At 61.5% G+C, this 56,235-nt stretch carries 55 protein-coding genes and 2 pseudogenes (2 of these 57 running past the window's edge); 45 read left to right on the forward strand and 12 right to left on the reverse strand.

The features are described from left to right. The 4 genes from OEG82_RS06405 to OEG82_RS06420 form a co-directional block, all read left to right on the forward strand. Positions 1-1,363, forward strand: the 3' portion of a protein-coding gene (locus OEG82_RS06405) for a TolC family outer membrane protein (RefSeq protein WP_267611604.1). Its footprint begins 26 nt before the window's first position; 1,363 of the gene's 1,389 nt are visible here — the last part of the coding sequence; its start codon lies beyond the left edge, outside the window; it ends in the stop codon at positions 1,361-1,363. 41 nt (positions 1,364-1,404) lie between these two features. Continuing rightward, complete coding sequence (locus OEG82_RS06410) at positions 1,405-3,537, forward strand: type I secretion system permease/ATPase (RefSeq protein ID WP_267611605.1); 2,133 nt, start codon at positions 1,405-1,407, stop codon at positions 3,535-3,537. Beyond that, positions 3,524-4,816 carry an HlyD family type I secretion periplasmic adaptor subunit gene (locus OEG82_RS06415; protein WP_267611606.1) on the forward strand — a complete coding sequence of 431 codons (1,293 nt, stop codon included), beginning with the start codon at positions 3,524-3,526 and terminating at the stop codon, positions 4,814-4,816. Before OEG82_RS06410 ends, OEG82_RS06415 begins: the two co-directional genes overlap by 14 nt. Before the next feature lie 65 nt (positions 4,817-4,881). Then, positions 4,882-5,478: a ribbon-helix-helix domain-containing protein gene (locus OEG82_RS06420; protein ID WP_267611607.1), complete on the forward strand. Its 597-nt coding sequence runs from the start codon at positions 4,882-4,884 to the stop codon at positions 5,476-5,478. Between the two features lie 172 nt (positions 5,479-5,650). Here the strand turns inward: OEG82_RS06420 and OEG82_RS06425 are convergent, their stop codons facing one another. After that, complete coding sequence (locus OEG82_RS06425; protein WP_267611608.1) at positions 5,651-6,538, reverse strand: transglutaminase-like cysteine peptidase; 888 nt, start codon at positions 6,536-6,538, stop codon at positions 5,651-5,653. 371 nt (positions 6,539-6,909) lie between these two features. Between OEG82_RS06425 and OEG82_RS06430 the strand changes: the two genes are divergently transcribed. From OEG82_RS06430 to OEG82_RS06470, 9 genes and pseudogenes are all read left to right on the forward strand, one after another. Beyond that, positions 6,910-7,515, forward strand: a complete 606-nt coding sequence (locus OEG82_RS06430; RefSeq protein WP_267611609.1) for a TorD/DmsD family molecular chaperone — start codon at positions 6,910-6,912, stop codon at positions 7,513-7,515. A 105-nt stretch (positions 7,516-7,620) separates the two neighbouring features. After that, the gene (locus OEG82_RS06435) at positions 7,621-7,818 is read left to right on the forward strand and encodes a twin-arginine translocation signal domain-containing protein (protein WP_267611610.1); all 198 of its coding nucleotides are present in this window, start codon (positions 7,621-7,623) and stop codon (positions 7,816-7,818) included. An 81-nt stretch (positions 7,819-7,899) separates the two neighbouring features. Beyond that, positions 7,900-10,881 carry a molybdopterin-dependent oxidoreductase gene (locus OEG82_RS06440; protein ID WP_267611611.1) on the forward strand — a complete coding sequence of 994 codons (2,982 nt, stop codon included), beginning with the start codon at positions 7,900-7,902 and terminating at the stop codon, positions 10,879-10,881. Between the two features lie 12 nt (positions 10,882-10,893). Further along, the gene (gene fdh3B / locus OEG82_RS06445; RefSeq protein ID WP_267611612.1) at positions 10,894-11,490 is read left to right on the forward strand and encodes a formate dehydrogenase FDH3 subunit beta; all 597 of its coding nucleotides are present in this window, start codon (positions 10,894-10,896) and stop codon (positions 11,488-11,490) included. A gap of 92 nt (positions 11,491-11,582) precedes the next feature. Further along, complete coding sequence (locus OEG82_RS06450) at positions 11,583-12,749, forward strand: formate dehydrogenase subunit gamma (protein ID WP_267611613.1); 1,167 nt, start codon at positions 11,583-11,585, stop codon at positions 12,747-12,749. A gap of 19 nt (positions 12,750-12,768) precedes the next feature. Further along, complete coding sequence (locus tag OEG82_RS06455; protein WP_267611614.1) at positions 12,769-12,897, forward strand: hypothetical protein; 129 nt, start codon at positions 12,769-12,771, stop codon at positions 12,895-12,897. A gap of 28 nt (positions 12,898-12,925) precedes the next feature. Further along, a complete protein-coding gene (locus OEG82_RS06460) occupies positions 12,926-13,117 on the forward strand; it encodes a DUF6494 family protein (protein ID WP_267611615.1) in 192 nt (63 codons plus the stop codon). A 74-nt stretch (positions 13,118-13,191) separates the two neighbouring features. Continuing rightward, positions 13,192-13,859: pseudogene (locus OEG82_RS06465) on the forward strand (biotin/lipoate--protein ligase family protein). Next, entirely contained in the window at positions 13,856-14,878 is a 1,023-nt protein-coding gene (locus tag OEG82_RS06470) for a DUF6352 family protein (RefSeq protein ID WP_267611616.1), read from the forward strand. Before OEG82_RS06465 ends, OEG82_RS06470 begins: the two are co-directional and overlap by 4 nt. 70 nt (positions 14,879-14,948) lie before the next feature. Here OEG82_RS06470 and OEG82_RS06475 read toward each other — a convergent pair whose 3' ends face one another. Both OEG82_RS06475 and OEG82_RS06480 read right to left on the reverse strand, forming a co-directional pair. Then, the gene (locus OEG82_RS06475; protein WP_267611617.1) at positions 14,949-15,212 is read right to left on the reverse strand and encodes a hypothetical protein; all 264 of its coding nucleotides are present in this window, start codon (positions 15,210-15,212) and stop codon (positions 14,949-14,951) included. Positions 15,213-15,328: 116 nt separating this feature from the next. Continuing rightward, positions 15,329-17,311, reverse strand: coding sequence for a 4Fe-4S dicluster domain-containing protein (locus OEG82_RS06480; protein WP_267611618.1), 1,983 nt, complete (start codon positions 17,309-17,311; stop codon positions 15,329-15,331). 140 nt (positions 17,312-17,451) lie between these two features. Here OEG82_RS06480 and OEG82_RS06485 point away from each other — a divergent pair, with 140 nt between their 5' ends. Further along, entirely contained in the window at positions 17,452-17,997 is a 546-nt protein-coding gene (locus OEG82_RS06485) for a DUF3305 domain-containing protein (RefSeq protein WP_267611619.1), read from the forward strand. Then, positions 17,990-18,706: a DUF3306 domain-containing protein gene (locus OEG82_RS06490; RefSeq protein ID WP_267611620.1), complete on the forward strand. Its 717-nt coding sequence runs from the start codon at positions 17,990-17,992 to the stop codon at positions 18,704-18,706. The genes OEG82_RS06485 and OEG82_RS06490 overlap by 8 nt, the downstream gene beginning before the upstream one ends. Before the next feature lie 8 nt (positions 18,707-18,714). On the opposite strand, the gene OEG82_RS06495 is transcribed toward OEG82_RS06490, so the two are convergent. Beyond that, on the reverse strand, positions 18,715-18,990 hold the full coding sequence (locus tag OEG82_RS06495) for a DUF3144 domain-containing protein (RefSeq protein ID WP_267611621.1): 276 nt from the start codon (positions 18,988-18,990) through the stop codon (positions 18,715-18,717). Between the two features lie 89 nt (positions 18,991-19,079). Between OEG82_RS06495 and OEG82_RS06500 the strand changes: the two genes are divergently transcribed. From OEG82_RS06500 to OEG82_RS06515, 4 genes are read left to right on the forward strand one after another with little or no spacing between them, the layout of a single operon-like run. Beyond that, the gene (locus tag OEG82_RS06500) at positions 19,080-20,255 is read left to right on the forward strand and encodes an Mrp/NBP35 family ATP-binding protein (protein WP_267611622.1); all 1,176 of its coding nucleotides are present in this window, start codon (positions 19,080-19,082) and stop codon (positions 20,253-20,255) included. A gap of 3 nt (positions 20,256-20,258) precedes the next feature. Then, positions 20,259-20,966, forward strand: coding sequence for an ABC transporter permease (locus tag OEG82_RS06505; RefSeq protein WP_267611623.1), 708 nt, complete (start codon positions 20,259-20,261; stop codon positions 20,964-20,966). Then, positions 20,959-21,744 (forward strand): ATP-binding cassette domain-containing protein, encoded by a 786-nt coding sequence (locus OEG82_RS06510; RefSeq protein WP_267611624.1) that lies wholly within the window; start codon positions 20,959-20,961, stop codon positions 21,742-21,744. The genes OEG82_RS06505 and OEG82_RS06510 overlap by 8 nt, the downstream gene beginning before the upstream one ends. 32 nt (positions 21,745-21,776) lie before the next feature. Continuing rightward, entirely contained in the window at positions 21,777-22,595 is an 819-nt protein-coding gene (locus tag OEG82_RS06515; RefSeq protein WP_267611625.1) for an ABC transporter substrate-binding protein, read from the forward strand. On the opposite strand, the gene OEG82_RS06520 is transcribed toward OEG82_RS06515, so the two are convergent. Genes OEG82_RS06520 through fdhD form a run of 4 tightly spaced genes read right to left on the reverse strand, consistent with a single transcriptional unit; the run spans position 22,596 to position 25,907 of the window. Further along, positions 22,596-23,852, reverse strand: a complete 1,257-nt coding sequence (locus OEG82_RS06520; protein ID WP_267611626.1) for a molybdopterin molybdotransferase MoeA — start codon at positions 23,850-23,852, stop codon at positions 22,596-22,598. Further along, positions 23,849-24,367 carry a molybdopterin-guanine dinucleotide biosynthesis protein B gene (gene mobB, locus OEG82_RS06525; RefSeq protein ID WP_267611627.1) on the reverse strand — a complete coding sequence of 173 codons (519 nt, stop codon included), beginning with the start codon at positions 24,365-24,367 and terminating at the stop codon, positions 23,849-23,851. Before mobB ends, OEG82_RS06520 begins: the two co-directional genes overlap by 4 nt. Continuing rightward, positions 24,364-24,984 carry a molybdenum cofactor guanylyltransferase MobA gene (mobA, locus tag OEG82_RS06530; protein WP_267611628.1) on the reverse strand — a complete coding sequence of 207 codons (621 nt, stop codon included), beginning with the start codon at positions 24,982-24,984 and terminating at the stop codon, positions 24,364-24,366. Before mobA ends, mobB begins: the two co-directional genes overlap by 4 nt. After that, complete coding sequence (fdhD, locus tag OEG82_RS06535) at positions 24,981-25,907, reverse strand: formate dehydrogenase accessory sulfurtransferase FdhD (protein WP_425497555.1); 927 nt, start codon at positions 25,905-25,907, stop codon at positions 24,981-24,983. The genes mobA and fdhD overlap by 4 nt, the downstream gene beginning before the upstream one ends. 343 nt (positions 25,908-26,250) lie before the next feature. Between fdhD and purU the strand changes: the two genes are divergently transcribed. The 4 genes from purU (at position 26,251) to OEG82_RS06555 (ending at position 29,840) form a co-directional block, all read left to right on the forward strand. Continuing rightward, positions 26,251-27,135 (forward strand): formyltetrahydrofolate deformylase, encoded by an 885-nt coding sequence (gene purU, locus OEG82_RS06540; RefSeq protein WP_267611629.1) that lies wholly within the window; start codon positions 26,251-26,253, stop codon positions 27,133-27,135. Positions 27,136-27,378: 243 nt separating this feature from the next. Then, positions 27,379-28,197, forward strand: a complete 819-nt coding sequence (iolB, locus tag OEG82_RS06545; RefSeq protein WP_267611630.1) for a 5-deoxy-glucuronate isomerase — start codon at positions 27,379-27,381, stop codon at positions 28,195-28,197. 51 nt (positions 28,198-28,248) lie between these two features. Then, the gene (locus tag OEG82_RS06550) at positions 28,249-28,560 is read left to right on the forward strand and encodes a Dabb family protein (RefSeq protein WP_267611631.1); all 312 of its coding nucleotides are present in this window, start codon (positions 28,249-28,251) and stop codon (positions 28,558-28,560) included. After that, positions 28,557-29,840, forward strand: coding sequence for a glycerate kinase type-2 family protein (locus OEG82_RS06555; protein WP_267611632.1), 1,284 nt, complete (start codon positions 28,557-28,559; stop codon positions 29,838-29,840). Before OEG82_RS06550 ends, OEG82_RS06555 begins: the two co-directional genes overlap by 4 nt. Positions 29,841-29,900: 60 nt before the next feature. On the opposite strand, the gene OEG82_RS06560 is transcribed toward OEG82_RS06555, so the two are convergent. The 3 genes and pseudogenes from OEG82_RS06560 to OEG82_RS06570 all read right to left on the reverse strand — a co-directional run bounded on the left by OEG82_RS06560 (position 29,901) and on the right by OEG82_RS06570 (position 33,412). After that, the gene (locus OEG82_RS06560; RefSeq protein WP_267611633.1) at positions 29,901-31,280 is read right to left on the reverse strand and encodes an aspartate aminotransferase family protein; all 1,380 of its coding nucleotides are present in this window, start codon (positions 31,278-31,280) and stop codon (positions 29,901-29,903) included. A 33-nt stretch (positions 31,281-31,313) separates the two neighbouring features. Further along, positions 31,314-32,809: pseudogene (locus tag OEG82_RS06565) on the reverse strand (NAD-dependent succinate-semialdehyde dehydrogenase). Positions 32,810-32,929: 120 nt separating this feature from the next. Then, positions 32,930-33,412, reverse strand: a complete 483-nt coding sequence (locus tag OEG82_RS06570; protein WP_267611634.1) for an Lrp/AsnC family transcriptional regulator — start codon at positions 33,410-33,412, stop codon at positions 32,930-32,932. A gap of 105 nt (positions 33,413-33,517) precedes the next feature. Between OEG82_RS06570 and ehuR the strand changes: the two genes are divergently transcribed. The 15 genes from ehuR to OEG82_RS06645 all read left to right on the forward strand — a co-directional run bounded on the left by ehuR (position 33,518) and on the right by OEG82_RS06645 (position 47,991). After that, positions 33,518-34,903 carry a MocR-like ectoine utilization transcription factor EhuR gene (gene ehuR / locus OEG82_RS06575; RefSeq protein WP_267611635.1) on the forward strand — a complete coding sequence of 462 codons (1,386 nt, stop codon included), beginning with the start codon at positions 33,518-33,520 and terminating at the stop codon, positions 34,901-34,903. Positions 34,904-35,113: 210 nt separating this feature from the next. After that, positions 35,114-36,127 (forward strand): hydroxyectoine utilization dehydratase EutB, encoded by a 1,014-nt coding sequence (gene eutB, locus OEG82_RS06580; RefSeq protein WP_267611636.1) that lies wholly within the window; start codon positions 35,114-35,116, stop codon positions 36,125-36,127. Next, on the forward strand, positions 36,115-37,107 hold the full coding sequence (gene eutC / locus OEG82_RS06585; protein WP_267611637.1) for an ectoine utilization protein EutC: 993 nt from the start codon (positions 36,115-36,117) through the stop codon (positions 37,105-37,107). Before eutB ends, eutC begins: the two co-directional genes overlap by 13 nt. Positions 37,108-37,139: 32 nt before the next feature. Continuing rightward, entirely contained in the window at positions 37,140-38,333 is a 1,194-nt protein-coding gene (gene doeA / locus OEG82_RS06590) for an ectoine hydrolase DoeA (RefSeq protein WP_267611638.1), read from the forward strand. Between the two features lie 4 nt (positions 38,334-38,337). Continuing rightward, positions 38,338-39,351, forward strand: a complete 1,014-nt coding sequence (doeB, locus tag OEG82_RS06595; protein ID WP_267611639.1) for a N(2)-acetyl-L-2,4-diaminobutanoate deacetylase DoeB — start codon at positions 38,338-38,340, stop codon at positions 39,349-39,351. A gap of 338 nt (positions 39,352-39,689) precedes the next feature. Then, positions 39,690-39,833 (forward strand): hypothetical protein, encoded by a 144-nt coding sequence (locus tag OEG82_RS06600; RefSeq protein WP_267611640.1) that lies wholly within the window; start codon positions 39,690-39,692, stop codon positions 39,831-39,833. A gap of 70 nt (positions 39,834-39,903) precedes the next feature. Then, positions 39,904-40,761 (forward strand): AraC family transcriptional regulator, encoded by an 858-nt coding sequence (locus tag OEG82_RS06605; RefSeq protein WP_267611641.1) that lies wholly within the window; start codon positions 39,904-39,906, stop codon positions 40,759-40,761. An 81-nt stretch (positions 40,762-40,842) separates the two neighbouring features. Then, positions 40,843-41,286, forward strand: a complete 444-nt coding sequence (locus OEG82_RS06610) for an SRPBCC family protein (protein ID WP_267611642.1) — start codon at positions 40,843-40,845, stop codon at positions 41,284-41,286. A 23-nt stretch (positions 41,287-41,309) separates the two neighbouring features. Continuing rightward, the gene (locus OEG82_RS06615) at positions 41,310-42,110 is read left to right on the forward strand and encodes an FAD binding domain-containing protein (protein WP_267611643.1); all 801 of its coding nucleotides are present in this window, start codon (positions 41,310-41,312) and stop codon (positions 42,108-42,110) included. A gap of 61 nt (positions 42,111-42,171) precedes the next feature. Continuing rightward, entirely contained in the window at positions 42,172-42,654 is a 483-nt protein-coding gene (locus OEG82_RS06620) for a (2Fe-2S)-binding protein (RefSeq protein WP_267611644.1), read from the forward strand. Between the two features lie 11 nt (positions 42,655-42,665). Beyond that, positions 42,666-44,033 (forward strand): xanthine dehydrogenase family protein molybdopterin-binding subunit, encoded by a 1,368-nt coding sequence (locus OEG82_RS06625; RefSeq protein ID WP_267611645.1) that lies wholly within the window; start codon positions 42,666-42,668, stop codon positions 44,031-44,033. Position 44,034: 1 nt separating this feature from the next. After that, positions 44,035-45,057: a xanthine dehydrogenase family protein molybdopterin-binding subunit gene (locus OEG82_RS06630; protein WP_267611646.1), complete on the forward strand. Its 1,023-nt coding sequence runs from the start codon at positions 44,035-44,037 to the stop codon at positions 45,055-45,057. Positions 45,058-45,059: 2 nt separating this feature from the next. Beyond that, positions 45,060-45,938, forward strand: a complete 879-nt coding sequence (locus tag OEG82_RS06635) for an AAA family ATPase (protein ID WP_267611647.1) — start codon at positions 45,060-45,062, stop codon at positions 45,936-45,938. Further along, complete coding sequence (locus tag OEG82_RS06640) at positions 45,935-47,104, forward strand: vWA domain-containing protein (protein WP_267611648.1); 1,170 nt, start codon at positions 45,935-45,937, stop codon at positions 47,102-47,104. Before OEG82_RS06635 ends, OEG82_RS06640 begins: the two co-directional genes overlap by 4 nt. After that, entirely contained in the window at positions 47,101-47,991 is an 891-nt protein-coding gene (locus tag OEG82_RS06645) for an amidohydrolase family protein (RefSeq protein WP_267611649.1), read from the forward strand. The genes OEG82_RS06640 and OEG82_RS06645 overlap by 4 nt, the downstream gene beginning before the upstream one ends. Before the next feature lie 38 nt (positions 47,992-48,029). Here the strand turns inward: OEG82_RS06645 and OEG82_RS06650 are convergent, their stop codons facing one another. Continuing rightward, positions 48,030-49,049, reverse strand: a complete 1,020-nt coding sequence (locus tag OEG82_RS06650; RefSeq protein WP_267611650.1) for a LacI family DNA-binding transcriptional regulator — start codon at positions 49,047-49,049, stop codon at positions 48,030-48,032. Positions 49,050-49,242: 193 nt separating this feature from the next. Between OEG82_RS06650 and OEG82_RS06655 the strand changes: the two genes are divergently transcribed. The 7 genes from OEG82_RS06655 to OEG82_RS06685 form a co-directional block, all read left to right on the forward strand. After that, positions 49,243-50,571, forward strand: coding sequence for an ABC transporter substrate-binding protein (locus OEG82_RS06655; RefSeq protein ID WP_267611651.1), 1,329 nt, complete (start codon positions 49,243-49,245; stop codon positions 50,569-50,571). Between the two features lie 85 nt (positions 50,572-50,656). Then, entirely contained in the window at positions 50,657-51,604 is a 948-nt protein-coding gene (locus OEG82_RS06660; protein WP_267611652.1) for a carbohydrate ABC transporter permease, read from the forward strand. Further along, positions 51,601-52,539, forward strand: a complete 939-nt coding sequence (locus tag OEG82_RS06665; protein ID WP_267611653.1) for a carbohydrate ABC transporter permease — start codon at positions 51,601-51,603, stop codon at positions 52,537-52,539. The genes OEG82_RS06660 and OEG82_RS06665 overlap by 4 nt, the downstream gene beginning before the upstream one ends. Next, complete coding sequence (locus OEG82_RS06670) at positions 52,536-52,724, forward strand: hypothetical protein (protein ID WP_047029134.1); 189 nt, start codon at positions 52,536-52,538, stop codon at positions 52,722-52,724. Before OEG82_RS06665 ends, OEG82_RS06670 begins: the two co-directional genes overlap by 4 nt. Positions 52,725-52,727: 3 nt before the next feature. Further along, positions 52,728-53,825, forward strand: a complete 1,098-nt coding sequence (locus OEG82_RS06675; protein WP_267611654.1) for an ABC transporter ATP-binding protein — start codon at positions 52,728-52,730, stop codon at positions 53,823-53,825. Next, on the forward strand, positions 53,818-54,828 hold the full coding sequence (locus OEG82_RS06680) for an ABC transporter ATP-binding protein (RefSeq protein WP_267611655.1): 1,011 nt from the start codon (positions 53,818-53,820) through the stop codon (positions 54,826-54,828). The genes OEG82_RS06675 and OEG82_RS06680 overlap by 8 nt, the downstream gene beginning before the upstream one ends. After that, positions 54,825-56,235, forward strand: partial view of a dihydroxyacetone kinase subunit DhaK gene (locus OEG82_RS06685; protein ID WP_267611656.1) — the 5' portion only. It continues 209 nt past the right edge of the window; only the first 1,411 of its 1,620 coding nucleotides appear in the window; it begins with the start codon at positions 54,825-54,827; its stop codon lies beyond the right edge, outside the window. Before OEG82_RS06680 ends, OEG82_RS06685 begins: the two co-directional genes overlap by 4 nt.

Here is a 56,235-nt window from a genome sequence, read left to right on the forward strand (position 1 = left end):
CCTGACGTTGAAGGAAGCGGTGAGCGAGGCGCTCAGGTCGAACCCGGACATTCTTTCGTCCGCGGAAAACCGCGAGGCGGTGGAATTCGAATTGCGCCAGGCCCGCGGTCTCTATCTGCCGACGCTGGATCTCGAAGCCTCCGCCGGCGGCCGCAAGCTCGACAGTCCCGGCCGTCGCCGGCTCGGCACCGAGGACGACACGCTCAATTCGGCCGATGTCGGCCTGAGCTTCACCCAGACCCTGTTTGACGGCGGCGCCCGCCGCGCCGAGGTTGAGCGCCAGGCCGCCCGCGTCGACGGCGCCTCCTTCCGCGTCGCCGAGCGCTCCGAGGCGATCGCGCTCGCCGTGTCGCAGGAATATTTCGAAATCCTGCTGCAGGCCGAGATCGTCGCCGTGGCGCGCAGGAACGCCAATGTGCTCTCGCAGATCGTCAACGACATTTCCTCGGGCGTTTCGGGCGGAACACTGACATCGGCCGACCGCACCCAGGGCCGCGAGCGGCTGCTGTCGGCCAAGGCCCGGCTCAAGGAAGCCGAAGAGGACCTGGCCCAGGCCGAGATCCGCTTCCTGCGGCTGGTCGGCGTCCGGCTCGGCAAGATGACCGCGCCGCCCTCGATCGCAAAGGCGCTGCCGCGCTCGGTCAATGAGGCCGTTGACATCGCCCGGCGCCAGAGCCCGCGTCTGGCGGCTGCGGCTGCCGATGTCGATGCGGCCGATGCTCTGACGCGCGGCGCCAAGGCGGCCTATCTGCCGGTGATCTCGTTCGAGGCCAATGCCCGCGTCGGCGAGGACATTGACGGCGCCGAAGGCCGCACCTCCGATCTGGAGGCCAAGGTGGTGGCGCGCTGGAATCTCTATCGCGGCGGCCGCGACCAGGCTGTCGAGCAGGAGCGGATCCGCCGCGCCGGCCAGAGCCGCCAGGAAAATGTGCTGGCCCATCGCGAGGTGCAGGAATCGGTGCAGTCGGCCTGGGACAAGCGCAGCAAGCGGGCCCAGCAGGCCTCGATCCTGCGCGAGCAGGTCTCGGCCTCGGGATCGCTGGTCTCGTCCTATCGCGACCAGTTCCGCATCGGCGAGCGCTCTTTGCTTGACGTGCTGAGCGCCCAGAACACCCGCTTCAACACCGAGGTTCTGGCCAAGACCGCGCAATATGCCGCCATCTATGCCGATTACCAGGTTCTGGCGGCGATGGGATCGCTGGTCCGGGCCTTCACGCTTGACACCGTCGCCCAGGCCGAACCCTATGCCCGCGACGAATTCGAGGTCGTGTCCCAGGAAGCCGAGCCGGTCTATGCCCGCATGCCTTCCCGCCAGGTCAAGGGCGCACCGCTCGACCTGCTGGCCCCGGTCCGGAAGAACTGATCGTTCGTCAAGATACGGGCAATGGCAGCGAGTACCGCGTAATGAACTTCAATGAGGCCTTCCGGCAAATCAGCATCCACTTCGAACGCAGTGGATCGAGCACCGTGCTGTTCTCCGGAATCCCGGACGACCAGATCGACGATCCGGATTTCGAAACCGTTCGCGAAGTCGCAAACCGCATCGGGCTTGAGGTCGAGGAGCTGCAGCTTTCCGAACTTTTCGGTGGCAATGCCAATCTCCCGGTTCTGGTCAGGACCCTGAGCGGCGGTTACATTTCGGTCTTTTCCGACAATGAGGACGGCACCTATCAGTGCCGGCAATCGACAGGTGACACCGGGCTGGCCAGACTTGATCTGCGCGCCAGGGCCGCGGATCTCGATCCCAAGGCGCTGGATTTCAGGCGGCACTATTTCAACAACAGCGAAGAAATCGGCGCGCTCCACGCTGGCAAGATCGAGCGGCAGCACTGGCTCAAGGCTGCGATCAGTCCCTATTGGCGCTCCTTTGTCCGGGTCGCCTTTGCCGCGCTGTTCATCAATGTTCTCGCGCTGGCCTCGCCGCTGTTCACCATGAATGTGTATGACCGGGTCCTGCCCAACGAGGCGATCGCAACGCTGTGGGTGCTCGCCATCGGCATCGGCGTTGCCTTCACATTCGACTTCCTGCTCAAATTCGCCCGCGCCACGCTGATCGACTACACCGGGCGCAAGATCGACCTGAAGATCGCCTATATCCTGTTTCAGAAGGTCATGAACACCTCGCTGTCGGCGCGATCGATGTCGACCGGCGAATATGTCAGCCGGGTGTCGCAATATGAATTCGTGCGGGAGTTCTTCACCTCCAACACCATCGCGACGATGATCGACACCTGTTTTGTCTTCATCTTCATCGGTGTGATCTATGCAATCGCCGGCATCCTGGCGATCATACCGGCCGTGGCGCTGGTGGCGGTGGTCATCATCGGGCTGGTGGCGCAGACGCTGATCAGCCGCAAGGTCGCGGCCGCGGCGAATGAAGCTGCGTTGCGCCAGTCGATGCTGGTGGAAACCATCTCCACCACCGAGACCGTCAAGGGTCTGCGCGCCGAAGGCATCCTGCTCAAGCGCTGGCGTGACCTGACCATCAACAGCTCGGCCACCAACGAACAGATCAAGAGCATCTCGGCGATGGCGGTCAATGCTACGCAATTTGTCCAGCAGCTGGTCACCGTCGGCATCATCATCGGCGGCACCTATCTGTTTCAGGAAGGCCTGGTGACCACCGGCGCCATCATCGCCTCAGTGATCCTGGCGGGCCGTGCGGTGAGCCCCCTGGGTCAGCTGGCGATGACGCTGGCGCGCTTCCGCCAGGCAATGCTGTCCCTGCGCATTCTCGACAAGATCATGGAGCAGCCCGAAGACACGCCGGAGACGACAGGCTTTGTGAACCGGGTCATCAAACACGGCAGCATCGCCTTTGAAAACGTCCATTTCCGCTATCCGCAGGCCGATCAGGATGCCCTTGACGGGTTGTCGTTCTCGATCAAGGCAGGCGAAAAGGTCGGCATCATTGGCCGCATCGGCTCCGGCAAGACGACCATCGGCAGGCTGATGTCGCGGCTTTACCAGCCGCACGAGGGCAGGGTGATGATCGACGGTATCGACATGCAGCAGTTCCATCCCTCGGAAGTCCGCTCGGCGGTGGCAGTTGCCGGACAGACCAGCGACCTGTTCACCGGCTCGCTGAAGGACAACCTGCTGATGGGCAATCCGAAGGCCACCGACGAGGACCTGATCGAGGTCTCGCGCAAGGTGGGGATCGAATCCTTCATTGTCCGTCATCCGCGCGGCTTCGACATGCCGGTGGGCGAGAACGGCGGCAATCTCTCCGCCGGCCAGAAACAGTCTGTCGCCATTGCCCGGCTGCTGCTCGCCGACCCCAAGGTGGTGTTTCTGGACGAGCCGTCCGGCGCCATGGATCTTGCCAGTGAACGCCATCTGATCAGCTGCCTGCGCCAGGCGATTGCGCCCGAGGTGACCATGGTGCTGTCGACCCATCGCTACAGCATGCTCGACCTGATCGACCGCCTGATCGTGATCGAGAATGGCAGGCTGATCGCCGATGGTCCCAAGGAACAGGTGATTGCGGCGCTGCAGCGCAAACCGAACGGGGTCTCCAGTGATGCGAACCGCTGAGTACGACACGCCACCGATCGTGTCTCGTTACATTGTCATCATCTGCCTGTTTGCGGTGATTGCCTTTCTGGTCTGGGCCGCATGGGCCAAGGTGGACGAGATTTCCCGCGGCGACGGCAAGGTCATTCCGCTGTCGAAGACGCAGATTGTCCAGTCCAGCGAAGCCGGCGTTGTCCAGGAGATCGCCGTGACCGTGGGCCAGGTTGTCAAGAAGGGGGATCTGCTGATCCGTCTCGACAGCTCCGGCAATCTGGCGTCGCTTGGGGAATCCCAGGCCCGCTACGATGCGCTGCAGGCCCGCATTGCCCGGCTGGAGCTGGAAATTGGCGGGCTGTTTGATGCCGATTTCGTCTGTCCGGAGCGGACCCGGCTGGTGTCGGAAACCATATGCGACAATGAATCCAACCTGCTGGCGGCCCGGCGCGAGAACTATCTCAACAAGCTGCAGGTGTTGCAGGCGCGGCGGCAGCAGCGCCGCGACGAGATCGGTGAAGCCCGGTCCAGTATCGAGCAGACCGGGCTGGTGATCCAGGCCATGCTCAACGAGCGCGACAAGATCGCGCCGCTGGTGAAGCGGAAACTTCATCCGGAAATCGATCTGTTGCGGCTGGATCGCGAGATTGCCCAGCAGAACGGCCAGAAGGAAAATGTCACCCAGAGCCTCAAGCGGCTTGAAAGTGCGCTGCGCGAAGCCGAGCTGCAGATCCAGGAAGTCGATTCCCAGTTCCGGCAGGAGGCGCGCCGCGAGCTCGGCGACACCCTGGCCGACGCCAGTGTGTTGCAGGCGACCTTGACCGGCGCAGAAGACCGGGTCCGGCGCACCGACATCATTTCGCCGGTCGACGGCATCGTCAATACCCTGGAGATCAACACGATCGGCGCTTTCCTGCAGCCCGGCTCGGTGGTGGCCGGCGTGGTGCCGATGACCGATACCTTGCTGGTGGAGGCGCGGATTTCGCCGCGTGACGTGGCCTTCGTCCAGCCCGGACAAAAGGCGCTGGTCAAGCTGACGGCCTATGATTTCTCGATCTACGGCGGCCTTGACGGCGCGGTTTCCAATATCTCGGCCGACAGCATCGTCAATCCCGAAACGGGCGAGACCTATTACCAGGTTCTGGTCCAGACCGGGGATTCGCAACTGGGCAAGGGCACCATCAAGCACGCCATCCGCCCGGGCATGATTGCCTCTGTGGAGATCCTGACCGGGGAGAAGACGGTGCTGGATTATCTGCTCAAGCCGATCAGCAAGGCGCGTTACGAGGCGCTGACCGAACGGTGAGCGCGAAGGGTGGGCAAATGATGGCCGGGGCGGCGAGAGCCCAGATCTGAAGAGAGCGTCACTGGATGTATGATCCCGATCAACTCAAGCCGCATTTCCGGGCGATCAACACCGACGGCAAGCGCCGCGGCTTTCGCCTTGAACGCGTGTTCTGGACGGCACTCGAGGATCTGACCGGGGCCGACGGCGTTTCGGTCTCGGACTATGTGGCCCGGCTGCATGATGGCAAGACCGGCGACAGCGGCCTGAGCTCGCTGCTGCGCGCCTCGATCATGCGGCGGCTCTTGCTGCAATATGAGGGCCTGCGCGCCCGCATCGGCCGCTTCAACTCCAGAACCATCATCGCCGCCTGTCCGGTTCCCGCCTTCATCATTTCGGTGGAGAAGAAGATCCTGTTCCAGAACAGCGCATTTCTGATGTATCTGCAGACCCGGTTCACCGGCCTCGACAATGTCGCGGCGCTGGGCCAGATCAAGCTGACGCTGGAAATGCCGCTGGCCGATCTGATCGAGCAGATGAAGGCCGACAGCAGCCGCCCGAAATATACCGGCTTCACCATCGGCTATGGCGAGCGGCTTCTTCGCGGCCGGCTGAGCCTGGCGCTGGCGCCGGACATGGACGACCCGCCGGCAGCCATCGCCTTTGTCTCCGGCCCCTCGTAAGGCGAGCGAGCTGCTGCGACCGTTCGGGCGCGAAAAGGATTGCTCTTTTTCCCTGACTTCAGGACCTGCCCAAGCCGCGCTGTCACCGCCACCTACGGCAATGCCGCGCGTCCTGTGACTGCGCGGCATGGTATGACCGGGGTTGCTTGTCTGGCTGCGGCGGCGGGCCGGCTCAGAAGCCGGCGCCGGGTGCCACCGAGAGGATCTCGCTGAGCGAGGCGAGCTTCTGGTTCTGGCCTGACTTGTAGCCGAACACGTAATTGGCGGTTCCGGAGATGGAAAACAGCGGCGCGTAGTCGCGCTTGGCCACGTCGGTTTCCACCGCATCGGTCATGTTGTCGAGAATGTAGCTGTTGCCGTTCACCGACACCGACAGCACCGCGTGAAACAGCCGCCGGCGGGTGTCCTTGACCACGACGATTTCCATCGAGGAAAGCGGCACGCCGGCGCCGGCCAGCAGCGCCATCTTCAGGATCGCGTAATCCTCGCAGTCGCCGGCGCCGCGGCGCAGGGTCTCGTTCGGCGTCGACCACTGGTCGAGCCGGCCATGCATCTGCGCATCGGTCTCATAGCGGACCAGATGGTTGACCGAGCGCGACACTGCGCGCAGCTGGTCGACGGTGCCCGCGCCCTTGCGGGTCAGCTCGGTGGCCAGCGCGGCGCATTGATTGACGCAGATGATATCGGGTCCGGCGACAGCGGCCTTGCGGATCAGCGACGAGATCCGCAGCCCGCTCTTGATCTTGCCGAAGCGGATCCGGTGGGCACCGAACAGCGACAGATCCTTGCGGATGCCGTAATCGACCGAGGCAATCGAGGCGGTGGTCATTGCATCGGCGCCGGGAGTGCCTGTGTTGCCTGTCAGAACGGCCGCGGTCCGGCCCGGAAAGCCCTTGATCGCGCCAAAGCCGACCCCGGCGGAGCCGAGTGTATAGCCAGCGGAGACAGGGGAGCTGACAAGCCGCACGGTCGCCGGCTGCGCCGCAGTGTCGAGCTGGGAAATGGCTGCGGGGGTAAAGGCAGATGCCGCATCGAATACAGTCGCCGGACGTTCGAGCACCGCTGCATGTACTGCCGTTGCACAAAGAACCTGCAGTGCCAGTGCAACGTTTCTGATCTTGCTTGCTTGTTTTAAGTAACTATACATTGGCGATAACCTTCCCCGGTCGTTGAGAAGAAGCTACGCGAATAGTAATAAAATGCCGCAAACAAACATTATTACTGATCTATACATAATTTCGATAAAAATTGAGGTAATTTTCCGGCTCTCGCCCTGCTGTTCGGCCGCGGCACCGCGGCCCCGCCAATCCGGGAAAAACTGACTCCTTTTTTGCCGGTTCTTATCCGCACCGTTTCGCGCCGGCGCAGAAAATTGAAATGGATTGCTTTGCACCCGGAAAAATGGTTACCTCGTTTTCGAGGAGAAGGTATGTGTTGAATCAACAAGCTTTTTCGGCTGACCGGATTGATGAAGCCGATCAATTGCGGGTCAATGTGTACAGGCTTCTGGCACGATTGCTGCGCCAGCCGCCGGATGCGCCTCTCCTTGCTATCCTCAAGCAGATGACCGGCGACGATTCCGAGCTTGGCCAGGCAATTACCGATCTGTCACAGGCTGCTGCCGTGACCAGCCTTGCTGCCAGTCGCGATGAATACAATACCCTTTTCATCGGTCTGGGCCGTGGCATACTGACCCCGTTCGGCTCCTATTATCTTACCGGATTCCTGCACGAAAAACCGTTGGCGCGCCTGCGCGACGACATGGTGCCGCTGGGCATTGCCCGCAGTGACGATGTCAGGGATCCGGAGGATCATGTTGCTGCGCTGATGGAGATGATGGCCGGCCTGATCGATGGCACCTTCGGTACGGTTCAGCCGCTATCGGCACAAAAGGCGTTTTTCGACCGGCACGTGGTCAGTTGGACGCCGCATTTTTTCAAGGATCTCGAGGACTGCCCTTCGGCAGGGTTTTTCAAGCCCGTCGGCCGCATCGGACGCCTGTTCATGGCGATCGAGCAGGGCGCGTTCGAGATGTAGGCCGCAGCTGCGGCACGACATTGTTTCAGTGAGTATTGCAGTCCGGCGAAGACACCCGGCCAGACTGCCGCAGATGGTTCCGGGTGTCGAAGAATGGAGACCATCATGAAGGCAAAGACAGAAGATGCTGCGACCGACCGTCGTGGTTTTCTGAAGTTCGCCGGGCTTGGCACGATTGCCAGCGGGGCGGCTCTGGTCGCAGGCGGCGAAAGCCAGGCGGTCGAGATTGCGGAGTCCAAGGGGGACGCCGGATACAGGGAAACCGACCACATCAAGGCCTATTACGCCAGCACACGATTTTAGGGACTGGAATGCCAGCACGCGGTTCTGAGGAGAATCCGTGCTGATCGTCATTGCGACGCAATAAACCCAACGGAGGATGAAATGCTCAGGAAGAAGACAAATGGGGTTGCGCGAGGCCCCCGGCTGTCCTCGACGGTAGCAGAGCTCGGAGTGACGGCGATCGATCGCCGGACATTCCTGAAACGTTCGGGTCTCACCATCGGTGGGGCAGCAGCCATAACAACGCTTTCGGGCGGAATGGTGAAACGGGCAGAAGCTCAGACAGCCGCAGGCACCGGTAATATCGAAACCAAGAAAACGATCTGCACGCATTGTTCCGTCGGCTGCACGGTGATTGCCGAGATCGAAAACGGTGTCTGGACGCGTCAGGCGCCCGGCTATGATTCTCCGTTCAATCTGGGTGCCCATTGCGCCAAGGGCGCATCCGTCCGCGAGCACGCCCATGGCGATCGTCGCCTGAAATATCCGATGAAGCTGGTCGGCGGCAAATGGCAGCGCGTCTCCTGGGACGAGGCCATCAACGAGATCGGCGACAAGATGCTCGAGGTGCGTGAAACCTCGGGGCCGGATTCGGTCTACTGGCTGGGTTCCGCCAAGCATTCCAATGAACAGGCCTATCTGTTCCGCAAATTCGCGGCCTATTGGGGGACGAACAACGTCGACCACCAGGCGCGCATCTGCCATTCCACTACGGTGTCCGGCGTTGCCAACACCTGGGGCTATGGCGCGATGACCAACTCCTACAACGACATCCACAAGTCGCAGTCGATGATCCTGATCGGGTCCAATCCGGCCGAGGCGCATCCGGTGTCGTTGCTGCATCTTCTCAAGTGCAAGGAGGAAAACAACGCCCCGCTGATCGTCTGCGATCCGCGCTTCACCCGCACCGCCGCCCATGCCGACGAGTTCGTGCGGTTCCGTCCGGGCAGCGACGTGGCGCTGATCTGGGGCATTCTCTACCACATTTTCGAAAATGGCTGGGAAGACAAGGAATATATCCGCACCCGCGTCTGGGGCATGGATCAGATCCGTGACGAAGTGAAGAAATGGAGCCCGGCCGAAGTCGAGCGGGTGACCGGCGTTCCCGGTTCGCAGCTCGAGCGCGTCGCCCGGACCCTGGCCGACAATAGGCCCGGCACGCTGATCTGGTGCATGGGCGGTACGCAGCACTCCAACGGCTCGTCCAACACCCGCGCCTATTCGATCCTGCAACTCGCCCTTGGCAATATCGGCAAGTCCGGAGGCGGCGCCAACATCTTCCGCGGCCATGACAATGTGCAGGGCGCCACCGATCTGGGCGTGCTCGCCGATACACTGCCGGGCTATTACGGCCTGTCGGCGGGGTCCTATGCCCACTGGGCGCGCGTCTGGGACGAGGATCTGGATTGGCTCAAGGGTCGCTTTGCCACGATGAAGGGCAAGGACGGCAAGAACAAGCAGATGATGTACGAGACCGGGATTCCGGTGTCGCGCTGGATCGACGGTGTTCTGGAAGCCAAGGAAAACCTGGATCAGCCCGACAAGACCAAGGTGATGGTGTTCTGGGGCCATGCCCCGAACTCGCAGACCCGCCTGCCTGAAATGCAGAAGGCCATGGGAATGCTGGACCTGCTGGTGGTCGTCGACCCCTATCCGACGATGACCGCCGTGCTTCAGGACCGCCAGGACGGCGTCTACCTGCTGCCGGCCTCGACCCAGTTCGAAACCTACGGCTCGGTGACGGCGTCCAACCGCTCGATCCAGTGGCGTGAGGCGGTGATCGATCCATTGTTTGAATCGCTGCCCGACCACACCATCATGTACAAATTCGCCAAGAAATTCGGTTTTGAGGACAGGATGTTCCGCAATATCGAGGTCAATGGCGAAGAGCCGCTGGTCGAGGACATCACCCGCGAGTGGAACCGCGGCATGTGGACCATCGGCATGACCGGACAGTCTCCGGAGCGGATGAAATCGCACATGGAGCATCAATACACCTTCGACAAGACCACCCTGCGTGGTGTCGGCGGGCCCCATGATGGCGAATTCTACGGCATGCCATGGCCTTGCTGGGGCACGCCCGAGATGAAACATCCCGGCTCTGCGGTGCTGTATGATGTGTCGACCCCGGTGGCGCAGGGCGGGATGGGTTTCCGTGCCCGCTTCGGCGTCGAGCGCAATGGCGACAACCTGCTGGCGGAAGACAGCTGGCCGGTCGGCTCCGAGATCGAGGACGGCTATCCCGAATTCACCATGGCCATGCTGAAGGGCCTTGGATGGGATGCCGATCTCACCCCCTATGAGAAGCGCATGATCGAATATGTCGCGGGCATTCTCGAAAAACGCCCTGCAGAAGAAGAGGTCGGCGAGACCTCCGACCAGGGCGAGATCCCGTCCGACTACGACAAGAAGATCGAAGGCGTGAACTGGAAAATCGACCTGTCCGGCGGCATTCAGCGCGTGGCGATCAAGCATGGCTGCGCGCCCTATGGCAACGCCAAGGCCCGCGCGGTTGTCTGGACCTTCCCGGATCCGGTGCCGCTGCACCGCGAACCGCTCTACGCCCCCGACCGGGAGCTCGTGGCCGATTATCCCACGATCGCCGACAAGACCTTCTGGCGCGTGCCGACGGCCTTCAAGTCGATCCAGGATGTCGATTTCGCCAAGGACTATCCGATGATCATGACATCGGGACGCCTGGTCGAATATGAAGGCGGCGGTGACGAAACCCGCTCCAATCCGTGGCTTGCGGAGTTGCAGCAGGACATGTTCGTCGAGATCAACACCTTCGACGCCAACAATATGGGCATTCGGGATCGTGAGCCGGTCTGGCTGCACAGCCCGTCCGGCGCCAAGATCAAGATCATGGCAATGGTCACCGATCGGGTGGGCCGGGGCGTCGTCTTCTGCCCGTTCCATTTCGGCGGCCAGTTCCGAGGAGTCGATCAACGGCACAAATATCCTGAAGGCGCCGATCCGATCGTGCTGGGGGAGGCGTCCAACACGGCGCAGACCTATGGCTACGACATGGTCACGCAGATGCAGGAAACCAAAACCACGCTTTGCCGCATCGAGCGGGCATAGGGAGGACAGACAATGGCTAGAATGAAATTCCTCTGCGACGCTGAACGCTGTATCGAGTGCAATGCCTGCGTTACCGCCTGCAAGAACGAGAATGAAGTGCCCTGGGGCGTCAACCGGCGCCGGGTCGTCACCATCAATGACGGCAAGCCGGGGGAACGGTCGATCTCGGTGGCCTGCATGCACTGCTCGGACGCGCCGTGCATGGCGGTCTGCCCCGTCGACTGCTTCTACCAGACGGCCGACGGCATCGTCCTGCACGACAAGGACCTGTGCATCGGCTGCGGCTATTGCTTCTATGCGTGCCCCTTCGGTGCGCCGCAATATCCGCAGGCGTCCAATTTCGGCTCACGCGGCAAGATGGACAAATGCACCTTCTGCGCCGGTGGTCCGGAAGAGGACATGTCCGCCGCCGAGTTCCAGAAATATGGACGCAACCGGATTGCCGAGGGCAAGCTGCCTCTGTGCGCCGAGATGTGCTCGACCAAGGCACTGCTGGCCGGGGACGGCGACACCGTGTCGACGATCTACCGCGAACGCATCGTCGCCCGCGGCTTCGGCGCCGGTGCCTGGGGCTGGGGTACGGCCTATGAGCAGAAGAGTGGCGGTTGACCGGCATGTATTGATCTCAGTCGGATTGGCAGGCGGACACATGTTCGCCTGCCAATTTTTGCTAGACCTGTCAGAACACCGGGAGTTCATCGATGAATAGTCTGAAGACCCGCTTCGCGTCCACGCCGCCGCTGATGGCCGTGCTCGCCCTTGTCCTTGTCGCACTTGTCGGACTGTATTTGCCGCTTCAGGCTCACGCCCAGAGCTCGGTCCGGCCACCGGATAATGCGACGACGAGCATCGCGCCGCCCGGGCCGCCGATGCAGGGCGGTGTTCAGGGCACCGCCTCGGATGCGGAAATCTGGCACGACATCCGGCTTGGCGAGGCCGGACGGACCTCGACGCCCAATGCCGCCGGCGGGCAGATGATCCAGTCGCAGGGCGAAGACTGGCGGCTTTACCGCGAGGGGCCGACCCACGATTATCTCGGCTATGCAATGCTGGCGACGCTGGTCCTGCTGGCGCTGTTCATGGCAATACGCGGCCGCATCAAGGTCGAGCACGGCCTGTCCCACATCAAGATCAAGCGCTTTTCCACGCTGGAGCGGATGAGCCACTGGCTGATGGCGCTGTCCTTCATCACCCTGGGCATCAGCGGCCTCAATGTCACCTTCGGGCGCTCGCTGATCCTGCCGCTTGTCGGCAAGGATTTCTTCGGCCCGATGTCGGGCTTTCTCAAGGCCGCCCACAACTACACCGCCTTCGCCTTCATGCTCGGCCTGGCCATGGCCTTCGTGCTGTGGGTCATCCACAACATCCCCGACCGCACCGACCTCAACTGGCTGGCAAAGGGCGGCGGGCTGTTGAGCAAGTCAAGCCACCCGCCGGCCAAGAAGTTCAACGCCGGCCAGAAGATCATCTTCTGGGGCGTGATGCTGCTCGGCCTGTCCCTGTCGGTCTCCGGCTGGGCCTTGCTGTTTCCGTTCGAACACAGCCTGTTTTCGGATACTTTCGCGCTGTTCGGTGCAATCGGCATCGATATCCCGCATCTGCTCGGCCTGCCGCCGGCGCCCTATAGCGCCATTCAGGAGCAGCAGCTCAACAGCGCCTGGCATGGCATTGTCGCGGTTGTGATGATCTGTCTGATCTTTGCCCATATCTATATCGGCACCATCGGTATGGAAGGCGCCTTTGACGCCATGGGCTCCGGCGAGGTGGATCTGAACTGGGCCCGGGAACACCATTCGATATGGGTCGACGAGGTCATGGCCGACAAGACAGACAAGGCTGACGCGGCGGTTGCCGCGCCGGCCGAATGATGATGGCAAGGAACCTGACATGAAAGCATTTCTTCTCAGCATTGCGGTCTTGCTGCTGGTTGTGGTTGGCGCCATGTTCGGGCTCAAGCCGCTCCTGGAGACCCCGTCGGACCAGGCCTATTCGACCGGAAATGTTCGCCTGCATTGATGCGGGCACGGATAATGAAAGTGACACCATGAGCGACGAAGACTTTAACCTGTCGATGCGGAAATTCCTCAAGCAGGTCGGCGTGACCTCACAGCAGCAGATCGAAGCACTGGTGCGCTCGGGCGCGGCAGGGACCGGCCCGTTGAAGCTCAAGGCCGTGCTGACAGCCGAGGGCACCGATCTGGAGCATGTCGTCACCGGCGAAATCGAGTTGCCCTGATCGCCACCATGCTGCCCACACCCGAATTTCCGCCGCTGCTGAGCGGCCATGCGGTGCCGGCCTCAGATGATCCGATGCAGGTTGCCTTTGAAGGAGCCAGTAATGGCCGCTTCAGTGCAGGCGATTTGTGCTGGTCAATGGCTGAAACCCATGCCTTTGCGGCGATCGTGCTCGAACCCGAATGTTCGCTGGCCAAAGCCTTGCAGATGGCGCCATTGATGATGGTCGCGATTGGTGATGCGCTGGGCGCAATCGGCCCGCCGAATCTTGCCCTGATGTATCGCTGGCCATCGACACTGCTGGTCAATGGCGGCGAAGCCGGCCACGTGGTCCTGCGCGCTCCGGACGGCGCCGGGCTCGAGCATGTCCCCCCTTCATCATCGTCGGCTTTTCCGTGTCGATGAGCCTGCCGGCCGAGATCCTCGACGCGCCGGGCCTTGCGCGCAACACCACTGCGCTGTTCGAGGAGGGCTGCGGCGATCTTGATCGCACACAGGTAATCGAGGCGATCGCACGGCATTTCCTGTCCTGGGTCGATACCTGGGAACACGACGGCTTTGCTGCCGCCCACCCCGATTTTCTCGGCCGCATGCAGCCTGCGGATTCGCTTTCGCTGCGCATCGGCGACGTGACACATGAGGGCCGCATGATCGGCATAGATGAAGATGGCGGCCTGCTGCTGGACGGCGCGGACGGCGCCACCGGGATATCGCTGGCGCAGGGATTGGGAATGGCAGCGTGAACCAGGCAAGGGACAGGATGCAGGGCGTGATCTGGAAATCCGCCGGTCAGCATCTGACACACAGGCTCGACAATGGCTGGCTTGCGGTCAGCGATGATTTTCTGCGGGCCTATTATACCCGTCCGGAAATTCACCCGGTCGAAGAAAGCTGCAGGGTCGAGCACACTTTGTTCGAAAGGCTGATGCAGGATCCGTTTGCACCGATTGATGCAGGGGAGCTTGCCGCCATCGCCGATCCGGATGCGGCGGCAAATTATGCGCTGGTGCTGCGGTTCCGTGACCATCTGGTTGCCAAAGGATCCATCGAGGCGGCCTATGCGTCGCTGTTTGCGCAAAGCGCGCCGATGATCCCGCCTGTGTTCATCAGCCAGATGGCCCACCTGATCATGGGCAACATCCTGATGGGGGAAGGCGATGCGACGGTGGCGCGCGCCGCCGAGCTGTTTTTCCGCGAACAGACCGCCACCACATCCGAAGAGCGGATGATGCTGGCCGATGCGGAAGTGGTCGAAACCCGTGCTCAGCAAGCCGCGCTGCTGGCCCTGTCCGATCCCGGCCGCACCGAAGTCGCCCTCGACATCCTCGACGCGGACAATGCCGGCCAATACTGGGCCCGCGCCGATCATTTCGATCTGGCGCTGGATTTCCGCTTCTCCGAACCCGGGCAGGACGCCTTCGCCCGGCTGATCGAACGCTGGATCAAGCATTTCCTCGATTTGCGCGTCCGGGTGCAGCCGCTGCAATCAGTCAAGAACGAACGCTGGTCCTGGCATGTCGGACTGGATGCCGAATCCAGCCGCATCCTGAATGCGCTCTATCAAGGCGAATACCTGCCCGAAGAAGGCCAGGGCAGCATTGCCGCGCTGTTCCGGATGGAGTTCCTCGATTATGACCGGGTGGTCGACACGATGCGCCGCAAGCCGGCCTTTCTCGGGCTGGCCATCGATGCGCATGACCGCATCCGGATGAAACCGCAAAACCTGCTGATCAACCTGCCGTTGAAACCGGCGCTTCAATAGCCGGCATCAGGGGACGCCGGGCTTCATCGCGAAACCCGGTGAGACAGGGTCTTGTCCATGAAGCCTGGGATCAATTGCCGCCGACCGAAATCGCCGTGATCTTGCCGACGCCGCTGTCACCTGCGGAATCATATTCTATGGTGATCTGATCGCCGGCCCTCAGCCCCTCGGGCACAAGCTCGCCCGCCGGTGCCAGATCCCACACCGTTCTGTCATCCAGAATGAGGACGTGATCGACGCGGTCATAGGCAACGACGACACCGCTGGTCGAATCAGCCAGGGCAGGGCTTGCCAGCATTGATCCGAGAATTACGGCTGCAGGAAATAGGCGCATGACATCCTCCATACGGCTTGATGAGTGCTGAATGTGCGCTCGTCCTGCCGTTCCCGCAAGAGGGGGAAATGCGATAAATATGCGAGCCTTTCACCCCCTGTTCGTGCGGCCGGGTTTCAGTCCTTCGATAGGAAATCGTCGACCGTCAGACCGCGGCGGCCGGCCTCCAGATAGTCGTCGGTGGTGCGGGTGCGGCGCTGATGCGCAATGGCAAACGGATCGGCCCCGTCCCGCGACAGGGCCTCGAGCCGGCAGCTCTCGCACATGTGGATCAGGGAGCGGCGTTCGTCGCTGTCAAACATCCAGTTGCCCTCCAGGCGTCGCTCCACCGCGCGCAGCATGCCACCGGCGGCAAAGGCCTTTCCGCACGACGTGCAGCAGGCGGGTTCATCCTTGTGCAGCGTCACCGGTTGCATGACGCTGGCTGCGAGGTTGAAGCGCGGCGAAAGTGTGATGGCTGTTTCCGGGCAGGTCGCCTCACAGATTCCGCATTGCACGCAGGCCGATTCGACAAAGCGCAATTCCGGCGTGTCCGGCGTGTCACGCAGCGCATCGGCCGGACAGCACGACACGCAGGCCATGCACAGCGTGCAGGCGGCGGTGTCCACATGAACGGTTCCATAGGGCGCATTGGCAGCCAGCGGCACAATGGTCGATACGGGCTTGCCGGCATCGGCAAGAACCAGCAGCGCCGCGCGGGCCACTTCGCGCTTGCCGCCCAGCGGAACCGGCGCAGCGCGGGAGATTTCCGGCAGCTCGGGCAGCGTGTAGAGTGCGCTCTCAACCTGATCGGGATCGGATTCAAGCAGCGTCACGATCCGTCCGGTCTTGTGTCCGAAACCGCAAAGCAGCGCCTCGGTCAGCGCGGCCTCCTCTGCCACCGCACCGAACTCATCGGCCTTGTGCGGATCGCCGAGCACGACGATCTGGCGAAATCCGGCGGCGAGCGCCGCGCTCATCAGGTCATGGCCGACGCCGCTTGTCGCATGCATTTCCAGCGGGATCACCCGCGCCGGCAGGCCGCGGCCAAACCGTGCCATGGCTCCGATCAGCGGCGAGCCATGACCGGCGTCATGCAGCAGCAGCACCGGCGCCTTTCCGCCGGCGGCAAGATAGGTGCGCGCAAGCATCTGCACGCGGGAGATCTGGTCGGTCCGCGGCGGATAGGCATAGGCCACCGCGCCAGTCGGGCATTGGGCGGCACAATTTCCACAGCCGCCGCAAATGCCCGGATCGACGACGATGATGTCGTCATGTCCGGTGATCGCGCCGGCCGGACATTGATCGATACATTTCGTGCAGCCGGTCTTGCGCGAGCGCTCATGGGCGCAGATCGAGGCGTCATAGGTGACATAAAGCGGTTTTTCGAAACTGCCGGAATAATCGGCTGCCTCGAGCACTGCTTCCAGCACCGCCACCGGATTGCCGGGGTCAGCGCGGAAATAGCCGTCGCGGCCATGCGACCGGGTGAAAAGGGCGGTGTCGCCGGACATGTCGAAGATGACGCTGCAGCTGGTTCTTGCCCCGTCGCGCGCCATGGCGAATTCCGGCCGCGCCCTTGAAGACGGCAACAGCGCCGCATAGCCGTCGACAACCAGTTCGAAAGCGCCCAGCGATCCGGCGGCTGTGCTGACGCGGCCGGCAAAGACCGGAAACTGCAATTCCGACGGCAGCACAAGGTCATCGTTCCGGGTCAGAAGCAGCGTCACCGACAATGTCCGATTGAGCCGCTCGGCCGTATCAAATGCCGCCTGTCCGCTGCCGATCACCAGGCAAAGTCCGTCACTTTCAATCGCCCTCAGGCGCGCCGGCGTGACCGGCAGTTTTGCCGCCGCCAGCAGCGCTGCCATCTTCGGCGCGGTCGATGCGGTGTCGGCGGTCCATCCGGCCATCTCGCGAATATTGACGAAAGACAGCGCCTGATGGCCGGCCTCCGCGGCGATTTCCTCGAACAATGGACGTTCCTGGGTGCAGGAAATGCAGATCGGATCTTCGCTCGCCAGTGCAGCCTCGATCACGTTGATTTCGCTGCGGCACAGGTGATGATGCGCCGAGACATGTGCATGGCTGCCACCCAGTTTTTCCGGGTTCAGAACCATGGTTTTTTCGCAGTCGCATACAAAAAGACGGGTTGCATCTAAAACCATTGGACCACCCTTGTTGTTTCCCCAAACACCTTATACTTTCAACGACAAGAGACAACCGTGATTGCCTCAACACCGTGGAGGGACTGACCGGCGTGTCGCGGGAATTGACCATAATGCTCGGGGTGATTGCGGAAAAGCGGCAATCAGTTTCGCGGTGGGCCAAGGACTACTGGATGCCCGTCGGTGTGATGCTGGCGCCGGCAGAGCTCAATCCCGGCGACGTTCTGGTCAGTGACGACCGCATGACCCGCTATTATATGGGTCGGGTCGATCTCACCTGTTTTGCCGCCGACACCGAAGCCTATGTCGAAAACTTCAACAGCGGCACCCCGGCGCTCTATGTGGTGCTGCGGCGCGACAGCGAAAACCTGCATCCGCTTGACTGGTATGTCCAGAGCGTCACGGCATCGCCGCACGCAGCACAAGACTACGAAGTCGGCAGCGAAGACATTGTCGAGCGCTTGCCGATGCCGCCGGAGATTTCCGAGGCCATTCTCGAGTTCCTGGATGCCTACCACGTCGAGACACCCTTCATAAAACGGCGGCGCGACAAGCTTGATCTCGAAGAACAGAAATTCGGCAAGCATCCGATTTTCCTGTCCCGCAAGCGCTCAGATAACGGGGATCTCGATGGCTGAAGACAAGGACGGTTTTCTGTCGCGCTGGTCCAGGCGCAAGCAGGCGCATGAGGCCAATCCCGAGAGTGACCTGGATTCGCCCGAGGTGCTCGATGCCACAGACGCCAATGGTCCGCTGGCTGAAGAGCTTGAAGCGGAAGAGGCACGTCTGCTTGTCGAAATCGAGGAAGCGGAAGCCAATCGCCTCGTCGCCGAAGCGGTGGATCTGGAAGAGATCGAGCCTGGGTTTGATTTCTCGATCTTTCTCAAGCGCGGCGTGCCCGGCCAGTTGCGCAAGAAGGCCTTGCAGAAATTCTTCAATTCCAATCCGGTTCTGGCCAATCTCGACGGGTTGAACGACTATGACGAGGATTACAACAACCCGCTGCACATGGTCTACAAATCTTCATGGGACGTGACCCGCGGGTTTCTCACTGAAGCCGAGAAGCTGTTGCAGCAGGCCACGGGACGGCTGACCGAGGATGAACCGCTCGATGAGGAGCCGGAAGAGCTGGCTGAAGACGACGCGGAACTGACGGACGATGCAGCGGAGCTGGAGGATGATGCCTCGGAATTGACAGCGGAAGACAGCGAAATGCCGGATGACGATCAGCCTGGCTCGACGGATGAAGCCGAGATTGCCAGCAATGCGGCAGATGTGGATGACACACCGGATCAGGAGCCGCCGCAACAAAAGCGGGTCTCGATCCGGCAACGGATGAACGGGTGAAGCTCGTGTCAGACCGACGGATCAGCCAGATGATTGCGCAGCATCTCTGTATAGGCGGCGGCCATTTCGGTGACGAAGGCCTCGTGTTCGGCCACGTCCATCACATTCTTGGCGACAAAGGCATTGTAGCGCGCCGCGCCATAGAGAAACGCCATGTGGATGTCGGTGGCGGGAATCTTGGAATTGGCCGCATTGGCAACCCGGATGAACCCGGCCAGTCTGACAAATTTCTCCGTCTCGGAGCTTTTGTCGGTGCGTGCCGTGCCGTTTTCGGTGCCGTTCATGCCGGGATTTCCTCGTTACTCGATTTCTGTCGACGCGCAGTTGCCGAAACCATGACGAACACTGCGGCAACCGGGATGCACTATCGACCATGGGGTTTGCTGTGACAATCGCCACTGCCCAGATTCTGGATCAGCTCAAGCGGGTCAAGGGGCCCGAGCTGATCGGCAATATTGTTGATCTTGGCCTGGTGTCCGGAATTGTCATCGAGGGTGATCAGCTCAGCTTTTCCATCACTGTGCCCGCGAGGCTCGCCGATCAACTCGAACCATTGCGCGCCGCGGCCGAAAAGGCCGCTCTGGCATCGCCCGGCGTTGCCGGGGCGCAGGTGACGCTCAAAGTGGACGATACTGAAGAAACCGCGAGCCCGCCGCCACAGCCGGTCCGCTCCGCGCCATCGGTGTCCCAATCCGAGGCCATTCCTCCGCCGATGCAGAAACGCGCTCCGCCACCCACGCCAGCGCCGGGAGCCAAGGCGCCTGTGCCCGGGATCGGCGCCATTATCGCGGTCGCCTCGGGCAAGGGCGGTGTCGGCAAGTCCACCACCTCGGTCAATATCGCGCTGGCGCTCCAGGCCAGCGGCTTGCGGGTCGGTGTCCTTGATGCCGATATCTACGGACCCTCGATGCCGCGCCTGCTTGGCCTGTCCGGGCGGACGCAGAGCGGGGAAAACCGCGTTCTGATCCCGTTCGAGGCTTTCGGCCTCAAGGTGATGTCGATGGGCTTCATTGTCGAGGAGGACACGGCCACGGCGTGGCGCGGGCCGATGGTGATGCAGGCGCTGACGCAGATGCTGCGCGAAGTCGCCTGGGGCGAGCTGGATGTGCTTATTGTCGACATGCCGCCGGGTACCGGTGACGCACAACTGACCCTGGCGCAGAATGCTCCGCTGGCCGGCGCGGTGATCGTGTCGACGCCGCAGGATCTGGCACTGATCGATGCCCGCAAGGGACTGAAGATGTTCCGCAAGGTCGATGTGCCGATTTTGGGCATTGTCGAAAACATGAGCTATTTCCAGTGCCCTGATTGTGGCGGTCGGCAGTCCGTCTTCGGCCATGGCGGCGCCCGTGCAGAAGCCGAGCGCATCGGCGCTCCGTTTCTGGGCGAAGTGCCCTTGGTCATGGCGATCCGCGCGACTTCGGACGGCGGCACCCCGATCGTGGTCTCGGATCCCGACAGCGAGCAGGCGCGCATCTACAGGGACATTGCCAGCGCGATGTGGACCCGGCTGACCGAGGAACGCATCTTGGCGGGGGGTCAGGGATAGGCCATGCAGGACTTCGCGGGTGCATTCGGGCTGGCTTTCCGGTTGATCGCGTCGGGCGATGCGGATCTGTTTGAAATCGTCGGGCTTTCGATGCGCGTCAGCCTGACGGCGTTGCTGCTCTCCTGCCTGGTCGGGTTTCCGATCGGGGCTCTGCTGGTGGTGCGCAAGTTCTTCGGTCGCGGCATCGTCATTGCGCTGGTCAATTCGATGATGGGCTTTCCCCCGGTGGTGATCGGATTGCTGGTCTATCTGGCTTTGTCACGGGCCGGACCGATGGGCTCGTTCGGGCTGCTTTACAGCCCGGCAGCGATGATCATTGCGCAGACGCTGCTGATTGCGCCGATTGTTGCGGCCTTGTCGCGGCAGGTGCTTGAAGCCCTGCAGGCAGAATATGACGAGCAATTTCGCTCGCTCGGGATCTCGCGCGGACGCGCCGTGCTGGCGCTGATCGTTGACGGCCGCTACGGCCTGGTGACGGTGGCGCTGGCCGGTTTTGGTCGGGCGGTAGCCGAGGTCGGCGCGGTGATGATCGTCGGAGGCAATATTGACCATCTGACCCGGGTGATGACCACGGCGATTGCCCTTGAAACCTCCAAGGGCGACCTTGGCATGGCACTGGCGCTGGGGATCATCCTGATGAGCATCGCCATTTCGGTCAATCTCGGCGCCGGCGCGCTGAGGTCGATGGCGGAAAGGCAGGCCTATGCCTGATCTTGTTCCGGTGACGCCCCCATCATCCTCCGCCGCTGGCACGCAGACGACGCGCGACCGGATCATGCCCGGCGCGCTCAGGATCGACGGCCTGTCGCTGAAGATCGCCGGAAAAACACTGGTCAATATCGGCAGGCTCACGCTTGATCCCCGATCCGTCACCGTCATCATGGGACCCAACGGAGCCGGCAAGAGCCTGCTGCTGCGGCTGGTTCACGGGCTGATTGCGCCGACACAGGGCTGGATCAGCTGGGGCGAGGTGGCCTGTGGTGAAGCAACCCGGTCGACCCAGGCGATGGTGTTTCAGAAACCGGTGCTGCTGCGCCGCTCGGTGGCCGCCAATATCGATTTCGTGCTGCGGCTGCGCGCCGGAACATCTGCTCAGCGCAAGGCGCGCTGCGAAGAACTGCTGACCCGCGTTGGCCTGTTGGGACAGGCGGACCAGCCGGCGCGGCTTCTCTCAGGTGGCGAGCAGCAGCGGCTGGCGCTGGCGCGCGCGCTGGCGACTCGGCCAAAGGTGCTTTTGCTTGACGAGGCGACGGCCAGTCTCGACCCGGCTTCGGTCCAGATGATTGAGCAGATCGTGCTGGCAAGCAGCACCGATGAGACAAAGGTGATCTTCGTCACCCATGATATCGGCCAGGCGCGTCGCCTGGCCGATGACGTCGCGTTTCTGCATCACGGAGAACTGGTCGAACACCGGCCGGCAGAAGCGTTTTTTGTGCAGCCTTCATCCGAAGCTGCAAAGGCCTATTTGGCGGGCCGGATTGTTCTTTGACGAAAAAATTGAACCAACCGAGGAGAAACAAGATGACATCAAGAACCACCCTGTTCGGAGCCGCGCTGCTCTCCGTTCTGGCGACGGCGGCTTCTGCCGAAGACCCGTCGATCCTGGTTCAGTCGACGACATCGACACAGAATTCGGGTTTTTACGATTATATCCTGCCGATCTACAAGGAAGAGACCGGCGTGACGGTCAATGTGGTGGCTGTCGGCACAGGCCAGGCCATCAAGAATGCGCAGAATTGCGATGCCGATGTGCTTCTGGTCCACGCCAAATCGGCGGAAGAGAAATTCGTTGCCGACGGGTTTGGCGTGGCGCGCTCCGATCTGATGTACAATGATTTCGTCATCGTCGGCTCGTCGGCAGATCCGGCAGGAATTGCCGGCGGCAATGATGCGGTTTCAGCCTTCAAGACCATTGCCGAAAAACAGGCCCTGTTTGCCTCGCGCGGCGATGATTCCGGCACCAACAAGGCTGAACTCAAGCTTTGGAACCAGGCCGGCGTCGATATCACATCGGTTTCGGGCGACTGGTATCGCGCCACCGGGTCCGGCATGGGCGCGACCCTGAATGCGAGTGTCGGCATGGGCGCCTACACGATGTCTGATCGGGCAACCTGGATCAGCTTCGGCAACAAGGGTGATTACCAGATCGTGGTCGAAGGCGACCCGGTGCTGTTCAATCAATATGGCATTATTCTGGTCAATCCGGACAAGTGCCCGAGCGTCAAGGCCGAGCTGGGCCAGCAGTTCATCGACTGGATGATTTCGGCGCATGGTCAGGAATTGATTGCCGGCAACACGCTGGACGGAAAACAACTGTTCTTCCCCAACGCCAAGCCCTGATCAGCTGTCAATTCCAAACTCTGAAAAGGGCAGGAATGACACCATTTCGCCTCGGGCCACAGAGGTCACACTCTCGGTGATCTCGATCAGGCCGGTGGCCTGACGCAGACCGGAGATCAGGCCGGAGCCGTCGCGTGTGAATTTATGCGCGACGGGCCGCCCGTCCGGTCCCGGTTCAAGCCAGCCGCGCCAGAATTCGCGGCGGCCGGGTTTCTTGGTCGGCACATCGAAGCCCGCTGCCACGGGGAAGCGGATTGGTTCGCGGTAGCTGCCACCGCCGAGCACGGTCAGCGCCGGACGGACATAAAGCAGGAAACAGACAAAGGCCGCGACCGGATTGCCCGGCAGGCCGAGAAAGACGCAATCGCCGATTTGTCCAAAGCTCATCGGCCGCCCCGGCTTGACTGCGATCTGCCAGAGATGGCGGATGCCCAAAGTATCGATGGCATTGATGATATGGTCTTCGTCGCCGCGCGAGGCGCCGCCACTGGTCAGGATGACATCATGGGTCTTGGCTGTTTCGGCCAGCGTGGCCTCAATCAGCGCGGCGTCATCGGGCAGGATGCCGAGATCGGTGATCTCGCAGGGCAGGGTGTCAAGCAGCGCATGCAGCATCGAACGGTTGGAATCATAGACCTGTCCCTGGGCAATCTCGGCGCCGGGTTCGAGCAATTCATCGCCATTCGACAGGATCGCCACCCGGATGGGCGCCCGCACTTTTACCCGCGGCAAGCCGAACGAGGCGAGTGCCGCCATATCCTGCGGCCGGAGCCGCGACCTGCTTTGAAGCACAGCGCTGCCCGCGGCGACATCTTCACCGGCACGGCGGGCATTGGCGCCGCGCTTGAGTGTCAGCGGAACAGTAACCTGATCGCCCTCGACGGTGCAGTCTTCCTGCATGGCCACCGTATCAGCCCCTTCGGGCATCGCGGCCCCGGTGAAAATCCGCGCGGCCTGGCCCGGTTCCAGCCGGTGGTTGGCGAGATCTCCGGCGGCAATGCGGGTGACCACAGGCATCGGGCCGGTGACAGGGGCGGCAAAGGCATAGCCATCGACGGCGGAATTGTCATGCAGGGGCACATTGCGCGGGGCGATGATGTCGGAGGCAAGCCAACGGCCCGAGGTCTGGACCAGTGGCAGTTCCTCGACGCCGGTTACCGCCGACAGCCGGCCGGTCAGGATCGTCAGGCATTCCTCATGGCTGAGCCGGTCCTTGTCGGTGAGAAAGCAGTCGTTGAGTAGCTTGCGTGACGTCATGCGGCAGTCTCTCCCAATCCGGTCTTGCGCGCGATCATATCGGCGATGCCGCTGATGTCGTCCAGCGCAAAGACGGGGACATGTGCGTCGGTAATGGCATGATCGGCGGCAATGGCGCAAATGCCGGCGTCGGCACCCGCCAGCGGTTCGCTGTCCGATGCGGCAAGCCGGCGCGCCTCGATCTTCGGGTGGCTCTCGCGCTTGTAGCCTTCGATCAGCACCAGATCACAGGGTGACAGCCTGGCCAGCATGTCCTTGAGCGACGGCTCATCGGCCTCGCCGAGTTCATGCATGATCGCCCAGCGGCGGCCCGAAACAATCGCCACCTCTCCAGCGCCTGCCTGACGATGGCGATAACTGTCGGTGCCTTGATGATCGACATCAAACAGATGATGCGCATGTTTGAGCGTGGCAACGCGAAAGCCGCGGCGGGTGAATTCCTCCACCAGCAGGCAGGTCAGCGTGGTCTTACCGGAATTCTTCCATCCGGTGATGCCGAAGACGCGCTGGGTCATGCGCTCGTTCCGGCCAGATAGCGCTCCGCCTCGGCCAGTTCCTCGGGTGTGTTGGCGTTGAAAAACGGATCGGGCGCATCGTCTCCACCGGCCTCGAAATCGCAGAACGCGAAATCATGCCGGTGCACCCAGGCCAGCACCTTCATGGTGTCGCTGGTGGCCAGCCACTCAGCCAGATCCTGACGCAGCGCCACCGGCCAGAGCCCGAACACCGGATGCCGGTTGCCATCCGAGCGGGCAATGACGATGCGCTCAGGCCCGGCCAGCGCGGCAAAGCGCGCGACCAGATCAAGCGGCAGGAACGGCGTGTCGGTTGCGGCACTGACAAGATGGGTGACTCCCGGCAGGGTCGAAGCCCATTCGAGCCCGGTCAGCACACCGGCAAGCGGACCGGCATGGCCGCCGATGGTGTCTGGCAGAACAGGCAGGCCGAATTGCAGATAGGGTCCGGGATCTGCATTGGCATTGATCGCCAAGGTTCCAACCTGCGGCGCGATCCGGTCGACCACCCGCGAAATCATGCTTTGTCCGCCAAGCAGTTGCAGTCCCTTTTCGCCGCCACCCATCCGCCGCGACAATCCACCCGCCAGCACCAGTCCCGCAATGTGGCCGCTCATGATTCGTCCTCCACAGCACCCTTGCGGCGATGCCGCGGGGCTTCCCGGGCTGCCTCGGTCGGATCGCCGTCGAATTCGATCCGCTCCAGTCCCGCCAGTGCCAGGAATCGCTTGCCGCGCGCCCGTCCGATCAGCGTCAGTCCGGCCTTGTGGGCAAGCTCGACGCCCCAGGCGGTGAAGCCGGAGCGCGAGACCAGAATCGGAATGCCCATCATCACGGTCTTGATCACCATTTCCGAGGTCAGTCGCCCGGTGGTGTAGAAGATCTTGTCGTCGGGTTTGACCTTGTTCATGAACATCCAGCCGGCGATCTTGTCGACCGCATTGTGCCTGCCGACATCCTCCATATAGACCAGCGGCACATCGCCCTGGCACAGCACGCAGCCATGGATGGCGCCGGCTTCGAGGTAGAGGCTGGGTGCGGTATTGATCTTGTGGGTCAGCGTGTAGAGCCAGGAGGTCTTCAGTCGTGCCTCCGGCGCCAGATGAATGTCGGAGAAATTCTCCATCACGTCGCCAAATACGGTTCCCTGGGCGCAGCCGGAGGTGCGCACTTTTTTCTGCAGCTTGGTCTCGTAATCGGTCTCGCGCTCGGTGCGCACCACCACCACTTCGAGTTCCTCGTCATAATCGATTGCGGTGATCTCGTCATCGGCATGCAGCATGTTCTGGTTCAACAGATAGCCGACGGCCATCAGGTCCGGATGATCTCCGATCGTCATCATGGTGACGATTTCCTGGCGATTGAGATAAAGCGTCAGCGCCTTTTCGGTGACCACGCGTGTGGTCACCGTGGCGCCGAGATGGTCGACTCCGGTCACCTCGGCGGACAGCCGCGGATCGGAGGGATCGGTCTTGAGCAGAAAGCCATCATCAGATGGCGGATTGACTATCGTCACAGGGGCAACTTTCACTTCGAGCAATTCGCCGGGATGCTAAAGCGATTTCGCTTAAACGCAACTCGTTCCGGACGGTGTCTCAGGCGCGATTGCGTATCGGGCTTGTGATCGCCGTGCCCCGGTCAGAAGCCCGGCCGCCGATAACCGATTTCGTCAGGCGCTATTCCATATGCGCCCAGACAGGTCGGATCGGGTAAAGCCGCAAGGAGCCAATCAGTATTCTCTGCTCTGGAGCCAGTGTTTACAAGCTTCTGCTTCGGGGCCAGGGTGCTCAAAGCGGGATGAGCCGGCGCAGCCGGGCGGCATCTGGAATTTGGATTCTCCGGCGCCAGCCTGGTCTGGCGCGTCAACAGAAAGACAGAGACATATGACAAGCTTCGCCCTACGCGTTCAATGCCAGTCCCGGCGTGGCATTGTCGCAGCCGTATCGACCTTTCTGGCTGAGCAGAATTGCAACATCACCGACAGTGCCCAGTTCGATGATGTCGAGACCGGCAATTTCTTCATGCGGATGAGTTTCAGATCCGAAGGCGGCCGCAGCATCGACGATCTCGTCAACGGATTCGCCTCGGTGTCGAAGGCTTTCGACATGGAGGCCGAGTTTTTCGACGAGGCGGTCAAGCGCAAGATCGTCATCATGGTGTCGGGCTTCGGCCATTGCCTCAACGACCTGCTTTACCGCTGGCGGATCGGCGGCCTTCCGGTCGAGATCGTTGCCGTCATCTCCAATCACATGGATTACCAGAAGCTGGTGGTAAATCACGACATCCCGTTTCACTGCATCAAGGTGACAAAGGCCAACAAGCCGGATGCCGAAGCGCGGATCATGAACGTGGTGGAAGAGACCGGTGCGGAGCTGATCGTGTTGGCGCGTTACATGCAGATTCTCTCCGACGACATGTGCCAGAAGATGTCCGGGCGGATTATCAATATCCACCACTCCTTTCTGCCGTCCTTCAAGGGCGCCAACCCTTACAAACAGGCCTTCGAGCGTGGCGTGAAGCTGATTGGCGCGACCTCGCATTATGTCACGGCGGATCTGGATGAAGGGCCGATCATCGAGCAGGACACCATACGTGTCACCCACGCACAGTCGGCCGAGGACTATGTCGCGCTCGGTCGTGATGTCGAATCCCAGGTGCTGGCCCGCGCCATCCATGCCCATATCCACGGCCGGGTTTTCGTCAACGGCAACAAGACGGTGGTGTTTCCGCCATCGCCGGGCTCGTTTGCCTCCGAACGCAGGGGCTGAGACGGCGAGCCCTGAGTTGCCTCCCTGTCGGCCCTGGCCCGCGCGCTGTTCCTTGCGCGGACACCGCTCTAAACAGGCATGTGGCGTTCGAACGATGCATCCGAACGCCACATGCAGGCAGCGCCATCGAATGGATCGCCTCCATTTCATCGGTTTTCCTGACGTGGTAAGGCTCGCTGCGATGACAGCCGTTTCATCGGCTACAATCCTCGCGACGAGGACAACATGGGAAAGGATCGCAGGATGTCAGATCTCCTGGTGCACCCGGCTGGAAAGACCGGCAAGATTCATGACATTACGGTCGAAAGCGCCAAAACGCCCAAATCACCAGGCTGGAACTATGTCGGCTTTGGAGTGTATCGCCTGAAAGCCGGTGAAAGCGCCGCGGAGGCGACCGGCGACCGCGAGGCGATCCTGGTGCTGGTTGAAGGCAAGGCCAACATTTCGGCCGGCAGCGAGAGCTTTGGCGAACTCGGCCAGCGCATGAATGTATTCGAACGCACCAAGCCCGCCTGTGTCTACGTCCCCAATGACAGCGACTGGACAGCCACGGCGACAACGGATTGCACGCTGGCCATCTGCACCGCGCCCGGCACGGGCAATCACACCGCACGTGTGCTCGAGGTTCCGGATCTCGCCACCCGCGGCAAGGGGTCCAACACACGCTATATTTTCCCGATCGCCATGGAAGAAAGCGATGTCGCGGATTCGCTTCTTGTCACCGAGGTTTTCACCCCTGCGGGCAACTGGTCGTCCTATCCGCCGCACCGTCATGACGAGGACAATTATCCTGACATGACCTATCTGGAAGAGACCTATTATCACCGTCTCAATCCCGAGCAGGGCTATGGCCACCAGCGGGTCTTTACCGAGGACGGGTCACTGGACGAAACCATGAGCGTCTCGAACCACGACGTGGTGCTGGTGCCCAAGGGTCATCATCCCTGTGGCGCGCCGCATGGCTACGACATGTATTATCTCAACGTGATGGCCGGTCCGATGCGCAAATGGCGGTTCCAGAACCACCCCGATCACGACTGGATCGCCCAGCGCGACGCCTGATTTCGTGTGCCGCGACGACAGGTTGAATGCCCCGCCGGGAAAGGCCCGATCATGATCCGCCACTTCGTTCATTTGCGGTTTGCAAGAGACACGTCCGAGGCCGACAGGCAGGCGCTGTATAATGATCTCGCCGGCCTCTCCGGCCACATTGACGGGATCCTGGATTTCCAGCATCGCACCAATATAAGTGTCGAAGCTCCGCTTGTGCGCGGCTTTGACGACATGTTCTGGTTTGACTTTGCTGACATTAACGTCAGAAATGCCTATCTCGAAGACAGTGTTCATCAAGCCATTGGCGCCCGGATCGTGGCGAAGCTCGACGGCGGTGCGGATGGCGTATTTGTGTGTGATATTGACCTGTGACTGATCCAAGAAAGCAAGAATTTCTCGCCGGCCTGTTCGAGGCCGCGGTTCTGCGCGCCGACCCGAAACGCGCGCTGATGGATGCGCTGCCGCAAAAGCCCAAGGGCCGGACCGTTGTGGTCGGCGCCGGCAAGGGGGCCGCGCAGCTGGCTGCCGCCTTTGAAGAGCTCTGGGATGGCCCGCTGAGCGGCACGGTGGTGACCCGGTATGGTTACGCCACGCCCTGCAGGACCATCAAGGTGCTGGAAGCCAGCCACCCGGTGCCCGACAGCGCCGGGCTGGCGGCAACGGAGGCACTGTTTGATACGGTTTCCGGACTGACCGCCGATGATCTGGTGGTGGCTCTTGTTTGCGGTGGCGGCTCGGCACTGCTGCCGGCCCCGCCGGAAGGTCTGACGCTCGCCGATGAGCAGGAGCTCAACCAGGTGCTGCTTGCTTCCGGCGCTCCGATCGGGGTGATGAACGCAATCAGAAAGCACGCCAGCCGCATCAAGGGCGGCAGGCTTGCCGCCGCGGCCTGGCCGGCGAAAGTGGTGTCGCTTGTGGTGTCCGATGTGCCCGGTGATGAGGCCTGCCAGGTCGCGTCCGGCCCGACCATTCCCGATGCGCTGACCTTGAGCGAAGTCCAGGCGATGATTTCCGCCCGCGCCATTGCGCTGCCCGAAAAGATCCGCGCCCATCTGGCCAGCGGCAGGGATTTGCCGCCGCGCCCGGATGATGCGGTGTTTGCAAACAACGAGGTCCGCGTCATCGCGTCGGCGCGATTGTCGCTCGAGGCCGCTGCCGAACTGGCCAGGCGTGCGGGCGTGGATGCGGTGATCCTGTCGGATGCGGTGGAAGGCGAGGCGCGCGATGTCGGGCTGGTTCATGCCGCCATCGCCCGGGAAGTGGCAAGCCGTGACCGGCCTTTCGTCAAGCCGGTGGTGATGCTTTCGGGTGGCGAAACCACCGTCACCTTGCGCGGCAAAGGACGGGGCGGACGCAACACCGAGTTTCTGCTGTCACTTGCTGCCGCCATTGACGGCGTCGAGGACATATCGGCCCTTGCCGCCGACACCGATGGCATTGATGGATCCGAAGACAATGCCGGGGCTTTTGCCGACGGCTCGACATCCGGACGGCTGCGCGCTCAAGGCCTGGATCCGCTCGCCAGCCTGGCTTCCAATGATGCCTGGGGCGCTTTCGACGCCATCGGCGATCTGTTCGTCACCGGCCCGACCGGGACCAATGTCAATGATTTTCGGGCCATTCTGGTCGGCGACCTGCCGGATCAGGGATAAGACGCGTGCGGCTGCCCGCACGCGTTCTGCTCTGGTCTCCATCGCCTGCTCGTGCGGCATCTACAGGTTGGCAAAGACCTCGTCGATCGCTTCCGCCGCCGCCTTCACGACGATGTCGGCTTCTTCCCGTGTCAGGCAGAGCGGCGGCGCGAAGCCGAGAATATCACCCTGCGGCATGGCCCGGCCGATGACATTGCGTTCTGCCAGGGCTGCAGCAACCTGCGGTCCGATCTTTTTGGCCGGATCGAAGAATTTGCGGTCATCGCGGTCCTCGACGAATTCGACTGCCGCGATCATGCCGTCGCCGCGGACATCGCCGACATGCTTGTGGCCGCCGACAGCCTTGGCCAGCTCGGAGCGGAAATAGGCGCCGGTGGAGCCCGCATTCTCGACAAGCCCGAGCTCGTCGATCAGGTCCAAATTGGCGACACCGGCGGCCACGCAGATCGGATGCGCCGAATAGGTCCAGCCGTGGCCGATGGAGCCAAGCTTGTCGGAGCCCTGGACCAGAACTTCCCACACCTTGTCGCCAACAATGACGCCAGACAGCGGTGCATAGGCCGAGGTCAGGCCCTTGGCGATGGTGATCAGGTCCGGCTTCATGCCGTAATGGTCGGAGCCGAACATGGTGCCGAGACGGCCGAAGCCGGTGACCACTTCGTCGGCGACGAGCAGGATGTCGTATCTATCGAGCACAGTCTGGATCTTGGCCCAGTAGCCGGCCGGTGGCGGCACAATGCCGCCGGTACCCAGGATCGGCTCGCCGATGAAGGCTGCGACGGTGTCGGGACCTTCTTCGAGGATCATCTCCTCCAGCTTGTCGGCGCAATGCTGCGAGAACTGCTCCTCGGTCTGGCTGCGGTCTTCGCGGCGGAAGAAATAGGGTGCTTCGGTGTGCAGGATCGGCGCGCGCGGCAGGTCGAAGGCGGTGTGGAACAGGTCCAGCCCGGTCAGCGAACCGGTCATGACGCCCGAGCCGTGATATCCGCGCCAGCGCGAGATGATCTTCTTCTTCTCCGGCCGGCCGAGCACATTGTTGTAGTACCAGATCAGCTTGATGTTGGTCTCGTTGGCGTCCGAGCCCGAGAGGCCGTAATAGACCCGGCTCATGTTTTCGGGCGCACGGTCGATGATCATCTTGGACAGCGTGATCGAGGCCTCGGTGCCGTGGCCGACATAGGCGTGGTAATAGGCGAGATTCTTGGCCTGCTCGGCGATCGCATCGGCAATCTTCTGGCGGCCATAGCCGACATTGACGCAGTAAAGTCCGGCAAAGGCATCAAGGCTGGTCTTGCCGGTGGAATCGGTGATGTAGACACCTTCGCCGCCGGTGATGAGCCGGGTCGGGCTTTCGCCGCGGGCATGAGTGCCCATATGGGTCGACGGGTGGAAGAAGTGGTCCCGGTCCCAGGCGTTGAGTTCGTTGCTTTGGTCGAGCATGGTCATTCCTTTTCGTGAAGTCTGGCAGCTGGTTCAGGCAGCCGTGTCGATGCAGAGATATTTGAGTTCGGTGAAGGCTTCCATGCCGTGGCGGGAGCCCTCGCGGCCGAGGCCGGATTGCTTCCAGCCACCGAAGGGGATGGGGCGCCGGTGATCTTGACCCGGTTGACCGCCACCATACCGTATTCGAGCGTGCGCGAAAGCCGCAGCTGGCGCGTGCCGTTTTCCGTGACGAGATAGGCCACCAGGCCGTAGTCGCTGTCATTGGCGCGGGCGACCACCTCGTCCTCGCTGTCAAATGCGGTCACGGCGGCGACGGGACCAAAGGTCTCCTCGCGCATGATCAGGGCGGTGTCGGGAACATCGGTCAGCAAGGTTGGCTGGAAAAACAGCGGTCCGGCCCTGTGGCGGGCGCCGCCCTGGGTGAGCCTGGCACCCTGCGCGACGGCGTCACTGATCTGTGCTTCGAGTTTTGCGGCCGCGCGCTCATGCATCAGCGGGCCGATGTCGGTTCCGTCCTCAAGCCCGGGCCCGGTCTTGAGCTCCGCGATCCGCTGCGCGAAGGCTTTGCAGAATTTCGCGTAGATCGGGCGCTGGACATAGATCCGGTTGGCGGCCAGGCAATCCTGTCCCGACGTGGCGAATTTTGCATGGACGGCAATGTCGACGGCCTTGGCGATCTCGGCATCGGCAAAGACAATGAGCGGCGCATGCCCGCCCAGTTCCATCACCAGCCGCTTCATCGTCGGCGCGCATTTGGCGGCGATCAGTTTTCCGATGCCGGTCGAACCGGTGAAGCTCATCGCCCGCACTCGCGCGTCGTCACACATGCGGCCGACAATGGTGGCGGCATCGCCGGTGACGACATTGAAGACGCCGGCGGGAAAGCCTGCCCGTTCGCCAAGTTCGGCCAGCGCCAGGGCGGACAGCGGAGTGTCCGAGGACGGATGCACGACAGTCGTGCAGCCTGCGGCAAGCGCTCCGGCGGCCTTGCGGGTGATCATCGCCAGCGGAAAGTTCCACGGCGTGACGATGCCGACGACCCCCAGGGCTTCGCGCCGGACGATCATCTCGGCATCGGGCAGATGGCTGGTCACGGACTCGGCGTTGAGGCGTTTGCCCTCTTCGGCATACCATTCGATGAAGGATGCAGCGTAGTCGATCTCGCCGCGGGCTTCGGCCAACGGCTTGCCCTGTTCCAGCGTCATGATCAGCGCCAGGTCTTCCCTGGCCGCAAGAATGAGCTCATGCCATTTGCGCAGAACCGATGCCCGCTGTTGCGGCAGCAGGCCTGCCCAGGGCATGAATGCGCGTTGGGCGGCGGTTATCGCCTGCGATGTCTCGTCAGTGCCCAGCGTGGCGACCCAGGCAAGCGTGGCGCCGGTGGCCGGATCGCTGACTTCAAAACCCTTGCCTTCATTGCCGGCCATCCAGCGGCCATCGACATAGGCAAGCTGACGCAGCAAGTGCCGGTCGGAGAGGCGGCCGAGCGCATCATGGAATTCGGCGCGGGCAAAAACAGCATTCATGTCCGGATCTCCTCTTGGGTGCTCGCAACAAAATGTCACGAAGCCTGCGAGAGATTGTCTGTTCCATGGGTGCAGGAGAGAGAGACGGTCCGAATTGACCGGGTCATGCAGAGACTTTGTCTATTGCGGCTCCGGTATCAGCGTCTTGAGCGACAGCACTGTTTCGTCCTTCACCGTCTTGGTGATGATATAGGTGAAATAGCGGTCGATGCCGAGTTCGCGGTCCAGCAGGCTGTCAACCAGGCGCTGATAGGCGTCGATGTCGGATGCCATGATCTTCAGTATATAGTCCACCCCGCCGCCGACCGACCAGCAGGCGGTGATTTCGTCGGTCGCGGCGACCGCGCGTTCGAAACGTTCGAAATCGGCCTGACGGTGATTGGTAAGCGTCACCTCCATCAGGACACTGGCCACGGGAGCCAGGCGGCGGACGTCAATATGGGCATGATAGCCGGCGATGATGCCGGCCTTTTCCAGCTTGCGCAGCCGCATCCAGCAGGGTGTCGGCGACAGGCCTGCCTTTTCCGCAAGCGCCAGCTTGGTGATGCGTCCGTCCGCTTGCACGGCTGTCAGAATGCGCAGGTCGATGGCGTCGAGTTTCATCAAATTGCGCTCCGGCGCGATTCAAACCATGTCGGATATCGAAAAAACAACAATGCTGGGACAGATAGCTGTTGTCAATTGATATGATATTTTGCAATATAAATCATGACAATATGGCGCCCCGATCCCTCACTGCTCCGGCGTCCGGCCTATCTCTCGCTGGCGGAGCAATTCACCCGGGCGATCCAGGGCGGCGTGCTGGCCAATGGCGCCCGGTTGCCGACGCATCGGCGATTAGCCGATGACCTTGGTCTTTCGGTACAGACCGTCAGCCGCGCCTATGAGGAATTGATCCGCCGCGGCCTTATCGCCGGAGAAGTCGGGCGTGGCAGTTTCGTGCAAACCCAGTCGGGGGAGCCGGGCTCGCCCTATCTGCCGGAGCGGCTGGGTGAACTGATCGACCTGTCGATCCTCAAGCCGGTCTGCGACCAGATCCATCTCGACCGGATGCGCGAAGCCTTTGCCTGGCTGGGCGAGAATCTGCCGTCGAGCTCGGCCTTGTCGTTCCGCCCCAACATGGTTTTTCCGCGCCATCGCCAGGTCGCCGCCGAATGGCTGGCCCAGTGCGGGCTCGACGTGTCTCCGCTCAACATATGCATCACCAATGGCGCAACGCCGGCCATGACCGTGGCGATGATGAGCGTGGCCCAGCCCGGCGCCACCATCGCCGCTGAAGCCATCAGCCATCACACGCTCAAGCCGCTCTCGACCTCTCTCGGACTGCATCTCAAGGGCGTGGCCATCGATCATGACGGCATGATCCCCGAAGCGCTAGACGAGATCTGCCGCAACAGCAGCATTCGTGCGGTGTTCCTGCAGCCTTCGGTCATCAATCCTATTGCGACACAGATGAGCCGGGAGCGCCGTGTCGCTCTGGCCGAAATTGCCGAACGGCACGACATCGCCATCATCGAGAACGATGTTCTCGGGCCGCTTATCCAGGCAAGCGTGCCGCCGATGGCCGCCATTGCGCCGGACCGTACGCTCTACATCACGAGCTTCACCAAGATCACGGTCCCCGGCGTCAGGATCGGTTATCTGGCGGCACCGGATCGCTATGTCTCAGCAGTGACCAACCGGCACCTGGTTTCCAACTGGATGGCGACGCCGGCGATCGCCGAGATTGCCACCCGCTGGGTGGGCGACGGGACCGCAGGCGAGCTCGTTGACTGGCAGCGCAAGGCGCTGGTGGTGCGGCATGCCATTGCCGGGGAAAAGCTTGCCGGGCTGGATTGCCGGGCGCATCCGCAAAGCCTGCATGTCTGGCTGCATCTGCCGGCGGGCCACACCGAAGAGGGTTTCGTGTCCCAGGCGCGGCTGCGCGGGGTGGCCATCGCGCCTGGCTCCTCCTTCCGTATCGCCGATCTCGGCTGGCGTCCGGCTGTGCGGATTTCGCTTGGGTCAACCACAGAGCAAGAGCTCGGCATCGGTCTTGATGTCATCGCATCCATGGCGATCGGAGATCCGGAAGCGGCATTGCTTGTGATTTGATCATCATGGCCAGAATTTGGCCATTTCGACAATAATTGTACTGATATTATTATTCAGATTGACATGATTTGCAGTCGTCGTCATCGTCCTGTCATGCCGGTCTCTCTCACGGAGAAGCACGATGACAGTTCCGATCATCCTTGCGTCACGCTCGCCGTGTCTCGACAGCCGGCCGCGTGACAGGCGGATCGGTCTGCCGGAGACCAACGGATGACCGGATCTCTCCCCGTGACAATCAGCGACATCGAGGCCGCGGCGCGTCGAATCTCCGGGCGCATACTGCGCACACCGTTCGTCAATTCGGCCTCGCTGAGCAAACTGTGCGGTGTACCGGTCGGCCTCAAGCTCGAGCATCATCAGACAACAGGCGCCTTCAAACTGCGCGGCGCCACCAATGCGGTCCTGATGCTGACACCGGAAGAACGCGCGCGCGGCGTGGTTGCCGCCTCGACCGGCAATCACGGCCGGGCGCTCGCCCATGCCGCCAAGGCGGAAGGCTCGGTCGCCACCATCTGCATGTCGCGACTGGTGCCGCAGAACAAGATCGACGAGATCCGCAATCTGGGCGCCCATGTCCGCATAGTCGGCAAGTCACAGGACGAGGCCCAGCAGGACGTCGACCGGCTGGTCCGGGAAGACGGGCTGGTCATGGTGCCGCCCTTCGATCACCCGGCCGTGACCGCCGGCCAGGGCACGCTGGGGCTAGAAATTCTTGAGGACATGCCCGAGGTCGCAACCGTGCTGGTGCCGGTGTCCGGCGGCGGGCTGGCGGCCGGTGTGGCCGCAGCAATCAAGGCGCGAAAGCCGCAAACCCGGATCATCGGCATCACCATGGAGCGCGGTGCTGCGATGAAAGCCAGCCTCGACGCCGGGGCTCCGGTGATGGTTGAGGAGTGTCCAAGCCTGGCGGATTCGCTCGGCGGCGGCATCGGGCTCGATAACCAGGTGACCTTTGCCATCTGCCGCGATCTGCTCGATGACATCATTCTGCTGAACGAAGACGAAATCGCTGCCGGCATGCGCCATGCCTATGCCGAAGAACGCGAGATCATCGAAGGCGCAGGCGCGGTCGGGATCGCGGCATTGCTCGCCGGAAAGGTCAAGAAAATCGATGGGTCTGTGGCGATCATCCTGTCCGGGCGCAATGTCGACATGGCGGTGCACCGGCGGGTGATCAACGGGCAAAACGATCCGTGGACGGAGGCGGCACCATGGCCTGGATGAAAATACTCACCGAGAGGGATCTCAAATCACTCGTGTCTCTCGACGCAGACGCGGTCGCTTGCGTGGAGAATGCGTTTCATGCGCTGGCCACCAAGGCCGTGGTGATGCCGCCGATCCTGCGCCTCGATATTCCCGAATACCGGGGAGAGGTCGATGTGAAAGCCGCCTATGTGCCCGGCATCGAAGGCTTTGCCATCAAGATCAGCCCGGGCTTTTTCGACAATCCGAAGATCGGCTTGCCCAGCACCAGCGGCATGATGGTTTTGCTGTCGAGCCGCACCGGCCAGGTTCAGGCGCTGCTGCTCGACAATGGCTATCTCACCGATCTGCGCACCGCTGCGGCCGGAGCGGTGGCGGCAAAGCACCTGTCGCGTCCGGACTCCGCCATCGCCGCGATTTTCGGTGCAGGCATACAGGCGCGGCTGCAGCTCAAGGCCCTGATGCTGGTGCGGCCAATCCGCGAGGCCCGGATCTGGGCGCGCGATGACGCCAAGGCAAAGGCGCTGGCGGGTGAATTAACCGCAGAGCTTGGCATTCCGGTCACGGCTTTTGCCGATCCAAAGGCTGCCATCGCCGGCGCCGACATCATCGTGACGACGACGCCATCCGCCACGCCGATCCTGAAGGCCGACTGGCTCGCGCCGGGCCAGCACATTACGGCAATGGGCTCGGATGCCGAACACAAGAACGAACTCGAACCAGCGCTGATCGCCAATGCCGGGCTCTATATTGCCGACAGCCTGAACCAGACCCGTCGGTTGGGTGAACTCCATCACGCGATTACGGTCGGGCTGGTCGGGTCAGCTACTGAATTTGCCGAGCTTGGACAGCTGGTCGCGGGGCAAAAGCCCGGCCGCAGCGATGCCGGACAGGTCACCGTCGCGGATCTGACCGGGACCGGCATCCAGGATACCGCGATTGCCTCGCTCGCCCATGACCGCGCCCGGGCCGCCGGGGCGGGAGCCGTCTTCGAAAGCTGACCCCGGCAAACACATGCGCATGAGGAACCGTAATGACACATTCCAACCTCAAGTTTTCACTGGCTGAATACGGCGCGCGGCTAGCCAAAACCCGCCGGGCGATGGAAGCCAAGGGGATTGATCTGCTGATCGTCAGCGATCCCTCCAACATGAACTGGCTCACCAGCTATGACGGCTGGTCGTTCTATGTGCACCAGGCGGTGATCGTACCGCCCACGGGGGAGCCGGTCTGGTTCGGCCGCGGCCAGGATGGCAATGGCGCCAGGCTGACCGCCTATCTCGATGACGGCAACATCATCGGCTATCCGGATCACTATGTTCAATCGACCGAGCGGCACCCGATGGATTATCTGTCGGGCATTCTGGCCGACAAGGGCTTTGGCAAGCTCACCATCGGCGTCGAGATGGACAATTACTGGTTCTCGGCCGCAGCCTTCGCTTCGCTGGTCAGGCATCTGCCCAACGCCCGCTTTGTCGACGCCACCGCGCTGGTCAACTGGCAGCGCGCGGTCAAGAGCGAGACCGAGATCAAATATATGCGCAATGCGGCCCGCATCGTCGAGGCCATGCATGCGCGTATCTTCGACAGGATCGAAGTCGGCATGCGCAAATGCGATCTGGTGGCGGAAATCTATGATGCCGGCATTCGCGGCGTCGATGGTCCCGACGGGCGCATCGGCGGCGATTATCCGGCGATCGTGCCCCTGCTGCCCTCGGGCGTCGAGGCATCCGCGCCGCACCTCACCTGGAATGACCAGCCGCTGCGAAAGGGCGAGGGGACCTTTTTCGAGATCGCCGGCTGCTACAACCGCTATCATGTTCCGCTGTCGCGCACGGTGTTCCTCGGCAAGCCAACGGTTGCCTTTCTCGATGCCGAAAAGGCAACCGCCGAGGGCATGGACGAGGGGCTTGCCATGGCCAGGCCGGGCAACACCTGCGAGGACATCGCCAATGCGTTTTTTGCGGTGTTGAAGAGGCATGGCATCGTCAAGGACAACCGCACCGGCTACCCGATCGGCCTGTCCTACCCGCCGGACTGGGGCGAGCGCACCATGAGCCTGCGCCCGGGAGACAGGACCGTGCTCGAACCCGGCATGACCTTCCATTTCATGACCGGTCTGTGGCTCGAGGACATGGGCTTCGAGATCACGGAAAGCATTCTCATCACCGAAACCGGCGTCGAGTGCCTTGCCAATGTGCCGCGCAAGCTTGTCGTGAAGGATTAAGCCCATGGACCTGTTGCCGACCCTGCGCCCGTCGCCCGTATCGCCGACCGTCAACCTGCTGGAGGAGGGCGTGCAGCACGGGTTCCTCAGGCTGCCCTACAGCCGGGATGATTCCGCCTGGGGCGCGGTGATGGTGCCGCTGACGGTGATCAAGAACGGCGCGGGGCCGACGGCGCTGCTCACCGGCGGCAATCACGGCGATGAGTATGAAGGGCCGATCGCGCTGTTTGACCTCGCGCGCACGCTCAAGGCGGAGAATGTCAGCGGCCGCGTGATCATCATTCCCGCGATGAATTATCCGGCTTTCGTGGCGGGCACGCGCACCTCGCCGATCGACAGCGGCAACATGAACCGCTGCTTTCCCGGCCGGCCGGACGGGACGGTCACCGAAAAGATCGCCGATTTCTTCCAGCGTGCTCTATTGCCCAATGCCGATATTGTTCTGGACTTTCATTCCGGCGGCAAAACCCTCGACTTCCTGCCGTTCTGTGCCGCCCACATCCTTGCGGACAAGATCCAGGAAGCAAAATCCTTCGAACTCGTCGAGGCCTTCGGCGCGCCGTTCTCGATGAAGATGCTGGAGATCGATGCCGTCGGAATGTACGACACCGCAGCCGAGGAAATGGGCAAGACCTTCATCACCACGGAGATCGGCGGCGCCGGAACAGCGACGGCCGCCAGCGTGAAGATCGCCAAGCGCGGTGTGTCCAATGTGTTGAAGGCCGCCGGAATTCTGGCTGGCCCGGTCGAGCCCCAGCCGACACAATGGCTCGACATGCCCGATGGCGATTGCTTCGCTATTGCCGAGGAGGGCGGTTTGATCGAGTTGCTCGTCAATCTCGGCGATCCCGTAACCAAAGGCGCGGCGATTGCCCGGATCTATCCGGTGTCGCGAACCGGTGCGGCGCCACGGGAAATTCATGCCAGGATGAGCGGAATCCTGACGGCGCGGCATGTGCCGGGACTGGTGAAGCCCGGAGACTGTGTCGGCGTGATTGCCGTTGCCGTTGCCGTCTAGGCCGGGCCGCCACGTCTCTGCGTGAGCATGGCGATGCTCAGCGGCCCCAGCGAGGCCTGCATCACTGACCAGCGAGCCTTCGAAACTGTGCGTTGTTGTCATTTTGTGAGTGAACAGGGCGTGAAACTTTACGGAACAAAATTGAGTATAAAATATAGAGTCGAGAACATCTGAAATATGGAGTGTCTATTCGGACAGAATAAGGCGGAGGTATTTCGTTTTTATTTGACAGATACTGAAATCGGACAGCGGGAGTATCCTTGTCGATTGATCTCCGGATTGTACCATTTCGAACAAAACCTTGCTGCGCAGTCGCGCCAAACGGCCGTGGACAATGCATGACGGCGCTACTTGTGCTGTTCATTGCAAGTTTCCCAAAGCCGGAACGCCATGGCCGGGAGCCCGGTTTGCCGCCGTTTGGCTTCGCGAAACTGCCGCTGAAAGCGAAGTCCACCAAAGCGCAAGAATCAGCGACCGCTTGACGGAAGCCTTCGTGCAGACCAAGATTTCAACCAGAAGCGCAGGAGGATGCTGCTTCGGGAGGAATAGCCAATGTCATCGATCAAGCTCTTTCGGGGCGAGTTCGGGCATGTTTCCGTGCTCACCGTTTCCAGCGATCTGGTCACCCATGCTCATACCGAGGCGCACATCATCATCTGGCTGGAGGGCGCCTCGGGTGCGATGATGATCGGCGATGAGGCGGTCACCCTCGGTCCGGGGATCGCGGCCGCCGTCAATTCCTTCGAGCCGCACAGCCACTCCATGTCCAGTGAAGATCAAGCCGGCCTGTTTCTGGCGTTTTATATCGATCCGGACTGGGCCAGGCGCCGCTATGACCTGCCGCCGGGCGCAGCCTTGTTTGCCCGGCCGACAATCCCGATGGATCTCTGGCTCTACCGTGCCGCAGTGCAGATTTTCGAGCTGCTTCATGATGATGCCAATATGGATGAAATCGTCGATTATGAAATCGAGCGCCTGATCGACAGCCTACTCGATGTGGCGCGCCCTCAATCATTGCGGCGGGGCTCGCTGCGCTCTCGATCCGGTTTGCTGGATTACCGGGTCCGGAAGGCAATCGAACTGATGAAGCTCAATATCTGCGAGCGGATCTGTGTTGACGAACTGGCGCGCAATGTCGGCCTGTCGCGGGCGCATTTCTTTTCCCTGTTCAAGGAACAGACCCGCCTGACCCCGAATGTCTATTGGAACACGCTGCGGATGGAGGAGGCGCGGCGCCAATTGCAGGGCTCGCAGGATTCGCTCATTTCCGTTGCCTGCAATCTCGGCTTCACGACGCAGGGCAATTTTTCCCGCTTTTTCCGGGATCATGTCGGTGTCCCGCCGATCCAGTATCGCAAGGCGGCAGCGGCCCGCATCGACTGTCCTTCCGTTTTTCCGACTGAGAGATAAACCGTCAAGACGCATTGATAAGCACCAGGAGTTTGACCGTCCTACACTTGGGACCTGTTGAACTCGTGAGGACTTATTTCAATGACGACTGTAACCATTTCCAGCATCATCGACGCGCCCGTAGAGAAAGTCTGGGCACGTATTCGCGATTTCAACGGATTGCCCAGCTGGCACCCGCGGATGGTTGAAAGCCACATTGAGGACGGCAAGTCCTCGACGGAAATCGGCTGTGTCCGCAATTTCACCTTGGCCAGCGGTCCCAAGCTGCGCGAACAGCTGACCGCCTTTTCCGACGATGAATTCCTGACCAGCTACTCCATTCTGGAAACACCGCAGCCGATCAGCAATCACAGCGCCACGCTGCAATTGCGCCGCGTCACCGATGGTGACCGCACCTATGCGGAATGGACCGCCACCTTCGATGCACCGGCGGAAAAAGCCGACGAGCTTGCCGCCGGCATGGGCGCCAATGTGTTCCAGGGCGGCTTCAATGCGCTGCAGGAGCACTTCACTTCAAAATCCTGATCAAGGTCTCAAGGAGTATCGCCATGTCGCTTGCTCTGACTACATTTCCATCGGCCAAGGAGGTCTCGGCCGCGCTGAAACAGGGAGGCGCCCGCTATCTCGGCGGCGGTACCCTGGTGGTGCGGGCGGTCAATGAGGGAGACATCGCCACCAGCGCCTATGTCCGGACCAACGATCCGGCCATGTCCGGCATCGATGTCTCGGATGGCCGGGTGCGCATCGGCGCTTCGGTGACGATGGCAGCAATCGCCCGCTGCGAAGACCTTGGAATGATCCGACCGGCCGCAAAGGCTGTCGGCGGGCCGGCCATTCGCAACATGGCAACTGTCGGCGGCAACCTGTTTGCCGCCGCCCCCTATGGCGATTTCGCCGTGGCGCTTCTGGCGCTCGATGCCACGGTCCACTGTGCCGGTGGCGACATGGATATCGACGGCTTTCTCGCTAGCCGCGATGATCTCACCGAACGCGGCATTGTCATCGCCGTGAGTTTCAAGATCCCGGAGGCAGGCAGCTTTCGGTTCCTGAAGGTCTCGCGGGTCAAGCCCAAGGGCGTGTCGGTTCTCAGTCTCGCTGCGGTGATTGACACGGGTGCCAATGGAAATGTCAGCGCAGCGCGGATTGCGCTGGGCTGCATGGCCGACCGGCCGATGCGGGCGGTCTCCGCCGAAAAGGCCTTGTCAGGGGCCAAGCTTACCAAAGACGGAATCACTGAAGCTGTCAGCGTCATCGGGTCGGGGACCGAACCGCTGACCGACGCGATCGCCAGCGCCTGGTACCGGAGCGAGGTTCTGCCGGTGCATTTCGGCAGGCTGTTACTCGACTGAGGAAAAGGACTGCAAAGAAGATTAGCCAGATGCTGGGAGGCAGAAGGCGGGAGGAGGATGGATGGCCAGAGTACCGGTTCAATTTAGGCTCAATGGTGAAGACCGGGCCGAATTCGTTGAAAGCGGCACCACGCTGCTTCACGCTTTGCGCGACACCATGGGTGATATCTCTCCCAAGGGTGGCTGCCATCAGGGCACCTGCGGCGCCTGCTCGGTGATCGTTGATGGCGAATTGCGGCTGAGTTGCCTGACCCTTGCCGAGAGCTGCGAAGGCGCAGCAATCGAGACAACGGCCGGCCTGGGGCGGGACGGCGTACTGTACCCGGTGCAACGCGCCATCCTCGACGGCTTTGCTACCCAATGCGGTTTCTGCACACCGGGCATGGTGATGGCCGCCAAGGCATTGCTCGACCACACGCCCAACCCCACCCGTGAAGATGTCATCGAAGCGATCTCCGGCAATATCTGCCGCTGCACCGGGTACGAGCCGATCATCAATGCGGTGCTCGCCGCCGCCCGCTCCAATTCGCAGAACGCAGGCTGAGGAGGCAGGCAATGGAACTTCGCAAGAGCTATTTCGCCGACGAACGCAAGGACGACCTCCACGAAATCGGTCAGTCCCGGCCCCGTTCCGATGCGCCCGGCCATGTCACCGGCAAGACAGTCTATTTCGCTGATCGGACTTTTCCGGACCTGCTGCATCTCAAGATGGTGCGCAGCCCGCATCATCACGCCAACATAAGATCGATCGACACTTCGGAAGCCGAAAAACACCCCGGCGTCATCCGGGTGCTTACGGCCAAGGATGTGCCGCACAATGTCTACACGATCCTGATCCTGATCCAGGTCGGTCCCGAGGACGAGACCGTTCTGGCCGACAAGAAGGTCAGCTGGAAAGGCGAGGCGGTCGTCGCGGTGGTTGCCACCAGCGAGCGCGCCGCTCAGGAAGCAGCCGCCAAGGTCAAGGTCGATTACGAGGTGTTGCCCGCCGTCTTCGACGTGCTCGAAGCACTGGAACCCGGCGCGGTGCAGGTCAATGAGCATCATCCGGGAAATTACTACCACTATGACAGCGGCGATCACCGCAAGGTGCGCTTTGGCGATATCGAGGCCGGTTTTGCCATGGCTGATCACATTCTCGAGGAGACCTATTCCTCCTCGCCGATCGAGCAGGCGCCGACCGAGACCACCGGCTGTATCGTTGCTCCTGAAGGCAATGACCGCTTCACCTGCTACACCAACACGCAGGCCATGTTCTTCACACTCGACAATGCCTCGATCATTTTGCAGATGCCGGGCCACAAGCTGCACATGGTCGGCGGCACTGTCGGCGGCGGCTTTGGCGGCAAGGTCGATGTCATCGTCGAGCCGATCGCCATCCTGGCGGCCAAGCTGACCGGGCGGCCGGTGTCCTTCATCTACAGCCGCGAGGAGGAAATGCAGATCTCCTCGCCCCGCGCCGCCGAGAAGATCATCATCCGCGACGGGGTCATGGATGACGGGCGCCTCGTTGCCCGGCAGGTCACCGGCTACACCGATGCCGGCGCCTATTCGCGCCACTCGCCCTATGGTGCGCAAAAAGGGGCGGCGCATTACCCCGGCCCCTACACGGTGCCCAATGTCTGGATCGACACCTATTGCGTCTACACCAACCGCACGCCATCGAGCGCCATGCGCGGCTTTGGCGTCACCATCGCCGATTTTGCGCTCGAGGTTCAGATGGACAAGCTGGCGCGGCTGATCGGCATGGATCCGCTCGAATTCCGCTTCATCAATGCCTATCGCGACGGCGACATGAAGGCCCATCGCCAGCCGACCGAAGGCGCGGCATTGATCGAATGCATGCAGGAAGCTGCGCGGGTTTCGAACTGGCCGGTGGCGCAGAAATATCTCGACATGTCCTCGCGGACCAGGGAGGCTTGAAATGGCTATGAAACAGGGCCGCGGCGTGGCGGCAATCAACTATCCCACAGGCATGAACCTCGGCGGTGATCCCAGCCAGGCGCTGGTGCACTCGACCCCGACCGGCAATTTCATGGTGTCGCTGTCGAGTGTCGATCTCGGCCAGGGTCTCAAACAGGTCATGTCGCAGATCTGCGCCGAAACCATCGGCGTTCCCACCGAATGCGTCATCATCGACACCGCCGATACCGACACCGGGCCCCATTGCATGGGCACATTCGCCTCTCGCGGCACCCACCGCATCGGCAATGCGGTGCTGCAGGCTGCCCAGGAGGCGCGCCAGGTGATGCTTGAAGTGGCGGCCGAGGAACTGGAGGTCAATGCGTCCGACCTCGAGACCGATGGCGAAGGCAATATTCACGTCAAGGGCGCGCCGCAGAAGTCGATTTCCATCTTCGACACAGCTCTGGCTGCGCATTTCAAGCAGGGCCGGTCGATCTCCGGCCGTGGCATGTTTTTGGTGCAGCGCTCTTTTCCCGACACCGAGACCGGCGCAATGAAGCCCGCCACCTGCTACGCCCATGCCTGTGTTGTGGCCGATGTCGAGGTTGACGACGAGACCGGCGAAGTCACCGTGCAATCGGTGAAGAATGTCTATGAGGTCGGCCGGGCGCTGAACCCGAAAATGGTCGAGCAGCAACTGGTCGGCGGCTCCTGGATGGGCATCAGCCACGCGCTTTACGAGACCACGGAGCCCTATTATCCCAACCGCGATCATGGCGGCACCGATTTCAATCAGTACCTGATGCCCGGGCCCGGCGATCTGGCAGAGACCGAAACCTATGTGCTGGAACGCCCGTCATCGGACGGACCCTATGGCGCCAAGGGGCCGGGAGAAATGTGCGCCAACCCGCAAATTCCGGCTGTGGCCAATGCCATTTTCGATGCCGTCGGGGTTCGCATCGACACCATGCCGATCACTCCGGAGCGGATCCTGCGCGCGCTGAAGGCGAAAGCCGCTACGGGCGAAAGCCGGACCCAGTGACGATGGCCCACGGCGTTGACGCGATGGCAATTTCGCCGGACGCGGTGATGTCCCGCCTGGCCGGGTTGCACTATCTGGCCGATGACAGCCTGGCGACGGCGATCTTCCTGGCCATCCGGCTGGGCAAGCCCTTGCTGCTCGAAGGCGCACCGGGCGTCGGCAAAACGGAAGCCGCAAAGGCGGTTGCCGAGGCGCTGGACCGCGATCTGGTGCGGCTGCAATGCTATGAAGGCATCGATGCCGCGCATGCATTGTATGAATGGAACTACCAGCGGCAATTGCTGGCCATCCGCCAGTCAGGCGACGCGGAGATTGACATCTATGGCGACCGGTTTCTGATTGCCCGTCCTCTGTTGCAGGTGCTGCAGGCCCCGGAACAGCGGGTGTTGCTTGTCGACGAGATCGACCGCTCCGACCATGAATTTGAAGCCCTGCTGCTCGAGTTCCTGTCCGATTTCCAGATCTCCATCCCCGAGCGCGGCACCATCTGTGCTACTGCCCGGCCGTTGGTGGTCCTGACCTCCAACCGCAACCGCGAACTGGCCGAGGCGCTGCGCCGCCGCTGCGTCTATCACTGGATCGGCTATCCCGACGCCGAGCGCGAGGCGGCGATCATCATGGCGCGTGCCGGCGACGTGGCGCGGGAAACCGCCCGCGCAGTTGCCGATGCCGTGCGGGACATCCGCGCGCGGCCACTGGCCAAGCCTCCAGGCATCGCCGAGGCGATTGAATGGGCCAATGCCGCAACCATCCTGGAAAAGGGTGGCAGTCCCTGGCCGGAGGCGTTTCGCCGTGCGATCGGCGTCCTGATCAAGGACGAAGAGGACGTTCACCACATTGAGCCCGAGATGGGGCGCATCATTGAGGCTGCGATGTCATGAACAAGTTTCTGGTCTGCGATAGAGCATCGGTTCCGGGCGAATTGCCGCGCGGCTCTGCCCCCTTGTTCGGCTTTGCCCGGTTGTTGCGCCGTTTCGGCTTCGCCATAGCACCCGAGCAGGCAATCGCCTTCATGCAGGCGGTGACCCTGCTCGGGCCACGCTCGATGGATGATATCCGCCGCTCGGCAGTGGCCACATTTGCCCCGGCGCCGGAGCGGCGGGTCGAGTTCGATGCGCTGTTCGAGAGCTGGTTTCATGGCGAGGCAAGGGTCAGCATCGAGGGCGAGGGGCAGGACGAGGACGAGCCGCAGATCAAGGATGACAGCGATACCGCTGAGGAAGAGACCGGCCCGGTGCAAGAAGAAACCGGCGGCGAGCTGACTTCGGGGACGGAACAGCTCAGCATTCGCGCTTTCGCAAATGATGGTCTTCGTCTCGATACGCTCGAGCGCAAGCTTGGCTCGGCGCTTCCCTGGCGCCGGTCTTTTCGCACGGTCAGGACGGCGACCGGCAAGAATCTGGACATTCGCCGGTCGATGCGCAAGATCCTCTCGGCCGATGGCGATATCCCGTCTCCGCAATTGCGCCGCCGGCAGCAAGTGCCACGCAGGCTGTTGCTGCTGCTAGATGTCTCGGGGTCGATGAAGCTTCACACCGAAGACTATCTCAAGGTCGCCTATGCCGCAGTTCAGGGCACTGCCCGGGCCGAGGTGTTCTGCTTCGGAACCCGGCTAACCCGGTTGACATCAGCCTTGCGGATACGTAACCGCGACCAGGCGCTGGCGCAGGCGGCAGCCCTGGTCGAGGACTGGGACGGTGGAACCCGCATAGGCGGCACGCTGCTGGCGTTTTTGTCGGTGCCGCGGTTCTCGGCTTTCGCCAGGGGCGCGGTCGTGGTCATCTTGTCGGACGCGCTCGAGCGCGGTGAGCCGACCGAGATGGAAACCGCCTTTCGCCGCTTCGCCGCCTCCGCGCACCGATTGTCGCTGGCAACGCCGCTGGCGGGTGATCCGCGCTTCCGGCCCGAGACAGAAGCCCTGCGCGCCATTCTGCCGATGCTTGATGATCTGGTTGACGGCTCGTCGGTTGCCGGTTTGACAAAGTTTCTTCTGTCATTGGGGCGTGCCGCCCCTCATTTTCAAACCATGCCGGGGAGGGGCCATTGACCTCAGGAATTGTCGATTCGCATTTTCATATCTGGCGTCAGCGGGATTTGCCCTGGCTCGACGGCCCGATGGTGCCGCGCATTTTCGGCCCCTATGAGCCAATCCGCCGCGATTATCCGATCGAGGAATTTCTCACTGATCAAGAAGCATCCGGCGTCGACAAGGCGGTCTATGTCCAGACCAACTGGGCCAAGGAGCACTTTGAGGATGAAGTGGCCTGGGTGCAGGCAACCGCCGAGCGCACCGGCTGGCCGCATGCGATTGTCGGTTACGCCGACATGACGGTCGAGGATGTGCGGCCGCAACTGGACCGGCTGAGAAACTATCCTCTGTTGCGCGGCGTGCGCATGCAATTGCACTGGCACGAAACGCCGGAATACCGCTTTGCGTCATCGGTGAGACAGGTGCTCGATCCGAATGTGCGCGCCAATGTCGCCCGGCTGAAGGATTACGATCTCACCTTCGATCTGCAATTGTTCCCCGGCCAGATGGCCGATGGCGCGGAACTGGTGGCGGAAAATCCGGATACCCAGTTCATTCTCACCCATACCGGCATGCTGACCGGGATGGACCCGGCCACACAGGACGCCTGGCAGGCAGGGCTGCGCAAACTTGCGCCCTACGCCAATCTCAGCGCAAAACTGTCCGGGCTCGGCACTTTCCTGCATCGCAATGACCCAGCCATGATCGACTATGTTGTCACCAACGCGGTCGAAATCCTGGGCAGCGACCGGCTGATGTTCGGTTCGAATTTTCCGATCGAGAAGCTCTGGACCGATCACCTGACGATGGTGTCGTCCTACCGCGATGCGACGGCGAAATATGATGACGCAACCCGCGCAGCACTGTTTCGCGGCACCGCCACCCGGATCTATCGGCCGGTATGAGCGATGGAAATGGCGCGGAGAGATCGAGAGGGAGTCGGCTACAGGTTTTCCTTGAGCAAAATCTCGATGCGTATTTTCTCCTGCGAGGCCAGCGGCTCGCGCTGGTCGTTTCTCGCTTTGAGAATCCGGATGGCGCTTCTGACTAGGTGGCCTGGGTTTTGCGCAATCACCGCATCGATCTGTCCGTTCTGCAGCGCGGCTTCGGTAAAGGGCGTGCGCTCGTGAACGATCTTTACCAGAGGCCTTGTCGTGATCTTTGAGATCTCCTCGATCGGGATGCGCGCTTCGGCGCTCAGCACGTACAGGCCGGAAATGTCGGGATGGTTTGCGAACAGGTTTCCGAAAATGCGCCTGGTTCTTTGCAGGTCGCCGTGGGTTTCGATGGAGGGCAGTGTTTTGAGCTCGGGATATTCCCGGTTGATGACGTCGTCGAAGCCGAGCCGGCGCTCGATGCTGTCGCGTGATTGCATGGTCTCGGAGACGACAACGACCTTGCCCTTCCTGCCGCACAGAAAGCGGCCGCTCAGCTGCGCGGCGGTGGCGCCTGCGGCGTGGTTGTTGATGCCGACAAAGTCGATGCTGGCGGCTTTGGGTTGTCCGGCGAGAAACTGGACCACTTCGATGCCACGCTCAAGCAGGCGGTTGATGGCATCGCGGACCTGCGGTGATTCCGGCGCCATGATGGCGATGCCGTGCACCAGCTTGGCATCCAGTTGACCGAGATAGGCCGCCAGCCGGTAGGGGTCTTCCGCCGGAAGCCGGACCGCTGCGGTGTCGATCATCTCGGCCGAAAACGCCGTGTTGGCTTCTTCGATATGCCTGGCCAGAACGTCGAGAAACTGGTCACCGTGTTCAGGCAGCAGAAAGCGGAAATGATAGGTCTTCTTGCGGGCGAGATTGACGGCGGACAGGTTGCGGACGAAGCCGATGCGGTCGATCGCCTCGTTCACCTTGGTGACCGTGCGCGCCTTGACGCCCGGGCGGCCATTGAGGACGCGGTCGATGGTGGCGAGGCTGACGCCTGCTTCTGCCGCTAAGTCTTTTGCTGTTGGTCGCATCTGCCTGAAGTGTTCCGCATCAATCGGGTGCTCATATCGTTAGCCAGCCGATTTGTTCAATAAATTTTGCAGAAATGCAAATTTTGAGGTGCGCACCTCAAGAATCGCTTGCAATGAGGTGCGCACCTCATTACTGATAATGCAGGAGGCCCTGCCATGCTGGCGGGATTGCAAAACGGGAGGAATATCTACCATGAAATTCAATCTGATGAATTCCGCGGCTGCGGTCGGCCTGATGCTTGGAGCAACAGCGGGTGCCGGTTCGGCGCAGGCTGCCGACCTGACGCTGTGCTGGGCTGCCTGGGATCCGGCCAATGCATTGGTCGAGATGAGCAAGGATTTTGAAGCCGAATCCGGACATAATATGAGCTTCGAATTCGTGCCGTGGCCCAATTTCGCCGACCGCATGCTCAACGAGCTCAATTCCGGCGGCACGCTGTGCGATCTCTTGATCGGGGACAGCCAGTGGATTGGCGGTGCTGCCGAGAACGGCCAGTATGTGAAACTCAATGACTTCTTCGATGCCGAAGGCATCAAGATGGATGATTTCCTGCCTGCGACCGTCACCGGCTATGCCGAATGGCCGAAGAACACGCCGAACTATTATGCGCTGCCTGCCTATGCAGACGTCGTCGGCTGGACCTATCGCAAGGACTGGTTCTCGCGTCCTGAAATCCAGGCCGAGTTCAAGGAAAAATACGGCCGTGATCTGGATGCGCCGAAGACTCTCGAAGAGCTCAAGGAGATCGGTGAATTCTTCCAGGGCCGTGATATCGATGGCAAGAAGGTCTATGGCGCGGCGATCTACACCGAGCGCGGCTCCGAAGGCATCACCATGGGCGTCACCAACGTCCTCTATAATTACGGCTTCCAGTACGAAAATCCGGATCAGCCCTATGATCTGGAAGGCTTCGTCAATTCAGAGGGCGCGATTGAAGGTCTCGAATTCTACAAGGCTCTTTATGATTGCTGCACACCTCCGGGCGCGTCCGACGCCTATATGTCGCAGAACATCGATGCCTACAAATCCGGCCAGGTTGCCATGCAGATGAACTTCGCCTTCATCTGGCCGGGCGTTGAAGTCGACCCCAATGTGGGTGACGGCAAGTCGGGCTATTTCGCCAACCCGGCCGGTCCGGCAGGCCAGTTCGCCCAGCTCGGCGGCCAGGGCATTTCGGTTGTCGCAAACACCGAGAACATGGATGCGGCGCTGGAATACATCAAATGGTTCGCCCAGAAGGACGTGCAGCAAAAATGGTGGGACGTGGGCGGTGCATCTGCAATGCGTGCCGTCGTGGAAGCGCCGGGCTTTGCCGAAAGCCAGCCCTTTGCGCAGACCTTCCTCGACTCCATGGCGATCGTGAAGGACTTCTGGGCTGAGCCTTCCTACGCCTCCCTGCTGCTGCCGATGCAGGAGCGTGTGCACAACTACGTGGTTGCCGGCAACGGCACCGCCAAGGAAACCCTCGACGGGTTGGTCAAGGACTGGGATGAAGTCTTTGAAGACGAAGGCAAGAAGTAAGCCCTAACTTTATACTCCTCCCAAGGAGTGGTGAGGCCGGAAGATTTTGTTCCGGCCTCACCCAGGGGAACCAGGTGAATCCGCTATGTCAAACTCAGTGATAGACCGCGCTGCTCGGGCTACTCCGACTGTCGTTGTGCAAAAGGTGAAAGGGCTTTCAGACCGAGCCATTGCCTGGATTTTTGTCGCGCCAACCATCTTCATCCTGTTGGCGATCAATATTTTCCCGCTGATCTGGACGATCTATCTCAGTTTCACCAATTTCCGGGTGAACCGGCCCAACAATGCGGTCGAATGGGTGGGGCTGCGCAATTACGAACGGATCCTGGGTGATCCCGACATCTGGATGACAATGCAGGCGACCGCGCATTTCCTGATCTGGACCATTGTCTGTCAGGTTCTGATCGGCTTCACGCTAGCCTATCTCATCAACAAGAAATTCAAGGGCAATGATCTCTGGACCACGATCATCGTCTTTCCGATGATGCTCTCGCCCGCAGTGGTCGGCAATTTCTGGACCTTCCTCTACGAGCCACAGATCGGCCTGTTCAACTATGTTGTCGGCTTTGTCACTGGCGCCGATCCGTCCAGCTTTTCGATGATCGGCGAGGTTTCGCTCGCTCCCTGGTCGATCGTGATCGTCGATACCTGGATGTGGACGCCTTTCGTCATGCTGATCTGCCTTGCTGGGCTGAGGTCGATCCCCGACAGCATCTATGAAGCGGCGGAATGCGACCGGGCCAGCAAATGGCGCCAGTTCTGGACCATCACCATTCCGATGATCCTGCCATTCCTGATGCTGGCCGTGCTGTTTCGCGGCATCGAGAACTTCAAGATGTTCGATCTGGTGGTGCAGCTGACCGGCGGCGGGCCGGGCAACACCACCACGCTGACCTCCATCGATCTCAAGCGCGAAGCCTTTGAGAAATGGCGCACCGGGTTTTCCTCCGCCTATGCGGTGATCCTGTTCGTCACGGTGTTCGGTCTGGCATCCATCTACGTGAAGGCGCTCAACAAGGTGAAACAACGATGAGCTATTCTGTGACGCAGCCATCCGTCAGGCAGAAATGGATCGCCGGCATTCTGGTGATCGGCTACGCCCTGATCACCATGTTGCCGCTGCTGTGGATCATAGCCACCGGTTTCAAATCTTCGGCCGATTCCATCGCCTATCCGCCCAAGATCCTGTTCCAGCCAACCGTGGAAGGCTATGTCAATGTCTTCACCACCCAGACGCGGCTGAGCCCGGAGCTTGCCGAACAGCCGCGGGACGACCTGCCCTGGTATGAGCAGCTCGTGCGCAACAAGGGCAACACCATCGTTGGCGTCTCGCGCTATTCCGAGCGGTTCTTCAACTCCGTCATCATCGGTTTTGGCTCGACATTCTTCGCCATCTTTCTGGGAACCGCCGCGGCTTACGCCTTTTCGAGGTTCAAGGTTCCACTCAAGGACGACCTGCTGTTTTTCATTCTGTCGACGCGGATGATGCCGCCGATCGCGGTTGCCATCCCGATCTTCCTGATGTTCAGGAACCTGGGATTGAACGACACCCACGCCGGCATGATCCTGCTTTACACCGCCATCAACCTGTCGCTCGCGGTCTGGCTGATCAACGGCTTCATCGACGAGATTCCGATTGAGTATGAAGAGGCGGCGTTGATCGACGGCTACACACGCTTCCAGGCTTTCTATAAGGTCGTGCTGCCGCAGGCCGCAACCGGCATTGCTTCGACCGCCATCTTCTGCCTGATCTTTTCGTGGAACGAATATGCGCTTGCCGTGCTGTTGACCTCGGGCACCGCGCAAACCGCACCACCGTTCATCCCGACGATCATTGGTGTGGGCGGTCAGGACTGGCCGGCCGTGGCTGCCGGTGCGACGATCTTCCTGGTTCCCGTGATGGTTTTCACCATTCTCCTGCGCAAGCATCTGCTTCGCGGCATCACCTTCGGAGCGGTTCGCAAATGACAAACTTCTTCAACGGCCTGGTGCGTGGCAGGCGTGGTTCATGGGAAATGCTGGCCTCGATCCTGATCGCGCTGGGCGTCGTCATGCTGATGCAGCCTTTCGCATTGTGGCTGTACACCTATTCCTTCATCGTAACCTTGGTTGGCACCGTGATGTTCATCATCGTCAGCCATTTCCCGGAGTAACCCATGGCACAGATCATGATCAAGAATCTGCGCAAGGATTTTGGGACATTCAATGCGGTCAAGTCCTCCACCTTCACGGTTGAGGATGGCGAATTCTTCATGCTGCTCGGTCCCTCCGGTTGCGGCAAGACCACGACCTTGCGGATGATGGCCGGGCTTGAGTTGCCGACAAGCGGAGAAATCTACATCGACGGTGAAGAAGTCGGCATGAAGCCTGCCAGCCAGCGCGACATCGCCTTCGTCTTCCAGATGTTCGCGCTCTATCCGCACATGAATGTCGGCAAGAACATTTCCTATCCGCTGATCAGCCAGGGCATGCCCCGGGCCCAGGTGAAAAAGAAGGTCGGAGAAGTCGCCGAGATCCTCGGGATCACCGACATCCTCAACCGCCCGGTGGGTGGCCTGTCTGGTGGTGACCGCCAGCGCGTGGCGCTGGGACGCGCCATCGTTCGCGACCCGAAGGCCTTTTTCATGGACGAGCCGCTGGGCGCGCTCGACGCCGAGTTTCGCGAGCGCATGTCCGAAGAGCTGCGCGCGCTTCACGATCGCATGGGCGCAACCACGGTCTATGTCACCCATGACCAGCTCGAAGCCATGCAGATGGGCGACAAGATCGTGGTGATGAACCACGGCGTGGTCGAACAGTTCGGCCGGCCGCAACAGATCTATGACTGGCCTTCAACAATGTTCGTCGCCAGTTTCCTGGGCTCCCCGTCGATGAACTTCCTGAATTTCGATGGCATATTGGGAAACAACCAGAGCAGCGTCGAAATGCAGGGCGTCGAATTCGACATCCCGGCTTCGCTTGAGGGGGCAGGGGGCAAGCTGGCATTCGGCGTGCGGCCCGAACATGTCCATTTTGCCGATTCAAGCGCCTACAAGGGCGAGGTGCTGGCGACCGAGTATCTTGGCACGACGCAGATCGTCACCGTCGCCACGCCGAACGGCAATCTGAAGGCGCGGACCAGCGCCTCGCATGCGATCAGGGTCGGCGAGAGGCTGGGCCTGGAATTCGACCCGCGCACCATCACGATCTTCAATACCGAGACGGGCAAGGCCCTGCTGTCGCAAGCCAATCAGGAGGTCTTGAGACATGGCTGAAGTTGTTCTGAAAAATGTCACCAAGAAATTCGGCTCCGAGGTCGCGCTTGATAATGTCAGCATGACAATTCCGGACGGATCCTTCGTGGTTCTGCTGGGCCCCACGGGAGCCGGAAAGACCACGACCCTGCGCCTGGTCTCAGGCCTCGATAATCCCGATTCCGGCGAGATCTCCATTGGCGGGCAGTCGATGACCGGGCTGACGCCGGCCCAGCGAAACGTCGCCATGGTGTTTCAGCAATATTCGCTCTATCCGCATCTCACCGTGCGCGAAAACCTCGAATTTCCGTTGAAATCGCCTTTGCTCAAAACACCGGCGGATGAAATTGCCCGCAAGATCAAGGAAGTAGCCGAGGTCCTGCAGATCTCCCACAAGCTCGACAACAAGGCGACTGCCCTGTCCGGCGGGGAGATGCAGCGCGTTTCGATCGGCCGCGCGCTGGTCCGCAATCCCGCCATCTACCTGATGGACGAGCCGCTCAGTTCGCTGGATGCCAAGCTTCGCGCCGATTTGCGCATTGAACTCAAGCGCATCCAGTCCGCCTCCGGCGCCACCTTGCTCTATGTCACCCATGACCAGATCGAAGCCATGACCATGGCGACCCATGTCGGCGTGCTGGATCAGGGCAAGCTGGTCCAGTTCGGCAGCCCGCGCGACATTTACGAGAACCCGGTCAGCATCTACGCCGCCAGCCGCCTCGGCCAGCCGCGGATCAACATCCTGCCCGCCACGCTCTTCAACGGCGCACCGAAAAATGCCGACAAGATCGGCCTGCGGCCCGAGCAGATCGTGCAGGGGGCGGGCGAAGACAGCCTGGTCAAGCGCGTCGAGCATCTCGGCGACCAGACCCGGTTGCATCTGTCTTTCAAAAATCACGATCTGGTCTCAGTCACCGACGCGCACACACCGCTCACCGAGGGTGACATCGTCAAGATCAGGCCCGAGAAGCCGTTCTATTTTGATAGTGATGGCGCACGAATTGCCGAGGAGAACGTCCTATGACCCAGTTTATGAACAACAAGGAAGACATCGTCACCGATGCAGTCGACGGTGTCATCGCGGTGTCCGGCGGCAAGCTGGCCCGGCTGGATGGCTATCCGCACATACGGGTGGTGGTCCGCAATGACTGGGACAAGTCCAAGGTGGCGCTGGTGTCCGGCGGCGGCTCCGGGCATGAACCGGCGCATGCTGGCTTTGTCGGCGAGGGCATGCTGACTGCCGCCGTCTGCGGCGATGTGTTCGCCTCTCCATCTGTCGATGCCGTGCTGGCCGGAATCCTGGCCGTGACCGGTCCCGCCGGCTGTCTGCTGATCGTCAAGAACTACACCGGTGACCGACTGAATTTCGGTCTGGCTGCAGAACGGGCCCGCGCCTTTGGCCTTGATGTCAGCATGGTGGTTGTCGATGATGATGTGGCCTTGCCCGACCTGCCGCAGGCGCGGGGCGTGGCCGGAACCCTGTTCGTGCACAAGATCGCCGGCGCCCTGGCGGCAAGCGGCGTCAAGCTCGACGAGATCACGAAGCGGGTCGAGAAAGTCATTGCCGGCACCAAGACCATCGGCATGTCGCTCGACACCTGCACCGTTCCCGGTTCGCCGAAAGAGGCGCGCATTCCCAAGGGCATGGCTGAACTCGGTCTCGGCATCCATGGCGAGGCCGGGGTCGAGCAGATCCAGTATTCCGATGCCAGCCAGGCCATGGACGCCGTTGTTGCCAAGCTTGACGCCCATATGGGCGAGGGCGAGCATGTCGCCTTACTCAACAATCTCGGTGGAGCTTCGGTTCTTGAAATGGCGGTTCTGGCCAATGAAATGGCCAATTCGACCATCGCCGCAAAGCTGAAATGGATCGTCGGGCCCGCCGCCATGGTCACATCGCTGGATATGCGCGGCTTCTCGGTCTCGGTCTATCCGGTGGACGCGGGAGATCTCGAGGCATTGTCCCAGCCGACGCCGCTTCCTGCCTGGCCGGGCGTGTCGAAAATCACACCGGTGACCGTCCTCAACCTGCCCGATGGTCTGGCGCCGATCAAGCCGCTGCCGTCCGAACATGCCGAAACCCGCGCCTTCCTGACAAAATGCTGCGAGATCCTGATCGAGTCCGAGGCTGATTTGAATGCGCTCGACGCCAAATCCGGCGACGGCGACACCGGCTCGACGCTGGCCGGGGCCGCGCGCGCGTTGATTGCCACCATGGACACGCTTCCATTGGCCGATCACACCCAACTCTACCGCGCCATTGGCCAGGAACTCAGCCAGACCATGGGCGGTTCCTCCGGGGTGTTGCTGGCTATCTTTTTTGCCGCAGCAGGCGATGCCGCTTCAAGCGGCCTGTCGATGACAGGGGCGCTCAAGGCGGGCCTGGTCAGGCTGCAGGAAATCGGTGGCGCCAAGCTGGGCGACAGGACCA

It is taken from the genome of Hoeflea ulvae, from assembly GCF_026619435.1.
Lineage (GTDB): Bacteria > Pseudomonadota > Alphaproteobacteria > Rhizobiales > Rhizobiaceae > Hoeflea > Hoeflea ulvae.

Bases quoted from the DNA above. Each gene is read 5' to 3' on its own strand.
- OEG82_RS06640 (WP_267611648.1), top strand. From the start codon at position 45,935: ATGAACAAGTTTCTGGTCTGCGATAGAGCATCGGTTCCGGGCGAATTG.
- OEG82_RS06420 (WP_267611607.1), top strand. From the start codon at position 4,882: ATGTATGATCCCGATCAACTCAAGCCGCATTTCCGGGCGATCAACACC.
- doeA (WP_267611638.1), top strand. From the start codon at position 37,140: ATGACACATTCCAACCTCAAGTTTTCACTGGCTGAATACGGCGCGCGG.
- OEG82_RS06415 (WP_267611606.1), top strand. From the start codon at position 3,524: ATGCGAACCGCTGAGTACGACACGCCACCGATCGTGTCTCGTTACATT.
- OEG82_RS06450 (WP_267611613.1), top strand. From the start codon at position 11,583: ATGAATAGTCTGAAGACCCGCTTCGCGTCCACGCCGCCGCTGATGGCC.
- OEG82_RS06625 (WP_267611645.1), top strand. From the start codon at position 42,666: ATGGAACTTCGCAAGAGCTATTTCGCCGACGAACGCAAGGACGACCTC.
- OEG82_RS06615 (WP_267611643.1), top strand. From the start codon at position 41,310: ATGTCGCTTGCTCTGACTACATTTCCATCGGCCAAGGAGGTCTCGGCC.
- OEG82_RS06660 (WP_267611652.1), top strand. From the start codon at position 50,657: ATGTCAAACTCAGTGATAGACCGCGCTGCTCGGGCTACTCCGACTGTC.
- OEG82_RS06480 (WP_267611618.1), bottom strand. From the start codon at position 17,311: ATGGTTCTGAACCCGGAAAAACTGGGTGGCAGCCATGCACATGTCTCG.
- OEG82_RS06435 (WP_267611610.1), top strand. From the start codon at position 7,621: ATGAAGGCAAAGACAGAAGATGCTGCGACCGACCGTCGTGGTTTTCTG.
- OEG82_RS06520 (WP_267611626.1), bottom strand. From the start codon at position 23,852: ATGACGTCACGCAAGCTACTCAACGACTGCTTTCTCACCGACAAGGAC.
- OEG82_RS06635 (WP_267611647.1), top strand. From the start codon at position 45,060: ATGGCCCACGGCGTTGACGCGATGGCAATTTCGCCGGACGCGGTGATG.
- OEG82_RS06655 (WP_267611651.1), top strand. From the start codon at position 49,243: ATGAAATTCAATCTGATGAATTCCGCGGCTGCGGTCGGCCTGATGCTT.
- eutC (WP_267611637.1), top strand. From the start codon at position 36,115: ATGGCCTGGATGAAAATACTCACCGAGAGGGATCTCAAATCACTCGTG.
- OEG82_RS06675 (WP_267611654.1), top strand. From the start codon at position 52,728: ATGGCACAGATCATGATCAAGAATCTGCGCAAGGATTTTGGGACATTC.
- OEG82_RS06680 (WP_267611655.1), top strand. From the start codon at position 53,818: ATGGCTGAAGTTGTTCTGAAAAATGTCACCAAGAAATTCGGCTCCGAG.
- OEG82_RS06410 (WP_267611605.1), top strand. From the start codon at position 1,405: ATGAACTTCAATGAGGCCTTCCGGCAAATCAGCATCCACTTCGAACGC.
- ehuR (WP_267611635.1), top strand. From the start codon at position 33,518: ATGACAATATGGCGCCCCGATCCCTCACTGCTCCGGCGTCCGGCCTAT.
- mobA (WP_267611628.1), bottom strand. From the start codon at position 24,984: ATGAGCGGCCACATTGCGGGACTGGTGCTGGCGGGTGGATTGTCGCGG.
- doeB (WP_267611639.1), top strand. From the start codon at position 38,338: ATGGACCTGTTGCCGACCCTGCGCCCGTCGCCCGTATCGCCGACCGTC.
- OEG82_RS06630 (WP_267611646.1), top strand. From the start codon at position 44,035: ATGGCTATGAAACAGGGCCGCGGCGTGGCGGCAATCAACTATCCCACA.
- fdh3B (WP_267611612.1), top strand. From the start codon at position 10,894: ATGGCTAGAATGAAATTCCTCTGCGACGCTGAACGCTGTATCGAGTGC.
- OEG82_RS06650 (WP_267611650.1), bottom strand. From the start codon at position 49,049: ATGCGACCAACAGCAAAAGACTTAGCGGCAGAAGCAGGCGTCAGCCTC.
- OEG82_RS06455 (WP_267611614.1), top strand. From the start codon at position 12,769: ATGAAAGCATTTCTTCTCAGCATTGCGGTCTTGCTGCTGGTTGTGGTT.
- OEG82_RS06560 (WP_267611633.1), bottom strand. From the start codon at position 31,280: ATGCTCGACCAAAGCAACGAACTCAACGCCTGGGACCGGGACCACTTC.
- OEG82_RS06605 (WP_267611641.1), top strand. From the start codon at position 39,904: ATGTCATCGATCAAGCTCTTTCGGGGCGAGTTCGGGCATGTTTCCGTG.
- OEG82_RS06620 (WP_267611644.1), top strand. From the start codon at position 42,172: ATGGCCAGAGTACCGGTTCAATTTAGGCTCAATGGTGAAGACCGGGCC.
- OEG82_RS06670 (WP_047029134.1), top strand. From the start codon at position 52,536: ATGACAAACTTCTTCAACGGCCTGGTGCGTGGCAGGCGTGGTTCATGG.
- OEG82_RS06500 (WP_267611622.1), top strand. From the start codon at position 19,080: ATGGGGTTTGCTGTGACAATCGCCACTGCCCAGATTCTGGATCAGCTC.
- OEG82_RS06610 (WP_267611642.1), top strand. From the start codon at position 40,843: ATGACGACTGTAACCATTTCCAGCATCATCGACGCGCCCGTAGAGAAA.
- iolB (WP_267611630.1), top strand. From the start codon at position 27,379: ATGTCAGATCTCCTGGTGCACCCGGCTGGAAAGACCGGCAAGATTCAT.
- OEG82_RS06665 (WP_267611653.1), top strand. From the start codon at position 51,601: ATGAGCTATTCTGTGACGCAGCCATCCGTCAGGCAGAAATGGATCGCC.
- OEG82_RS06550 (WP_267611631.1), top strand. From the start codon at position 28,249: ATGATCCGCCACTTCGTTCATTTGCGGTTTGCAAGAGACACGTCCGAG.
- OEG82_RS06515 (WP_267611625.1), top strand. From the start codon at position 21,777: ATGACATCAAGAACCACCCTGTTCGGAGCCGCGCTGCTCTCCGTTCTG.
- eutB (WP_267611636.1), top strand. From the start codon at position 35,114: ATGACCGGATCTCTCCCCGTGACAATCAGCGACATCGAGGCCGCGGCG.
- OEG82_RS06490 (WP_267611620.1), top strand. From the start codon at position 17,990: ATGGCTGAAGACAAGGACGGTTTTCTGTCGCGCTGGTCCAGGCGCAAG.
- OEG82_RS06440 (WP_267611611.1), top strand. From the start codon at position 7,900: ATGCTCAGGAAGAAGACAAATGGGGTTGCGCGAGGCCCCCGGCTGTCC.
- OEG82_RS06510 (WP_267611624.1), top strand. From the start codon at position 20,959: ATGCCTGATCTTGTTCCGGTGACGCCCCCATCATCCTCCGCCGCTGGC.
- OEG82_RS06495 (WP_267611621.1), bottom strand. From the start codon at position 18,990: ATGAACGGCACCGAAAACGGCACGGCACGCACCGACAAAAGCTCCGAG.
- mobB (WP_267611627.1), bottom strand. From the start codon at position 24,367: ATGACCCAGCGCGTCTTCGGCATCACCGGATGGAAGAATTCCGGTAAG.
- OEG82_RS06600 (WP_267611640.1), top strand. From the start codon at position 39,690: ATGACGGCGCTACTTGTGCTGTTCATTGCAAGTTTCCCAAAGCCGGAA.
- OEG82_RS06475 (WP_267611617.1), bottom strand. From the start codon at position 15,212: ATGCGCCTATTTCCTGCAGCCGTAATTCTCGGATCAATGCTGGCAAGC.
- OEG82_RS06505 (WP_267611623.1), top strand. From the start codon at position 20,259: ATGCAGGACTTCGCGGGTGCATTCGGGCTGGCTTTCCGGTTGATCGCG.
- OEG82_RS06460 (WP_267611615.1), top strand. From the start codon at position 12,926: ATGAGCGACGAAGACTTTAACCTGTCGATGCGGAAATTCCTCAAGCAG.
- OEG82_RS06570 (WP_267611634.1), bottom strand. From the start codon at position 33,412: ATGAAACTCGACGCCATCGACCTGCGCATTCTGACAGCCGTGCAAGCG.
- purU (WP_267611629.1), top strand. From the start codon at position 26,251: ATGACAAGCTTCGCCCTACGCGTTCAATGCCAGTCCCGGCGTGGCATT.